Annotated in this window: 43 protein-coding genes, 1 tRNA gene and 1 pseudogene (2 of these 45 only partly in view); 20 read left to right on the forward strand and 25 right to left on the reverse strand. The window is 62.2% G+C overall.

All coding sequences use genetic code 11. The annotated features are described in order from the left end of the window. On the reverse strand, positions 1 to 83 hold the 5' end (the start) of the coding sequence (locus ACS4RS_RS10775; RefSeq protein WP_439010968.1) for an adenylate/guanylate cyclase domain-containing protein. It extends 1,537 nt beyond the left edge of the window; 83 of the gene's 1,620 nt are visible here — the first part of the coding sequence; its start codon is at positions 81 to 83; its stop codon lies beyond the left edge, outside the window. A gap of 228 nt (positions 84 to 311) precedes the next feature. Here ACS4RS_RS10775 and ACS4RS_RS10780 point away from each other — a divergent pair, with 228 nt between their 5' ends. Then, positions 312 to 2,483 (forward strand): CHASE2 domain-containing protein, encoded by a 2,172-nt coding sequence (locus tag ACS4RS_RS10780; protein WP_439010967.1) that lies wholly within the window; start codon positions 312 to 314, stop codon positions 2,481 to 2,483. Positions 2,484 to 2,488: 5 nt separating this feature from the next. Here the strand turns inward: ACS4RS_RS10780 and ACS4RS_RS10785 are convergent, their stop codons facing one another. Continuing rightward, on the reverse strand, positions 2,489 to 3,532 hold the full coding sequence (locus tag ACS4RS_RS10785) for a FecR domain-containing protein (protein ID WP_439010966.1): 1,044 nt from the start codon (positions 3,530 to 3,532) through the stop codon (positions 2,489 to 2,491). Between the two features lie 296 nt (positions 3,533 to 3,828). Between ACS4RS_RS10785 and ACS4RS_RS10790 the strand changes: the two genes are divergently transcribed. The 5 genes from ACS4RS_RS10790 (at position 3,829) to ACS4RS_RS10810 (ending at position 9,506) form a co-directional block, all read left to right on the forward strand. Further along, complete coding sequence (locus tag ACS4RS_RS10790) at positions 3,829 to 5,082, forward strand: sarcosine oxidase subunit beta family protein (RefSeq protein ID WP_164008322.1); 1,254 nt, start codon at positions 3,829 to 3,831, stop codon at positions 5,080 to 5,082. Positions 5,083 to 5,188: 106 nt separating this feature from the next. Then, a complete protein-coding gene (locus ACS4RS_RS10795) occupies positions 5,189 to 5,530 on the forward strand; it encodes a sarcosine oxidase subunit delta family protein (RefSeq protein WP_439010965.1) in 342 nt (113 codons plus the stop codon). Beyond that, the gene (locus ACS4RS_RS10800; protein WP_439010964.1) at positions 5,527 to 8,520 is read left to right on the forward strand and encodes a sarcosine oxidase subunit alpha; all 2,994 of its coding nucleotides are present in this window, start codon (positions 5,527 to 5,529) and stop codon (positions 8,518 to 8,520) included. Before ACS4RS_RS10795 ends, ACS4RS_RS10800 begins: the two co-directional genes overlap by 4 nt. Continuing rightward, a complete protein-coding gene (gene soxG / locus ACS4RS_RS10805) occupies positions 8,513 to 9,061 on the forward strand; it encodes a sarcosine oxidase subunit gamma family protein (RefSeq protein WP_439010963.1) in 549 nt (182 codons plus the stop codon). The genes ACS4RS_RS10800 and soxG overlap by 8 nt, the downstream gene beginning before the upstream one ends. A gap of 46 nt (positions 9,062 to 9,107) precedes the next feature. Further along, positions 9,108 to 9,506, forward strand: coding sequence for a VOC family protein (locus tag ACS4RS_RS10810; protein WP_439010962.1), 399 nt, complete (start codon positions 9,108 to 9,110; stop codon positions 9,504 to 9,506). A gap of 18 nt (positions 9,507 to 9,524) precedes the next feature. Here ACS4RS_RS10810 and ACS4RS_RS10815 read toward each other — a convergent pair whose 3' ends face one another. The 14 genes from ACS4RS_RS10815 to ACS4RS_RS10880 all read right to left on the reverse strand — a co-directional run bounded on the left by ACS4RS_RS10815 (position 9,525) and on the right by ACS4RS_RS10880 (position 33,519). Further along, complete coding sequence (locus ACS4RS_RS10815) at positions 9,525 to 10,010, reverse strand: MaoC family dehydratase (protein WP_097628795.1); 486 nt, start codon at positions 10,008 to 10,010, stop codon at positions 9,525 to 9,527. Positions 10,011 to 10,099: 89 nt separating this feature from the next. Further along, entirely contained in the window at positions 10,100 to 12,079 is a 1,980-nt protein-coding gene (gene glgX, locus ACS4RS_RS10820) for a glycogen debranching protein GlgX (protein WP_439010961.1), read from the reverse strand. A gap of 12 nt (positions 12,080 to 12,091) precedes the next feature. After that, complete coding sequence (locus ACS4RS_RS10825; RefSeq protein ID WP_439010960.1) at positions 12,092 to 13,723, reverse strand: alpha-D-glucose phosphate-specific phosphoglucomutase; 1,632 nt, start codon at positions 13,721 to 13,723, stop codon at positions 12,092 to 12,094. A gap of 6 nt (positions 13,724 to 13,729) precedes the next feature. Continuing rightward, on the reverse strand, positions 13,730 to 15,172 hold the full coding sequence (gene glgA / locus ACS4RS_RS10830; RefSeq protein ID WP_439010959.1) for a glycogen synthase GlgA: 1,443 nt from the start codon (positions 15,170 to 15,172) through the stop codon (positions 13,730 to 13,732). Positions 15,173 to 15,175: 3 nt separating this feature from the next. Continuing rightward, positions 15,176 to 16,438: a glucose-1-phosphate adenylyltransferase gene (gene glgC, locus ACS4RS_RS10835; RefSeq protein ID WP_003585857.1), complete on the reverse strand. Its 1,263-nt coding sequence runs from the start codon at positions 16,436 to 16,438 to the stop codon at positions 15,176 to 15,178. A 19-nt stretch (positions 16,439 to 16,457) separates the two neighbouring features. Further along, positions 16,458 to 18,665 (reverse strand): 1,4-alpha-glucan branching protein GlgB, encoded by a 2,208-nt coding sequence (gene glgB, locus ACS4RS_RS10840; protein ID WP_439010958.1) that lies wholly within the window; start codon positions 18,663 to 18,665, stop codon positions 16,458 to 16,460. Then, entirely contained in the window at positions 18,662 to 21,124 is a 2,463-nt protein-coding gene (locus ACS4RS_RS10845) for a glycogen/starch/alpha-glucan phosphorylase (protein ID WP_439010957.1), read from the reverse strand. Before ACS4RS_RS10845 ends, glgB begins: the two co-directional genes overlap by 4 nt. A gap of 273 nt (positions 21,125 to 21,397) precedes the next feature. Further along, the gene (locus ACS4RS_RS10850; RefSeq protein ID WP_439011852.1) at positions 21,398 to 22,633 is read right to left on the reverse strand and encodes a pilus assembly protein TadG-related protein; all 1,236 of its coding nucleotides are present in this window, start codon (positions 22,631 to 22,633) and stop codon (positions 21,398 to 21,400) included. A 114-nt stretch (positions 22,634 to 22,747) separates the two neighbouring features. Continuing rightward, the gene (locus ACS4RS_RS10855; RefSeq protein WP_449313965.1) at positions 22,748 to 23,626 is read right to left on the reverse strand and encodes a transglutaminase family protein; all 879 of its coding nucleotides are present in this window, start codon (positions 23,624 to 23,626) and stop codon (positions 22,748 to 22,750) included. Between the two features lie 5 nt (positions 23,627 to 23,631). Continuing rightward, the gene (locus tag ACS4RS_RS10860) at positions 23,632 to 26,049 is read right to left on the reverse strand and encodes a circularly permuted type 2 ATP-grasp protein (protein WP_439010956.1); all 2,418 of its coding nucleotides are present in this window, start codon (positions 26,047 to 26,049) and stop codon (positions 23,632 to 23,634) included. Between the two features lie 30 nt (positions 26,050 to 26,079). Beyond that, positions 26,080 to 29,406 carry a transglutaminase family protein gene (locus ACS4RS_RS10865; RefSeq protein WP_439010955.1) on the reverse strand — a complete coding sequence of 1,109 codons (3,327 nt, stop codon included), beginning with the start codon at positions 29,404 to 29,406 and terminating at the stop codon, positions 26,080 to 26,082. A 98-nt stretch (positions 29,407 to 29,504) separates the two neighbouring features. Continuing rightward, positions 29,505 to 30,887 (reverse strand): sensor histidine kinase N-terminal domain-containing protein, encoded by a 1,383-nt coding sequence (locus tag ACS4RS_RS10870; RefSeq protein ID WP_439010954.1) that lies wholly within the window; start codon positions 30,885 to 30,887, stop codon positions 29,505 to 29,507. After that, on the reverse strand, positions 30,884 to 31,561 hold the full coding sequence (locus ACS4RS_RS10875; RefSeq protein WP_054184216.1) for a response regulator: 678 nt from the start codon (positions 31,559 to 31,561) through the stop codon (positions 30,884 to 30,886). Before ACS4RS_RS10875 ends, ACS4RS_RS10870 begins: the two co-directional genes overlap by 4 nt. A gap of 89 nt (positions 31,562 to 31,650) precedes the next feature. Beyond that, a complete protein-coding gene (locus ACS4RS_RS10880) occupies positions 31,651 to 33,519 on the reverse strand; it encodes a TPR end-of-group domain-containing protein (protein ID WP_439010953.1) in 1,869 nt (622 codons plus the stop codon). A 427-nt stretch (positions 33,520 to 33,946) separates the two neighbouring features. Here ACS4RS_RS10880 and ACS4RS_RS10885 point away from each other — a divergent pair, with 427 nt between their 5' ends. The 6 genes from ACS4RS_RS10885 (at position 33,947) to ACS4RS_RS10910 (ending at position 39,593) form a co-directional block, all read left to right on the forward strand. Then, positions 33,947 to 34,816: an ornithine carbamoyltransferase gene (locus ACS4RS_RS10885; protein ID WP_439010952.1), complete on the forward strand. Its 870-nt coding sequence runs from the start codon at positions 33,947 to 33,949 to the stop codon at positions 34,814 to 34,816. 82 nt (positions 34,817 to 34,898) lie between these two features. After that, a complete protein-coding gene (locus tag ACS4RS_RS10890) occupies positions 34,899 to 35,945 on the forward strand; it encodes an ABC transporter substrate-binding protein (RefSeq protein ID WP_439010951.1) in 1,047 nt (348 codons plus the stop codon). Positions 35,946 to 36,232: 287 nt separating this feature from the next. After that, positions 36,233 to 37,177: a tripartite tricarboxylate transporter substrate-binding protein gene (locus ACS4RS_RS10895; protein ID WP_439010950.1), complete on the forward strand. Its 945-nt coding sequence runs from the start codon at positions 36,233 to 36,235 to the stop codon at positions 37,175 to 37,177. Next, entirely contained in the window at positions 37,174 to 37,665 is a 492-nt protein-coding gene (locus ACS4RS_RS10900; protein WP_439010949.1) for a tripartite tricarboxylate transporter TctB family protein, read from the forward strand. The genes ACS4RS_RS10895 and ACS4RS_RS10900 overlap by 4 nt, the downstream gene beginning before the upstream one ends. 89 nt (positions 37,666 to 37,754) lie before the next feature. Then, on the forward strand, positions 37,755 to 39,272 hold the full coding sequence (locus ACS4RS_RS10905; protein ID WP_003585833.1) for a tripartite tricarboxylate transporter permease: 1,518 nt from the start codon (positions 37,755 to 37,757) through the stop codon (positions 39,270 to 39,272). A gap of 150 nt (positions 39,273 to 39,422) precedes the next feature. After that, the gene (locus ACS4RS_RS10910) at positions 39,423 to 39,593 is read left to right on the forward strand and encodes a hypothetical protein (protein ID WP_439010948.1); all 171 of its coding nucleotides are present in this window, start codon (positions 39,423 to 39,425) and stop codon (positions 39,591 to 39,593) included. A gap of 111 nt (positions 39,594 to 39,704) precedes the next feature. Here ACS4RS_RS10910 and ACS4RS_RS10915 read toward each other — a convergent pair whose 3' ends face one another. Further along, positions 39,705 to 40,796: a DUF475 domain-containing protein gene (locus tag ACS4RS_RS10915; RefSeq protein WP_439010947.1), complete on the reverse strand. Its 1,092-nt coding sequence runs from the start codon at positions 40,794 to 40,796 to the stop codon at positions 39,705 to 39,707. Positions 40,797 to 41,134: 338 nt separating this feature from the next. Between ACS4RS_RS10915 and ACS4RS_RS10920 the strand changes: the two genes are divergently transcribed. Together ACS4RS_RS10920 and ACS4RS_RS10925 are read left to right on the forward strand one after the other, a co-directional pair. Next, the gene (locus ACS4RS_RS10920; RefSeq protein ID WP_033179672.1) at positions 41,135 to 41,365 is read left to right on the forward strand and encodes a hypothetical protein; all 231 of its coding nucleotides are present in this window, start codon (positions 41,135 to 41,137) and stop codon (positions 41,363 to 41,365) included. A gap of 63 nt (positions 41,366 to 41,428) precedes the next feature. Beyond that, positions 41,429 to 41,605 (forward strand): hypothetical protein, encoded by a 177-nt coding sequence (locus tag ACS4RS_RS10925; RefSeq protein WP_439010946.1) that lies wholly within the window; start codon positions 41,429 to 41,431, stop codon positions 41,603 to 41,605. A 53-nt stretch (positions 41,606 to 41,658) separates the two neighbouring features. On the opposite strand, the gene ACS4RS_RS10930 is transcribed toward ACS4RS_RS10925, so the two are convergent. Next, positions 41,659 to 42,171 carry an MgtC/SapB family protein gene (locus ACS4RS_RS10930; protein ID WP_439010945.1) on the reverse strand — a complete coding sequence of 171 codons (513 nt, stop codon included), beginning with the start codon at positions 42,169 to 42,171 and terminating at the stop codon, positions 41,659 to 41,661. A 219-nt stretch (positions 42,172 to 42,390) separates the two neighbouring features. Here ACS4RS_RS10930 and ACS4RS_RS10935 point away from each other — a divergent pair, with 219 nt between their 5' ends. Further along, positions 42,391 to 43,116 (forward strand): hypothetical protein, encoded by a 726-nt coding sequence (locus ACS4RS_RS10935; protein ID WP_439010944.1) that lies wholly within the window; start codon positions 42,391 to 42,393, stop codon positions 43,114 to 43,116. Between the two features lie 215 nt (positions 43,117 to 43,331). Here ACS4RS_RS10935 and ACS4RS_RS10940 read toward each other — a convergent pair whose 3' ends face one another. The 4 genes from ACS4RS_RS10940 to cpdR1 all read right to left on the reverse strand — a co-directional run bounded on the left by ACS4RS_RS10940 (position 43,332) and on the right by cpdR1 (position 46,302). Further along, positions 43,332 to 43,844, reverse strand: a complete 513-nt coding sequence (locus ACS4RS_RS10940; protein WP_449313966.1) for a hypothetical protein — start codon at positions 43,842 to 43,844, stop codon at positions 43,332 to 43,334. A gap of 349 nt (positions 43,845 to 44,193) precedes the next feature. Then, positions 44,194 to 45,237: a porin gene (locus ACS4RS_RS10945; RefSeq protein WP_439010943.1), complete on the reverse strand. Its 1,044-nt coding sequence runs from the start codon at positions 45,235 to 45,237 to the stop codon at positions 44,194 to 44,196. A 543-nt stretch (positions 45,238 to 45,780) separates the two neighbouring features. After that, positions 45,781 to 45,855: transfer RNA gene (locus ACS4RS_RS10950), tRNA-Val, on the reverse strand. Positions 45,856 to 45,939: 84 nt separating this feature from the next. Then, positions 45,940 to 46,302 carry a response regulator CpdR1 gene (gene cpdR1, locus ACS4RS_RS10955; protein WP_003542883.1) on the reverse strand — a complete coding sequence of 121 codons (363 nt, stop codon included), beginning with the start codon at positions 46,300 to 46,302 and terminating at the stop codon, positions 45,940 to 45,942. Positions 46,303 to 46,488: 186 nt separating this feature from the next. Here cpdR1 and ACS4RS_RS10960 point away from each other — a divergent pair. Together ACS4RS_RS10960 and hisN are read left to right on the forward strand one after the other, a co-directional pair. Further along, positions 46,489 to 47,371, forward strand: a pseudogene (locus ACS4RS_RS10960) (N-formylglutamate amidohydrolase). A 267-nt stretch (positions 47,372 to 47,638) separates the two neighbouring features. Next, on the forward strand, positions 47,639 to 48,412 hold the full coding sequence (hisN, locus tag ACS4RS_RS10965; protein WP_439010941.1) for a histidinol-phosphatase: 774 nt from the start codon (positions 47,639 to 47,641) through the stop codon (positions 48,410 to 48,412). Positions 48,413 to 48,522: 110 nt separating this feature from the next. Here the strand turns inward: hisN and ACS4RS_RS10970 are convergent, their stop codons facing one another. Further along, entirely contained in the window at positions 48,523 to 49,497 is a 975-nt protein-coding gene (locus ACS4RS_RS10970; protein ID WP_439010940.1) for an alpha/beta fold hydrolase, read from the reverse strand. A gap of 425 nt (positions 49,498 to 49,922) precedes the next feature. On the opposite strand from ACS4RS_RS10970, the gene ACS4RS_RS10975 reads away from it, so the two are divergent. Next, entirely contained in the window at positions 49,923 to 50,393 is a 471-nt protein-coding gene (locus tag ACS4RS_RS10975) for an Hsp20 family protein (RefSeq protein ID WP_439010939.1), read from the forward strand. 64 nt (positions 50,394 to 50,457) lie between these two features. Here ACS4RS_RS10975 and ACS4RS_RS10980 read toward each other — a convergent pair whose 3' ends face one another. Next, the gene (locus ACS4RS_RS10980) at positions 50,458 to 51,462 is read right to left on the reverse strand and encodes a bile acid:sodium symporter family protein (RefSeq protein ID WP_449313967.1); all 1,005 of its coding nucleotides are present in this window, start codon (positions 51,460 to 51,462) and stop codon (positions 50,458 to 50,460) included. Between the two features lie 89 nt (positions 51,463 to 51,551). On the opposite strand from ACS4RS_RS10980, the gene ACS4RS_RS10985 reads away from it, so the two are divergent. Beyond that, complete coding sequence (locus tag ACS4RS_RS10985) at positions 51,552 to 52,406, forward strand: LysR substrate-binding domain-containing protein (RefSeq protein WP_439010937.1); 855 nt, start codon at positions 51,552 to 51,554, stop codon at positions 52,404 to 52,406. 49 nt (positions 52,407 to 52,455) lie between these two features. Here ACS4RS_RS10985 and ACS4RS_RS10990 read toward each other — a convergent pair whose 3' ends face one another. Then, entirely contained in the window at positions 52,456 to 53,508 is a 1,053-nt protein-coding gene (locus tag ACS4RS_RS10990; RefSeq protein ID WP_439010936.1) for a beta-eliminating lyase-related protein, read from the reverse strand. A 536-nt stretch (positions 53,509 to 54,044) separates the two neighbouring features. Between ACS4RS_RS10990 and gltB the strand changes: the two genes are divergently transcribed. Next, positions 54,045 to 57,671 carry the 5' portion of a glutamate synthase large subunit gene (gene gltB / locus ACS4RS_RS10995; RefSeq protein ID WP_439010935.1) on the forward strand. Its footprint extends 1,098 nt past the window's final position, so only the first 3,627 of its 4,725 coding nucleotides appear in the window; the start codon lies at positions 54,045 to 54,047; the stop codon falls past the right edge of the window.

Below are 57,671 nucleotides of genomic sequence, written 5' to 3' on the forward strand. Positions count from 1 at the left end.
ACGACGACAATAAGCCAATAGCCGCTCCGACGTGCGGCGGTTTCGGAAATCACGGCAACCCCTCGTTCTACTCTAGAAGGCATTCGATTTTCGACTGCTACAAGAACATTTCGCCGGCTGCCGGGCAAGATCGAAGCTGCCTGCCATCCCTGTCATCCAGCCAAAAGCCGGCCTAATCCGGAAGTGTGGCGCGGCCCAATGAAAGAGGGGACCGCGACGGCATGGGCGAATGGCGTTTGGACCGAAAGCGGCGTAGCCTGCTGGCAGGTGCGGGCCGTTTATGCGGGCCGTGGAGGGACACCGGTGAGATCATGACGCGCGTCCAGCAAATCGGTGTCGTTATCGGCCTGGCGATCGTGGCTCTGCTCACGATCCTGCGGGCCGATGATCCCGGGATTTTCAAGCTGATCCGCGGCGTGACCTTCGATGAATATCAGCGGCTCGTTCCGAGGACCTTCGAGCCGATGCCGGTTCGCGTGATCGACATAGACGAGGCATCCTTACGCGAATTCGGCCAATGGCCCTGGCCGCGGGACCGGATGGCGCTGCTGGTGGACCGGCTTTCCGCGATGGGCGCTTCGGCCATCGCCTTCGATATTCTATTCGCCGAGCCGGACCGGCTGTCGCCGCGCAACGTCGTCGCCGAGGTTGCAGGCGTCGATCCTTCGCTTGCCGAGAAACTGCCTGACAATGACGAGATATTCGCCCGCGCGATTGCCGAGAAGCCCGTCGTGCTCGGCTTCGGCCTTTCCAACGTGGGCAACTACCGGCCGCCTGTGAAGGCGGGTTTCGCCTTCACAGGCGAAAGCCCCGTTTCCGCGCCGCCCTATCTCGGCGCCTCGACACCGCTCAGGCCGCAATTGGAGGCAAATGCGGCGGGTCTCGGCCATATCAGCCTCAACCCCGGCAACCCTTCGCCGGTGGTGCGGGCGGTGCCGCTGTTTTTGACCGACGGCGAGCAGCTCTATCCAAATCTCGCCATCGAGGCGCTGCGCGTTGCGCAGGGGGCGTCGACCTATGTGCTGTCAGGCGCGCCCGATCGTGCCGGCATCATGACATCGGCGAAGATCGGCGATTTCGTCGTGCCACTGACGGCGGCGGGCGAACTCTGGCTCTATGTCAGCCCCGACCGGGCCGAGCGGTACATATCCGCCAGGCAGGTGCTTGCGGCCGAAGGAGCCTCTCCCGAGGTCGTGGCCGCCATTGACGGCAGCATCGTCTTCGTCGGCACATCGGCCGCCGGCTTGCAGGACATCCGCGTCACGGCGCTCGGCGAGAACGTTCCCGGCGTGTCGCTGCATGCCCAGGCGGTTGAGCAGATACTGTCCGGCCATTTCCTGTCGCGGCCCGACTGGGCGGACGGACTGGAAATCCTGACGATTGCCGTGCTCGGATGCCTGCTCGTCGTGGTGACGACCTTCGTCAGTCCCGGCGTCGCGCTGATCTGCGGCCTGCTGATCACGGCGATGGCGCTCGTAGCCTCCTGGTCGTCTTTTCTGTATGCCGGGCTTCTTTTCGATCCGCTGGCGCCGATCGTCAGCGGATCGATCATCCATTTTGCCGCAACCTCGTTCAAAATCCTGGTGATCGACCGGGAGCGGCGGGCGGTACGGCGCGCCTTCGGGCATTATCTTTCGCCATCGCTGCTCCATCGTATCGAGCATACCCGCGATCCATTGCGCCTCGGCGGCGACGACCGCGAACTGACGGTCATGTTCGTCGATGTCCGAAACTTCACCGAGATCAGCGAGCGGCTGGCGCCGACCGATGTCGTCGCCTTCCTGAACACGCTCCTCGATGCGCTCAGCCGCCATGTGGTGGCCAATGAAGGCACGCTCGACAAGTTCATCGGCGATTCGATCATGGCGTTCTGGAATGCGCCCGTCGATGTGGCCGATCATGAAACCAAGGCGGTTCGCGCAGCACTTGCCATGCGCGAGACGCTCGCCGAATTGAACGCCGGCGACGCTTTCGGCTTTGGACCCGGACAGCAGGTCGGGATCGGCATCGGGATCCATACCGGCCTTGCCTGTGTCGGCAATATGGGGGCCAAGACGCGCTTCAATTATTCGGCGGTCGGCGATGCCGTCAATGTCGCGGCGCGTCTGGAATCATGCTGCAAGGAAGTCGGCTTCGATATTCTGATATCCGACAGCACGGCAAGGTCGGTGCAGGGCATGGCCCTGCTCGAGGCCGGCGCCATTCCGCTCAAAGGCAAGAGCAGCCGAACACAGATCCTTGCCGTCGTCGGCGACGAACGTATGGCCGCATCGGCTGAATTTTCAGCCCTTGTCGTCACCCACCAGCAGTTGATGCAAGCCCTGCTTACGCATTCGAAGAACACCCGCAAGCTTATCGGCGCGGCAAAGCTCAGGGCCGCGAGAGTGATCGACGGCCTGCCGGAATTCTATCGGCGGGTATCCGGCAGGAACGATCATTTTCGCGAGGCGAATGATCGATGCGAGAAGAGCGCGGTCGACTGAACGGGTCAGCGGTTGTGATTGAAACTCCCGCCCCTGTTGTGGTGCCGATCCTTGTCGTGATCACGATCGCCATCGTGGTCGCGGTGGTGTTCTTGATGATCCTGGTCATTTCCGTGATGCGGGTCGTGGTGTCCGGGCCGGTCGTGATCATCATGCCCGCCATGCTTGTCGGGACGATCGGGCCTATCATGATGCGGCCTGTCGTAATCTGGCCTGTCGTGATGGGGCCTGTCATGATGCGGTTTGTCGTAATGCGGCATGTCGGGCTTGTTCGGACGCTCCTTCTGCGGCTCGGCCCGTCTCTGCGGCGGATCCTGCCTTTGCGGAACTGGTGTAATCGCCGGAGGAGGTGGTTTTCTGTCTTTTCTTTCCGGCGCGGCCGACGCCATATTGCAGCCGCCGATCATGCCGATGCCGCCTGAAAGCCGCTGATTGCCGGAGAGAAAGGGCAGCGCGCGGGGATTTCCGAGCGTATCGAGAATGCTGGGATCGACCCGGCGGGCCGCCGACATATTGCCGTTCGGCTTGGCGACCACGCAATCGCAGCGCTGCTGCAATTGCCGGCAGCCGCCCGGGCCGCAAAACCGGGCCGCGCCATTCAATAGGACGACGGCGGTCGTGCCATCGGGGCCGACGTAGAAATCGAAAGCCGTGCCGCGCACACCGATCGTGCCGGCGGGCGTCAGGATCTGGTAGGCGGAGGAGTTGGAGCTGCCGCTCACCCAGCGGAACGTGCCCTTTGCCGCTCTGATGGTCAGTTTCTTCACCGATTGGGCATCATCGAAGACATATTTGTCGATCACGACCGACGAGCCCCAGCCCACTGCGAGTTTCGTGCCGTCACGAAACAGGAATTGGCCAAGCCCCGATGGGGATGTCTTGATGCGTTCGTTGCGATGGACGCTGCTATCGACTTCGATTGGGCCGCTCTGCCCCGTCACCTCCGTCTTGATGACGACAGCTTGGCCGACTGGCTCGGCGGAAAGCGCCGGCTGGGCGACGGCAACCACAATGCAAAGTGCTTGGAGTAATGAACGCCGACCCCACATGATACACGTACCCCGGAAACACGGGGAGAATTAACATTTTAGTAACTGCTTGTCTTCTCGCCCACTTGGGCTAGAGCAAGGCTGCGATCCAGGGAAGGCCGATTTTGCCTCGTCCTGCCGAACGGCCTCGGAAGCAGCGGACGATGTCGCGCGAATACTGCGCAGTTTTCGGCATCATGTCGCTGAGTGTCAAAAGCAAAGCGCTCGACTGTCGCAAAAGAACCGTTGTGCCGCATTTGGATTTGCGATTTGTATGGGCGCGGAGAACAGCCCTTTCCCATAGGAGAACAAGGCGGATGCGGAAATATTCGGTTTTTGCCGTGGCGAGGGAGGCCCTCCGGGGCCATAAGGGCTGGGAGAAGCAGTGGACTTCGCCCGAGCCGCGCGCCGAATACGACGTCGTCATCATCGGCGCCGGCGGCCACGGACTAGGCGCTGCCTATTACCTCGCCAAGGAGCACGGCATCACCAATGTGGCGGTGATCGAGAAGGGCTGGCTTGGCGGCGGCAATACCGGGCGCAACACCACCATCATCCGCTCCAATTATCTCTACGAAGAGAGCATGCACATCTACGAGCATTCGATGAAGCTCTGGGAAGGGCTTTCGCAGGAGCTCAACTACAATGTGATGTATTCGCCGCGCGGCGTGATGATGCTCTCGCACAATATTCACGACCAGCAGTCGTTCAAGCGGCATATCCATGCCAACCGGCTCTACGGTATCGACAATGAATGGCTGACGCCGGAGCAGGCCAAGGCTTATTGCCCGCCGCTCGACATCTCGGCCAGCGCCCGCTACCCGATCAACGGCGCTGCGCTGCAGCGCCGCGGCGGCACGGCGCGGCACGATGCGGTTGCCTGGGGTTATGCCCGCGCCGCATCGGACCGCGGGGTGCACATCATCCAGAATTGCGAAGTGACCGGAATCCGCCGCGGCCCCGATGGGCGCGTGACCGGGGTCGAGACCTCGCGCGGCTTCATCGGCGCTAAAAAGGTCGCGGTGTCGGCCGCCGGCCATACGACGACGATCATGAAGATGGCCGATGTGCGCGTGCCGCTGCAATCGAGCCCGCTGCAGGCGCTGGTCTCCGAGCCGCTGAAGCCGATCTTTCCGTGCGTCGTCATGTCGAACACGGTGCATGCCTATATCTCCCAGTCCGACAAGGGAGAGCTCGTCATCGGCGCCGGCACCGACCAGTACAATTCCTACTCCCAGACCGGCGGGCTGCAGATTATCACGCACACGCTCGATGCCATCTGCGAACTCTTCCCGATGTTCCGGCGCGTCAAGATGATGCGGCAATGGGGCGGCATCGTCGACAATACGCCGGATCGTTCGGCGATCCAGTCGAAGACGCCGGTTCCCGGGCTCTACGTCAATTGCGGTTGGGGCACCGGCGGCTTCAAAGCGACGCCAGGCTCGGCCAATCTCTTCGCGCATCTGATTGCCCGCGACGAGCCGCACAAGTTCAATGCCGGGCTGACGCTGGAGCGTTTCCGCAGTGGCCGGCTGATCGACGAGGCGGCGGCTGCAGCGGTGGCGCACTGATGATGAATGCTATCTGGACGTTCGCTCCTTTCGTCGCTCACCCCCTCATCCGCCTTTCAGGCACCTTCTCCCCGATGGGGAGAAGGGGAGGAGAAGGAAATCACACATGCTGCTGATCCATTGCCCTTACTGTCAGGAAGAGCGCTCGGAGCTTGAATTCCGTGGCGCCGGTGACGCGCATATCGTGCGGCCTGCCGATATCGCCTCGGTCTCCGACGAGGAATTCGAAGCCTATTTCTTTCTGCGTGACAATCCGAAAGGCCTGATCTTCGAACGCTGGCGGCATATTCACGGCTGCGGGCGCTTCTTCAACGCGGCGCGCGATACGGTGAGCGACAAGTTCATCATGACTTACAAGGCGGGGGAGCCGAAGCCTCAGATCGGTGCTGCGGCGGAGAAGCATGCGCCTGTCGAGACATATGAAGCCCTGGAAGGAGAGGCGCAATGAGCGGCGTGAACCGTATTGTCGGCAAGGGCCGTCTGACGCCGGCCAGAACCGCGCGCTTCAGCTTCGACGGCAAGAGCTACACGGCGCTCGAAGGCGATACCGTCGCCTCGGCGCTGATCGCCCACGGCGTGCATCTTCTGGGACGTTCGTTCAAATACCACCGGGCCCGCGGCATTCTGTCGGCCGGGGCCGAGGAGCCGAATGCGCTGATCGACGTCGCCCGCGACAAGGCGCGCAAGCAGCCGAACGTGCGTGCCACCGTGCAGGAAGTCTTCGATGGCATGATCGTCAGCTCGCAGAACCGTTGGCCGTCGCTTGCCTTCGATGTCGGCGCCGTCAACAATCTGATGTCGCCGTTCTTTGCTGCCGGCTTCTACTACAAGACCTTCATGTGGCCGCGTGCCGCCTGGAAAAGCGTCTATGAACCGATCATCCGGCGTGCCGCCGGCCTCGGCGTCGCGCCGACGGAGGAGGATCCCGATCATTATGCCAGCCGCTACGCCCATTGCGACGTGCTGGTGGTGGGCGCCGGCCTTGCCGGGCTTTCAGCCGCGCTGGCTGCGGCCGAGGACGGCGCCCGGGTCATCCTGTGCGACGAGCAGGCGGAAGCGGGCGGGGCATTGCGTTACGATACCGGCGTGACAGTCGACGGACAGGACGGTAATAGCTGGGCACAGAAGGCCGTGGCGCGGCTGAAGGCGATGGACAACGTCGAAGTCCTCGCCCGCACGACCGCCTTCGGTTACTACAACCACAATTTCGTCGCTCTTGCCGAGCGCGTCACCGATCATATCGCCAGGCCTTCGCGCGATCTGCCGCGCGAGCGGCTCTGGCAGGTCCGGGCCAAGCGGGTGATCCTTGCCACCGGCGCGATCGAGCGGCATATGGTATTTCCGAACAACGACCGGCCGGGCATCATGCTGGCCTCGGCGGGGCGGATGTATCTCAATCACTACGGCGTCGCCGTCGGGACCAAGGTCGGCATCTATACGGCGCATGACTCGGCCTATGAGGCAGCTTTCGATCTGAAGCGAGCCGGTGTTTCGATCGCCGCCATCGTCGACAGCAGGCAGGCGCCGGGAGCGGCGGTGCTGGAAGAGGCGCGTGCGCTCGGCATCGATGTTCTGGCCGGCCAGTCGGTTGTCAATACGGCAGGGCGGCTGCGCATCTCATCGATGACGGTGGCGCGCAACGGCGGCGGTTCGCCGCGCAAGATCGCGGTCGACGCGTTGCTGGTTTCGGCCGGCTGGACGCCGTCCGTGCATCTATTCTCTCAGTCGCGGGGCAAAGTGGCTTTCGATGCCGAAAGCCAGCGCTTCCTGCCCGGCTCCTACGCACAGGACTGCCTCTCGGTCGGCGCCTGCAACGGCACCGACGATCTGCAGCGGACGATCGAGGAATCGCTTGCGGCCGGCGAGCTGATGGCGCAGGCCACCGGCGGAAGCGGCGGCGACAAGATCGTCATTTCGGCCGAGCAAGCCTATGACTGGACGGGCGGCATGATCGGTGCTGCAGAAGGAGCCGGCCCGAAGAGCAACGCCAAGGCCTTCATCGATTTCCAGCACGACGTCTGCGCCAAGGATATCCGCCTTGCCGTGCGCGAGGGCATGCATTCGATCGAGCACATCAAGCGCTTTACGACCAACGGCATGGCCTCGGACCAGGGCAAGCTTTCCAACATGCACGGCCTGGCGATCGCCGCCGAAATGCTCGGCAAGGAAATCCCGCAGGTCGGTCTGACCACCTTCCGCGCGCCCTATACGCCGGTTACCTACGGCACTCTGATCGGCCATTCGCGCGGGGAGCTGTTCGATCCGACGCGCAAGACGCCGCTGCATCACTGGGAAGAGGCTCATGGCGCCGTCTTCGAAGATGTCGGCAACTGGAAGCGCGCCTGGTTCTATCCACGGGCGGGCGAGACCATGCATGAGGCGGTCGCCCGCGAATGCCGGACGGCACGCGAGTCAGCGGGCATCTTCGATGCTTCGACGCTCGGCAAGATCGAGGTGGTGGGGCCGGATGCGGCAAAGTTCCTCAATCTCATCTATACCAATGCCTGGGACACGCTGAAGCCGGGCAAGGCCCGCTACGGCATCATGACCCGCGAGGACGGCTTCGTTTATGACGACGGCGTCGTCGGGCGCCTGGCGGACGATCGTTTCCATGTGACGACGACGACCGGCGGCGCGCCGCGCGTTCTCCATCACATGGAAGATTACTTGCAGACGGAATTCCCGGATCTGAAGGTATGGCTGACCTCGGTGACCGAGCAATGGGCGGTGATTGCCGTGCAGGGCCCGAAGGCGCGCGAGATCGTCGCGCCGCTCGTCGAAGGGCTCGATCTGTCGAACGAGGCCTTCCCGCATATGAGCGTTGCCGAGTGCACGGTCTGCGGCGTGCCGGCACGGCTCTTCCGTGTCTCCTTCACCGGCGAAACCGGCTTCGAAATCAACGTGCCGGCAGATTACGGCCAGTCGGTGCTCGAAGCGGTCTGGGCCAATGCCGTGCCGCTCGGCGCCTGCGTCTACGGCACCGAGACGATGCACGTTCTCCGCGCCGAGAAGGGCTATATCATCGTTGGCCAGGATACAGACGGCACCGTGACCCCCGATGACGCGGGCGTTGCCTGGGCCGTTTCGAAGAAAAAGAAGGACTTTGTCGGCATTCGCGGGCTGCAGCGTCCTGATCTCGTCAAGGAAGGGCGCAAGCAGCTCGTCGGCCTTGTCACCAAGGATCCGAAGCTGGTGCTCGAAGAAGGCGCGCAGGTCGTCGCGAACCCGAACGAGCCGAAGCCGATGACCATGCTCGGCCATGTCACATCGGCCTATTGGTCGGAAAATTGCGGCCGGTCGATCGCCTTCGCGCTTGTCGCCGGCGGTCGGGCGAGGATGGGCGAGACGCTCTACGTGCCGATGGCGGACCGGACGATCGCCGTTGAGGTGACGGATCTGGTATTCTTTGACAAGGAAGGAGGCCGCATCCATGGCTGATGTCGCAATTCGCAAACCGGCGCTTGCCGGCCGTCTCGGCGGCTCCGCAACAGTACGGCTGACGACGGCGCCGGCAGCGAGCCGTGTGGCGCTGCGCGCGCCGGCGGAATCGCTTGCAGCACTTTCCTTCGCGCTCGGTCTGTCCGTGCCGATCGCCCCGAAAACATCGGGCCGGGCCGGTGCCCGATCGGTGCTCTGGATCGGGCCGGACGAATGGCTGCTGATCGACGAGGACGGCGCCGATCTGATGACGGTGCTTTCGGGCGTGGATGCCGTGCATTCGGCGACCGACGTTTCTCACCGCAATCTGGCGATCATCGTCTCGGGACCGGGTGCGGAAAAGACGCTTGCCGCCGGCTGCCCGCAGGATCTGTCCTTGTCTTTGTTTCCGGTCGGAGCCGCGTCGCGCACGATCCTCGGCAAGGCGGAAATCGTGCTTCTGCGCACCGATGAAGACACGTTCCGGGTGGAGTGCTGGCGGTCGTTTTCCGATTACGTCTTCGGGCTGCTCGACGAGGCCGCTCATGATGCCGGCCATTGAGGCTGGACCGATCCGGCCGCGTAAGTCTGATTGCAGGGATAGGTGAATGCTGCATCATGCCTCCCTCGGCGTTTCCGATATCGAACGATCGGCGGCATTTTACGATGCCGCCCTTGCCGCGCTCGGTTATGTCAGGGTCTGGGATGACATCCGGCCGGGGCAGACGGGACAAGCAGTCGGCTACGGCCTTCCCGATGGCGGCGACAAGCTGGCGATCAAACATAGACCGGACGGCCAGCGGCCGGCCGGCCCGGGTTTTCATCTGGCTTTCGCTGCTCCGAGCCGCCAGGCGGTCGATCGATTTCATGCCGCGGCAATCGCCCATGGTGGCGGTGACAATGGTAGTCCAGGCTTACGCCCCCACTACGGCGAACATTATTATGCGGCGTTCGTGATGGATCCGGACGGACACGCACTCGAAGCCGTCTTCAATTCGGCTTTCTAAACAAAAGCGCCGTTCCGTCTACACGTCCTCGGGACGATCCTTCGGGTCGAACTGGATGATGGTGATCCATTTTGCCGTGAGCGCCGGCTTCTTCTCGTTTTCGATCTCGATCGAGACGTCATAGGTGGTCATCAGCATGCCGCCGCCGCGGAAGCGGGCGTCGGAGAGCAGGAAGCGGCCGCGGACGCGGGCGCCGCTTTTCACCGGCGTCATGAAGCGGACGCGATCGAAACCGTAATTGATGCCCATGGTCTGCTCGCGCACTTTCGGCAAGCAGTTGTAGTTCATCGTCGACAGCAGAGACAGCGTCAGGAAGCCATGGGCGATGGTGCCGCCGAAGGGGCTTTCGGCCGCGCGCTGGGGATCGACATGAATGAACTGATGGTCGTCTGTCGCCCCTGCAAAGGCATCGATCATCGTCTGGTCGACGGTGATCCAGTCCGAAAGGCCTGTTTCCATGCCGATCAGTCCCCGGACGTCGGAGAGTGAAATTTCCGTGACCATGAATTCCTCGTGAGATAGGCCGCCAGCCAAAGCCTTATCGTGCATTTATGACGATTGCGACAAGGATTTGCGCAAGCGAGGGGAGGCGGTCACTTTTCAACGAAAAAGGCGACGGAGCGTGGCTCGACGGTGACGCGGGCGCCGGTTTTCTTGGCTCCATCCGGTGTCAATTGACGCCAGCCCGGTTCGATTTCGGACGGGAGTGTGAAAAATTGGCGGTCCCCCGAACGGTTGAAGAGCACGGCAAGCCGGGTCTGCCTGCCGCGCACGGAGCGGTCACCTGTGGAAAGCAGCATGCCGAGGGTGGAAAGCCACGGCGTCTCCCATTCGGAAACGGTCATCGGTTCGCCGGAGAGCGAAATCCATTCGACATCGCCGTTGCCTGACAGAAAGCCTGTTTCGGAAAAGACCGTGAAGCGGCGGCGCAGCCCGGCGACGAAGCCGGTATGGGCGATGAGATCCTCGTTCAACGCCTTCCAGTCGAGCCAGGTGATCTCATTGTCCTGGCAATAGGCGTTGTTGTTGCCATGCTGGCTGCGGCCGCCCTCGTCGCCCGCCGTCAGCATGATGCTGCCGCGGGTGGCAAAGAGTGTCGATATCAGCGCCATCACATCCTCCCGGCGACGCTTGCGGATCGTCGGATAGACGGTCTCCCCCTCGACGCCGTTGTTCCAGGAGTGGTTCTCGTTATGGCCGTCACGATTGTGCTCGCCATTGGCGTCATTGTGCTTGCCGGCATAGGAGACGAGATCGGTCAGCGTGAAGCCGTCATGGGCGGCGAGGAAATTGACGCTGCGCGTCTCTTTGCCGTCGTTGCGGGAGAAGATGTCGGAGGAGCCGGCGAGTGCGGTGGCCAGCGCCCCGGTCTTCCAATCGTCGCCGCGCCAGTAGCAGCGCAGATCGTCACGAAGCCGGTCGTTCCATTCGAGGAAAGGCGGCGGGAAATTGCCGAGTTGGTAACCGCCCGGACCGATATCCCAGGGTTCGGCAATCATGATCCGGTCGGCAAGCACATTGTCGTCGAGGATCGCGGCAAGCGTTCCACCGTCGCGCTCGAAGCCCGTCTCGGTGCGGCCGAGCACCGGGGCGAGATCGAAGCGGAAACCGTCGACGCCGGCGTTGAGCACGAAATGGCGGAGGCTGTCGATGACGAGACGCCGCACCTCGGAATGATCGCAGGCGAGCGTGTTGCCGGTGCCGGTGTCGTTGACGAGTTCGCCCGGCCAATTCCGGGCGTGGCGATAATAATGTAGATTGTCGAGGCCGCGCAGCGACAGCGTCGTGCCGTAACGGTCGCTCTCGCCGGTATGGTTGAAGACGAGATCGAGGATGACGGCGATGCCTTCGGCATGGAGGGCGGCGACTGTCTGGCGCAGCTCCGTCATGCCGCCCGGCGCCAGCCGCGGATCGATCGCCATGAAGGCGACGGGATTGTAGCCCCAGCCGTTGGTGAGGCCGAGCGGCGGCAGGTGGCGTTCGTCGATCCAGGCGGTGATCGGCATCAGTTCGACGGCGTCGACACCGATGCGCTTCAGATGGGCGATGACGGAGGGGTGGGCAAGGGCGGCGATCGTGCCGCGCTGAGCCTCCGGCACGTCCGGATGGAGGATGGTGAAGGGCCGCACCGCCACCTCGTAGATGAAGCCGCCCGGTTTGAAGAGCGGCTTGCGGATTTCGGCGCGCGTGTCGGTGGTGACGATCGCCTTCGGAATCAGATCCTGGCTGTCCTCGCCATAGATGCCGAGGCGGGGATCGTAGCGGAACGGCCTGTCGATCTCCTTGGCATAGGGATCGATCAGCAGCTTGGAGGGATCGTACCAGAGGCCGTTGTCAGGAGCGTAGATACCGTCGGCGCGGTAGCCGTAGCGCGCGCCCGCCTTCAACCCGTCGACAAACAGACGGTGGAATTGATTGCTGTCGCGCGCCATCGGCAGGCGCGCGAATTCCCTGTTGCCATCATCCTCGAAGAGGCAGAGCTCGATCTGTGCGGCGTGATGCGACCACACGGCAAATTCGACGCCGGTCTCGAAGACGATCGCGCCGCTTTGCGCCGAACTCTCTCCCCGCATGTTCCCCCCGGATCAGGTGATCACGGTTGGCGCATCGCGTCCCGTGCGTTCACGAATGCTGGCAATGCTTTCGGCGGCCGCGATCAGATCGGCGAGCGCTTCCTGCGTTTCAATGTTGTGGCGAGTCGAATCCGGCTCGTAGCGCTCGATATAGACACGCAAGGTTGCGCCAGACGTGCCGGTGCCGGACAGGCGAAAGACGACGCGGGAGCCACCGGCAAAGAGCACGCGGACACCCTGATGCTCGCTCACCGACTTGTCGATCGGATCGTGATAAGCGAAGTCGTCGGCCTTTTCGACCTTCAGGCTGCCGAAGTTCTTGCCGGGCAGGGTGGAAAGCTGGCTGCGGAGGTTGTCGACCAGGCCGTTCGCCGCATCGGTGTCGAGGCCTTCGTAGTCATGGCGCGAATAATAGTTGCGGCCATAGGTCTGCCAGTGCTGGGTGACGATATCGGCGACGCTCTCGCCGCGCACGGCAAGGATGTTCAGCCAGAGCAGCACGGCCCAGAGGCCGTCCTTTTCGCGGACATGGCTGGAGCCGGTGCCGGAGCTTTCCTCACCGCAGATCGTCGCCATGCCGGCGTCGAGCAGATTGCCGAAGAATTTCCAGCCGGTCGGTGTTTCGTACATGCCGATGCCGCGCTTTTCGGCGACACGGTCGGCGGCACCCGATGTCGGCATCGAGCGGGCGATGCCGGCCAGGCCGCCAGAATAGCCGGGAGCGAGATTGGCGTTGGCGGCAAGGATTGCCAGGCTGTCGGAAGGGGTGACGAAAATGCCGCGGCCGATAATCAGGTTGCGGTCGCCGTCGCCGTCGGAAGCAGCGCCAAAATCGGGCGCGTCATCGCCCATCATCTCATCGAAGAGTTCTTTGCAGTGAACCGGGTTCGGATCAGGATGATGACCGCCGAAATCCGGCAGCGGCATGAAGTTGCGCACCGAGCCCAGCGGAGCGCCGAGGCGATTTTCGAAGATTTCCTTGGCATAGGGACCGGTGACGGCGCTCATCCCGTCGAAGGCAATGCGGAAACCGAGGCTGATCAGGTTGCGGATGGCGCCGAAATCGAACAGTTCTTCCATCAGCGCCGCATAGTCCTCGACCGGGTCGATGACCGAGAGGATCATGCCGCCCGGCAGTTCGTCCTTGCCGATGCGATCGAGATTGACGTCGGCGAAATCGGCGATCTTGTAGCTGTCGATCGTCTTCGAGCGCGCATACATCGCATCCGTGATCTTTTCCGGCGCCGGGCCGCCATTGTTGATGTTGTATTTGATGCCGAAGTCTTCGGTCGGGCCGCCGGGATTGTGGCTGGCGGAGAGAATGATGCCGCCGAAAGCCTTGTACTTGCGGATGATGTGGGACGCGGCCGGCGTCGACAGGATGCCGCCCTTGCCGACCATGACCTTGCCGAAGCCGTTGGCGGCGGCCATCTTGATCGCCTTCTGGATGACTTCGCGATTGTAGTAGCGTCCGTCGCCGCCGATGACGAGGCACTTGCCCTGATAGCCTTCCAGCGAATCGAAGATCGACTGGATGAAGTTCTCCGCATAGTTCGGCTGCTGGAAGACCGGAACCTTCTTGCGCAGACCCGACGTGCCGGGTTTCTGGTCCAGATAGGGCGTGGTGGGTACGGACTTGTTCATTTTAGTTCACATGCCTTTCGAGACGAGGCTTGAATAGAGGGCAGCGTAGCGTTCGGCGCTCTTCTCCCAGGAGACATCCGATTTCATGCCTTGCTTTTGCAATTGGGTCCAGAGTTTTCGGTCCACGTAAAAATGCATCGCACGGCGGATTGCCTGTAGCATGCCCGTTTCCGTCACGGGTGAGAATTGTATGCCGGTTGCCACTTTCGCCGCAAGTGCGGCGTGATTGGCGTCGATCACCGTGTCGTTCAGCCCGCCGGTGCGGGCGACGATCGGCACGCAGCCGTAACGCAGGCCGTAAAGCTGGGTCAGGCCGCAGGGTTCGAAACGCGACGGGATGATGATGGCATCGCACCCGGCCTGCATCAGGTGCGACATTGGCTCGTTATAGCCGATCGAGACGCCGATGCGGCCGGGATGGCGGCTGGCGGAGGCAAGCAGTGCGCCTTCAAGTGCGGCTTCGCCAGAGCCGAGCACGACAAGCTTGCCGCCCATGGCGACGATTTCGTCGGCGACATTGGCGACGATATCCATGCCCTTCTGCCAGGTGAGACGGCTGATGACGCAGAAGATCGGGGCGTCGTCATTGTCGAGATGGAAGAATTCGGCGATCGAGCGACGGTTCTCCTCGCGGTTCTTCAGCGTCGTCGGGCCATAATGGGTGTGGACGACCGGATCGGTCGCCGGGTTCCAGATATCGGTGTCGATGCCGTTGACGATGCCGTGCAGATTGTCGATGTGGCTGGCGATGACGCCCTCGAGGCCCATGCCGAATTCCGGGGTCAGAATCTCGTCGGCATAGGTCGGGCTGACCGTGGTGATCGCATGGGCGGTCTGCAGGCCGCCTTTGAGGTAGCCGACCGTGCCGTAATATTCGATGCTGTCGGTGGCGAAAGCATGGGCGGGCAGGCGCAGGCCGGGAAAGATCTCGGGGCCGAACTGGCCTTGGAAAGCGATGTTGTGGATGGTCAGCACGCTCGGCAGTTCCGGCGTCGGGTAGTAGCGCATATAGACCGAGGTCAGCGCCGCCTGCCAGTCGTGCGTGTGGACGAGATCCGGCCGCCAGCCGGGCAGCAGGCCGGCGGCGATCTCGGAGGCGGCGAGCGACAGAGCGGCGAAACGCCGCCAATTATCTGGATAGTCCTTGCCGAGCGGATCGACATAGGGGCCGCCCGGCCTGTTGTAATAGGCCGGCGCATCGAGGATGAGCAGATCGAGGCCCTCATGCTGGACCTCAAGCACTGCAGCCGGCTCGCCGAGCAGGTCGGGGAATTCGAGCCTGATGACGGGGTCGCGAATAACCTTCATGACGGCGGGATAGCCGGGCAGAAGGGTCTTGGTCTCGACCCCAAAGGCTTTAAGAGCAATTGGCAGGGCGCCTGACACATCGGCCAGGCCCCCTGTCTTGATCAAAGGGAAGACTTCGGACGAAACCGAAAGAACTTTCATAAGTCAGATATCCAGCTTGTCGATCATCGGTTGGGTGATCAGGCAGATGCCGCTTTCCGTCCGCCGGAAGCGTTTGGCGTCGAGTTTGGGATCCTCGCCGACGACCAGGCCTTCCGGAATGACCACACCATGGTCGATCACCACATTCTTGAGCTGCGCCCGCCGGCCGATCTTGACGTTCGGCAGGATGACCGCGCCTTCCAGTTTGGAGAAGGAGTTGGCCCTGACACCGGTAAAGAGCAGGCTATTGTTGAGGCTGGCGCCGGAGATGATGCAATCGCCGGAGACCACGGAGGAGGTGGCCGAGCCGCGGCGATCCTCGTCGTCATGGACGAATTTCGCCGGCGGGGTGATCTCGGCATAGGTCCAGATCGGCCAGGACTTGTCGTAGATATCGAGCTCCGGAACGATCGCCGTCAGGTCGATATTGGCCTGCCAGTAGGCATCGATCGTACCGACGTCGCGCCAGTAGGGCTCGTGCTCGAAATCGGAGCGGACGCAGGACTTGGCGAAGCGGTGGGCGACCGCCTTACCGTTCTTGACGATATAGGGGATGATGTCCTTGCCGAAGTCGCGGCTGGAGTTCGGGTCGGCAGCGTCGCGGCGCAGCGCATCGAGCAGGAACTTGGTGTGGAAGACGTAGATGCCCATCGACGCGAGCGCGAAATCCGGCTTGTCGGGAATGGGCGGCGGATCGGCCGGCTTCTCGACGAAGGCGATGATCTCGTCCTTCTCATTGACGTGCATGACGCCGAAGCCCACCGCCTCCATGCGCGGCACTTCCAGGCAGCCGATGGTGACGTCGGCGCCGGAATCGACGTGCTGCTGCAGCATCCATTCATAGTCCATCTTGTAGACGTGGTCGCCGGCGAGAATGACCATGTATTCGACACCGTAATCCTCGATGATGTCGATGTTCTGGTAGACGGCGTCGGCAGTGCCTTCATACCACTGCGTTTCCGAGACACGCTGGCTGGCCGGCAGGATGTCGAAGCTCTCGTTGCGCTCAGGGCGGAAGAAGTTCCAGCCGCGCTGCATGTGGCGGATCAGCGAATGCGCCTTGTATTGCGTGGCAACGCCGATGCGGCGGATGCCGGAGTTCAGGGCGTTCGACAGGGCGAAATCGATGATACGGGCCTTGCCGCCGAAATAGACGGCAGGCTTGGCACGCCGGTCGGTGAGTTCCTTGAGGCGGCTTCCCCTGCCGCCGGCCAGAACATAAGCCATTGCATCGCGGGCAAGTGGCTGAACACGCTTTTCTACCATTTTCTCCTCCCACCAGTCACTAATTTTCAGGTTCAAGCATGATTGTCGCCAAGGGCGGCAAGGTGATCGAGCAGGTGATGTCGCCGCCGGCATCGACGGCCTGCACGCGCCCGCCATTGCCCTTGCCGCTGCCGCCGTAGATATCGGCATCGGTGTTCAGGATTTCCCGCCAGCGGCCTGCGGACGGCAGGCGGATCGTATAGTTCTCGCGATAAACAGGGGTGAAATTGGTGATGACGGCGACCGGTTTCTGGCCCGGCGCCTTGCGTAGCCAGGCAAAGACGGAATTCTGGTGGTCGTCGGCGACCAGCCATTCAAAACCTTCGCCCTCGCAGTCACGCTCATGCAGCGCCGGCTTGCTGCGATAGGTGAAGTTGAGGTCGCGCACCAGGCGCCGCATGCCCTCGTGCATGCGATACTGCAGCAGGTTCCAGTCGAGCGACTTCGCCTCGCTCCACTCGCTCCACTGGGCGAATTCCTGGCCCATGAACAGCAGTTTCTTGCCGGGATAGCCCCACATATAGGCGTAGTAGGCGCGCAGATTGGCGAATTTCTGCCAGTCGTCGCCCGGCATCTTGGCGATCAGCGAACCTTTGCCATGGACCACCTCGTCATGCGAGAGCGGCAGGACGAAATTTTCCGAATAGGCGTAGAGCAGGCCGAAGGTGAGTTCGTTGTGATGGTGTCCGCGGTATATCGGATCGCGGCTCATGTAGCTCAGCGTGTCATGCATGAAGCCCATGTTCCACTTGAAGCCGAAGCCGAGACCACCTTCATGCACGGGTTGGGAGACCTTCGGCCAGGAGGTCGATTCCTCGGCGATGGTCATGACGTTGGGATGATTGCCGTAGATGCGGGTGTTGAGATCCTGCAGGAAGCGGACCGCTTCGAGGTTCTCGTTGCCGCCATATTCGTTCGGGATCCATTCGCCGTGCTTGCGGGAATAATCGAGATAGAGCATCGAGGCGACGGCATCGACGCGCAGACCGTCGAGATGGAATTTCTCGGCCCAGTAAAGCGCGTTGTTGACGAGATAGGAAACAACCTCGGTGCGGCCGAAATTGTAGATCGCCGTGCTCCAGTCGGGGTGGAAGCCCTTGCGCGGGTCTTCGTGCTCGTAGAGCGCCGTGCCGTCGAACCAGCCGAGGCCGTGTTCGTCGGTCGGGAAATGCGCCGGCACCCAGTCGAGGATGACGCCGATGCCGACCTTGTGGCAGCCGTTGACGAAACGGGCGAAACCTTCCGGCTCGCCGAACCGGGCGGTCGGTGAGTAGAGGCCTGTCGTCTGGTAGCCCCAGGAGGGGTCATAGGGGTACTCGGTGATCGGCAGGAATTCGATATGGGTAAAGCCCATGTCGGCGCAATAGGGGATCAGGCTGGAGGCGAGCTCGTCCCAGGACAGCATTGTGCCATCGTCCCGGCGCCGCCATGAGGCGGCATGCACCTCGTAGATCGAGATCGGCTGGCGGCGTTTGTCGGTTTCGCGCCAATGCTTCAGATGGGCTTCATCTTCCCACTCCTGTTCCAGATCGGCGGCGGCGATCGAGGCGGTTTTTGGTCGGAGCTCGCTGCGGCGGGCGAAGGGATCGGCCTTCAGCGGCAGCAGCACGCCATCCTGGCCGCGGATCTCGAATTTGTAGGCAACGCCGATCGGCACATCCGGGGCAAAGATTTCCCAGATGCCGCTGTCGGAGCGGAAGCGCATGACGTGGCGGCGGCCGTCCCAATTGTTGAAATCGCCGACGACGGAAACGCGCTGCGCATTCGGGGCCCAGACGGCGAAATGGATGCCCTGGGCGCCGTCATGCTTGATGAGGTGGGCGCCCATCTTGTCGAACAGGCGCAGGTGCGAGCCCTGGCGGGCGAAATAATCGTCCATCGGCCCGAGCACCGGACCGAAGCTGTAGGGGTCGGTGACGGCCCATTCGGCATCGCCGCGCCGGGCGCGGTAACGCACTGGCTGGAGCTTCGTAAGGGAAACCGGGCCGGCGAAAAAGCCGTCGGCATGGAGCTGCTTCAGTTCGCCGATGACGCCGCCGTCGAGCGTCATGGCGGTTACTTCCTCAGCGCCCGGGATGAAACAGCGGGCGACGAAGGCGTCGCCTGCCTGGTGCACCCCCAGGACGGCAAAGGGATTGGAATGCGAGCCGGCAAGGATCGCCGCGATTTCATCTGCCGAAATTTCCCAGGAAAGCTTTACTTCAGGGACGTTTTTCGGCGTTTTCATCCGGCTCTCCAGATTTCGTCTGCATATTGCCTGATCGTACGGTCGGACGAGAACCAGCCCATTCGCGCCGTGTTGTTGATCGTCTTGGTGTACCAGTCGGACTGATTGGTCCAGATCTGATCGACTTCGCGCTGGGCCTGGGCGTAGGCGTCGAAGTCAGCCGCGACCATGAACCAGTCGTGCGAATAGATGCCGTCGATCAGCGAGGTGTAACGGTTGCGGTCATCCGGCGAAAAGACGCCGGAGCCGATGGCGGCGAGCGCCTGGGCGAGTTCGCGCGATCCCTCGATGATGGCGCGGGGATTGTGGCCGTCGCTCCGGACCTTCGAGACTTCATCGGCCTTGAGGCCGAAGATGACGATGTTGTCCTCGCCGACATTGTCGCGCATCTCGACATTGGCGCCATCGAGCGTGCCGATGGTGAGCGCACCGTTGAGGCCGAACTTCATGTTGCCGGTACCTGATGCTTCCATGCCGGCGGTCGAGATCTGTTCGGAGAGGTCGGCGGCCGGAACCATAACTTCGGCGAGCGAGACATTGTAATTCGGCACGAAGACGACCTTCAGCAGGCCGCGCACCGACGGATCGTTGTTGATCGTGCGGGCAACGTCGTTAATCAGCTTGATGATCAGTTTGGCGTTGTAATAACTCGGCGCCGCCTTGCCGGCAAAGAGTTTCACGCGCGGCACCCAGTCGAGCTCGGGATGCGAGCGGATCTGGTCGTAAAGCGCGACGGCCTCGATGATGTTCAAAAGCTGGCGCTTGTATTCGTGAATGCGCTTGATCTGGATGTCGAACATTGCCGACGGGTCGAGCTTCACGCCCATGCGGCTGGCGACGAGGTTGGAGAGCGCCACCTTGTTGGCGCGCTTCACCGCTGCGAACTTCTGCTGGAAGCTCGGATCGGAAGCATGCGCCTCGAGCGGGCGCAGCTTTTCGGCATCATCGAGGAATTCGTCGCCGATCGCCTCGCGGATCAGGCCGGTGAGACCGGGATTGCACTGCTGCAGCCAGCGACGCGGGGTGATGCCGTTGGTCTTGTTGTTGATGCGGTCGGGATAGAGCTTGTGCAGGTCGGCAAAGACCGTGACCTTCATCAGGTCGGTGTGCAGGGCAGAGACGCCGTTGATCGAATGCGAGCCGACGAAAGCAAGATTGCCCATGCGCACGCGGCGGTCGCCGCTTTCATCGATCAGCGAGATCGAGCGGATTTCCCCATCGGAGAAGTTCTTGCCCTTGCGCGCGTCGATCAGAATCTTGGCGTTGATCGCATAGATGATCTGCATGTGGCGCGGCAGCAGACGCTCGAACAGCGGCACCGCCCAGCTTTCCAGCGCTTCCGGCAGAAGCGTGTGATTGGTGTAGGAGAAGGTATGGCGGGTGATTTCCCAGGCCTGGTCGAAATCCATGCCGTGGACGTCACAGAGCAGACGCACGAGTTCGGCCACCGAGACGGCCGGATGGGTGTCGTTCAGCTGGATCGCCACCTTGTCCGGCAGCGAGGTGAAATCGTCATATTGCTGCAGATGGCGGCGCAGGATGTCCTGCAGCGAGGCCGACGAGAAGAAGAACTCCTGGCGCAGGCGCAGTTCCTGGCCGGCCGGGGTCGCATCGGCGGGATAGAGAACCCGGGTCAGGCTTTCGGCCTTGTTGCTTTCGCGCAGCGCTCCGATGTGGTCGCCGGCGTTGAAAGCATCGAGCAGGATTGGATCGATCGGCTGCGCCGACCAGAGGCGCAGCGTGTTGACGCGCTTGCCGCGCCAGCCGACGGCCGGCGTGTCGAAGGCGGCGGCGATGACGCGCTCGGCCGGTTTCCAGACGTAGCGCGGCTGGTCGTCATGGGTGGTGATGAATTCGACGGCGCCGCCGAAGCCGATTTCATAGGCACTCTCGCGGCGCTCGAACTCCCAGGGATTGCCGTGGGCGAGCCAGTTTTCCGGCAGCTCCACCTGCCAGCCGTCGGCCAGCTGCTGGCGGAAGAGGCCGTGCACATAGCGGATGCCGTAGCCGTAAGCGGGCACGTCGACCGTTGCCATGCTCTCCATGAAACAGGCTGCCAGGCGGCCGAGGCCGCCATTGCCGAGCGCGGCATCGGGTTCCAGGCCGGCAATAACGTTGACGTCGACGCCGAGCGAGGAAAGCGCATCGCGCACCTCCTCCATCAGGCCGAGATTCGAGACGGCGTCGCGCATCAGGCGGCCGATCAGGAATTCGAGGGAAAGATAATAGACGCGCTTGGCGCCGGTCGCATAAACCTCGCGGGTAGAGGCCATCCATCTGTCGATGATGCGGTCGCGCACCACCAGGATCGTCGCCGTCAGCCAGTCATGCGGCTTTGCCACCTTGGCATCCTTGCCGATGCGGTAGGTTAGGCGCTCGATGATTTCTTCGGCGAGAATTTCCGGCTTCGAGCTGCGCGGGGCGGGGGAGGGGATAATCGGCTTGGAAACGGTGTTCATTGTCAGGTCTCGCCAATTTTAATTTTGTTTCAGGATGTTATCCCTGATTTAATCAATTTGTCGCTTGTGCCGACGACAGTTTATGCATCGTTACTAAGCACTTGCAACAAAGGATTTGGACAAACGAAAAATTTGCGAAACCTTCATATTCACCGGGCTCAAGGGGATTGATTTCAATCGCTTTTCCCGATCAGATGGGTGGGACAGCGATAACGAAAAGCCGCGCCGGTTTGTTCCGGCGCGGCTTTTCGTTTTCCGTTTACAGGGCCTTTATCAGTTCGTCAGACGTGTCATCTGAGCAGAGGCCTTCGCTCCGATCGCTTTGAACGCGGCGAGCAGGTCTTCCATTTTTTCCGCCTGGAAATAGTGGGAGTCATCGGAGGCGCAATAATGCAGCAGCGTTTGTCCCCCCGCCGGGGCCATGAAGGCGATCGTATAGATCTCGATGCCCTTGGATTTGGCCGTGTCGCATGTTGCCTTGGTCAGCGTATCATATGAACGGCCGCCGCTGCTATCGTCGTTATTGTCGCCGTCCGTCATGAAGACGATGTACTTTTTGGGTGTTTGCCCGGTCTTCAGCTTGTGGGCTGAGTCTTCGGCGTCGTTCCCCGCAGCATTCTTCGCCGTCAGGGACGAATAGGCGGTGCTCATTGCGCCGCTCGAATTCGTGCCGCCATTCGCCTGAAGTGCGTTGACATAGCTGGTGACACCGGTGGTTCCCCAGGCAAGATTGCTCGGAGTGTATTGGTTGATATCATAGGACACGGCGCCAGTGCGCACGTACTCCGCATTGGGATCGGCGCTGTTCAGCTGGCCGAAGAGATTGCCGGCGGCGATCTTAAGCGCCTCGATCTTGGTGTAGTAATTTGTGCGGCTGCCGGTGCATTTGTCGTAAACCCACTTATTATTCTTGCTGTTGTAATGGAGGTTGCAGTCGTAGGTGTACGATTCCGTTGGGTCGTCCGCATTGACGGTCGCGGTAGCCTCTCCCATCGATCCTGATTTATCGAGCGCGAGAAACATCGAGATCGAGCCTTGGGTCTGTGAGTGCCCGCCGACCGTCGTGCCGGAAGTCGAGAGATGCTGCGTCTTGAAGCCGACCGCCTGCATCAGCGGATTGACCGTCAGGTCGTAGCTCGGTGAAACCGTTACCTGGTAGGATGTCGATTTGCCCGATGTGCTTGTCTGCACATTGACGCTCGTCCCGCTCTTGAGATCGACGCCGCTCTGCACGTAATTCGCCATCTGGCCGGCGACAAAATTCTGCGCAAAGGCCTCGGCTTGCGACGTTTGGATCGTGCCATTTGCTAGCGCCGTAGCGGTCGCCAGCGCCGCTGAATCGGCTGCTTCCTGCAACTGCTGCTTCGAGAGCATCATATCCCCGACCTGGATCGCCACGCCGGCAACGCCGAGAAGAACCGGCGCCATAATCGCCGTCATGATACCGAAGTTACCGCCTCGATCGCTGAACATGCGACGCAGGCGGGGACGCAAAAAGGAGGTGCTCATCATGTTCACCCAACTGGAAACCCTGTGAGGTGATTAACGCACGCTGCTTCTTTACGCCTGACTTACGACGTCAATAGGATTTTAACGAATCGGCGGATTTTTCCAGTTTTGGGATTATTTCAGCGGGATTACGTCGACGGCCTGGACGGCGCGCTGGCCGCCATAACTCTTCAACACGCCGATGACGGGAACGACGTCGGAATAGTCGCGGCCATAGGCGACGACGATGTGGTCGGTGCCGGCGGGGATGTTGTTGGTCGGGTCGAGTTCGATCCAGCCGATCGTCTCGCCACACCAGATCCGCACCCAGGCATGCATGGCATCCGCCCCTTCGAGGCGTTCCTTGCCGGGCGGCGGGATGGTGCGCAGGAAACCCGAGACATAGCCGGCCGGGATGCCGAGGCTTCGGAGCCCCAGGATCATGATGTGGGTGAAATCCTGGCAGACGCCGCGCTTCAGCTTGAATGCCTCAAGCGGCGTCGTGTCCACCGTCGTCGCGTCGGCATCATAGGTGAAATCCTTGTGGATGCGGGCACAGATCGCATAGGCGATCTGCATCGCCGTCAGATCAGGCATAGCGCAGCTTCGCGCATAGTCGGCGATTTCACGCGCCTGCGTCAGGCGCGGGCTGTCGCCGAGAAAATGGTGCGGCGAATCCGGGGCCAGCGACCAGACGCCTGACAATTCCTCCGGCAAGTCGGCCAGCAGCGGCGAAAAATCGGCGGTGATCGGCTGGCTTTCCACCTGCACGCGGGCCTGCATGCGAATATCGAGCGTCTCGTGCGGCGCGCGCAGCATGAAGGCGGTGGCGGGATGATCGAAGAAATCGACGAAATGCGACTGCTCGTCCGGCGTCGGCGAAATGGTGATCGAGCCGGCGACCAGGCGCTGCCGGTTGGTCAGCGACAGCGGCATCAGGCGCATGATGTGGCGGGCGCCGGAGGCCGGCACGTCATAACTGTAACCCATGCGCAGCGAAAGATCGTAAAGCATCGCCGTCACCCGAGATAGGTCTGGGCGAGCAGATCGGAAAGCTGCTCCAATTCGCGCTCGAGCCGCTGATAGACCTCGGCCCCCATGCCCTCCGGCGTCATCACCGCCAGGCCCGAGTGGAGCCGCATCGCCTCACGGTAGAAGGGCGACATCTGGCCGTTGATCAAGGCGTTCGGCAGTTGCTCGACCTCGTGGTGGATCTCGTTGACCTGGAAGAGGACCGAGCGGGGGTTGAGCGGATCGAGCGCCAGCAGGTCGGTGACGGTCAGCCGCGCCGTATTGACATTGTAGCGGCGGCGGTGGGTCATGACGCTGTCGCCGATTTCGAGCAGCATGTCGAGTGCGCCGTCAGGCGCTTCCGGGCCGGACATGTGGCCGAGCAGCCGCGTCATGTGCAGACCGCGCTCGATATAACGGCCAAGCGAGAGGAAGCGCCAGCCCATGAAGCGGTACATGTTCTCGTGCACGAGGCCGGCAAAGCCCGCAAGCTTGCGCAGAAGGATCGTCATCGCGTGGCTGGCGTCGTCGCCGGCGGCGACGGTGACATGGAAGCGACGGGCGGTCTTGGCGAGATCGTTGAGCGCCAGCCAGCCATCCGGCGAAAAACGGTCGCGAATATTGCTCGCCGAATAAACGGCGCTGTCGATGTTGCGCAGCAACGTTTCCGGCACGGGTTCGGCGGTATCGATATCGACGGCTGAGAGATAGGCGGAGACGTCGGCGAGCAGCGGCTGGCTCGGATCGGCGGCTTCGGCGTAACGCGCATGCCAGGCGCGCAGGATGCGCAGCGCCCCTTCGGCGCGCTCGATGTAGCGGCCGAGCCAGAACAGATTGTCGGCCGCCCGGCTCGGCAGGCTGCCCGGCATGTTGCGGGTAAAGCTGCCTTCGGCCGGCAGCAGAGTGTGGCGCTCGACCGGCTTGTCGCTGACGATCCAGACATCGGCGGCCGCGCCGCCCGACTGCATGGCGATCGCGGCGACATCGGCGCCGGAGCCGATGCGGGCAAAACCGCCGGGCATGATCTGCCAGCCGTTCGCCGTGCGGGCGGCGAAAACGCGCAGCGACATCGGCCGCGGCACCAGCTTGCCGTCGACCCAGGCGGGCGTCGTCGAGAGCGTGACGACCTCCTGTCCCACAAGTTTCGGGCCGTCCGAGCTCAGCCAGTCGGTGATGGAATCCTTGGCGGTCGCCCGCAGCGACGATCCGAGCACGGATTCGCCGTCGTCGTCGAAGAAGGGGGCGCGGGAATAGGCCGGGCCGATCACCATCTTCTCGATATTCTTGGCGACGTGCTCGCGCTCATCTTCCTGGCCGCACCACCAGGTGGCGATCGACGGCAGTTGCAGATCCTGCCCCAGCAGGCGGTGGCAGATGGTCGGCATGAAAGCCAGCAGCGCCCGGGTCTCGAGAACGCCGGTGCCGAGCGCATTGACGATGGTGACGCTTTCGGCGCGCAGTGCTTCGACGAGGCCGGGTGTGCCGATATGCGAATTCTGGTTCAGTTCGAGCGGGTCGGCAAAGGCCGAATCGAGACGGCGCCAGAGCACGCCGATCGGCTTCAGGCCGGCGACGGTGCGCACCATGACGCGGCCCTTGACGACGGTGAGATCCTCACCCTCGAGCAGCATGAAGCCGAGATAGCGGGCGATGTAGGCGTGTTCGTAATAGGTCTCGTTGGCGGGGCCTGGCGTCAGCACGGCGATGCGGTCGTCGCCGGAATGTTTCATCCCCTGCAGCGCGTCGCGGAAGCCGCCGAAGAACGAGGCGAGACGGTGAACCGGGGTTTCGGCATAGATATCCGAGAAGGCCCGGGTGGTCGCGACGCGGCTTTCCAGCGCGAAACCGGCGCCTGATGGCGCCTGCGTCCTGTCGGCCAGCACCCACCAATTGCCATCCGGCCCGCGGCCGATCTCGAAGGCGCAGAAATGCAGATAGTGGCCGGAGGCCGGCCGGATGCCGGCAAGCGGACGTTGAAATTCCGGATTGGCGGCCATGAGCGCCGGCGGCAGCACGCCTTCCTCCACCAGCCGGTTGTCGCCGTAGATGTCGGCGACGATCGCTTCCAGCAGGTCGGCGCGCTGGACAAGCCCGGCCGACAGCGTCTGCCATTCACGCTCGTCGATCAGCACCGGGATATGCGAGATTGGCCAGGCGCGCTCGCCGGTGCCCTTGCTGCCATAGGCCCGGTAGAAGACGCCGGCGTCTCTGAGGTAGCGGTCGGCGCGAGCAAAACGCTCGGCAAGATCCTTTTCCGGCATTGCGCTCAGATGCGAGAGGAAATGCTGCCAGACCGGGCGGACCCTGCCTTTGTTGTCAACCATCTCGTCGGCGGTGCCGGGAAGCGGCGCATAGTCGAAGGCCGCACGTTTGCCGGTGCGGTCCTCTGTCTCTTCCCTGCGCTCTACTGCCGGCCTCTTACCCATCAAAACCCAAGCTATCCCCCAACCCCGGCATCAAATTCCAGCGGGCCGCCGCAGATCCAGCGTCAGCGGGAATTCCAGCGAGCCCGTCTCGGCACGCGGAATGTATCCGCCCGCCGTATGTCCCCACGGCTCGAAGCGGGCGAGCCGCCTTGCTTCCGCCTCGTTGCCGTTGACCGGGAAGGTGTCATAGGTCCGGCCGCCCGGATGGGCAACATGATAGATGCAGCCGCCGATCGAACGCTTCGACCATGTATCATAAATGTCAAAAGTCAAAGGCGTGTTGATCGGCAGCACAGGATGCAGGCCGGAGGCCGGCTGCCAGGCCTTGTAACGGACGCCGGCGATCGACACGCCGGCCGTGCCGGTCGGCGTCAGGGGCAGGGTGCGGCCGTTGCAGGTGACGGTATAACGCGTCGTATTGCTGGTTTCGAGCCGCACCTGAAGCCGCTCGACTGACGAGTCGACATAGCGGACGGTGCCGCCCGGCGCGCCCTCTTCGCCCATGACGTGCCAAGGCTCCAGCGCCTGGCGCAGTTCCAGTTTCGAGCCTTCGTATTCGACTTCGCCGCAGAAGGGGAAGCGGAATTCGAGCTGGGCCTTGAACCATTCCGGGCTGACGTCGAAGCCGTTTTCGCGAAGGTCGGCCAGCACGTCGAGGAAGTCGGCCCAGACGAAGTGCGGCAGCATGAAACGGTCGTGCAGCGTCGTGCCCCAGCGGACGAACTTGCCGTCGACGGGGTTGACCCAGAAGCGGGCGATCAGCGCGCGCACCAGCAATTGCTGGGCAAGCGACATGCGCGCGTTCGGCGGCATCTCGAAGCCGCGGAACTCGATGAGGCCGAGCCTTCCGGTCGGGCCGTCGGGGGAAAACAGCTTGTCGATGCAGATTTCGGCGCGGTGGGTGTTTCCGGTGACATCGGTCAAAAGGTTGCGGAACAGCCGGTCGACCAGCCAGGGCAGCGGCTGCTGGCCGCGGCCGGGGGCAGCGATCTGCGCCATGGCTATCTCCAACTCGTAGAGGCTGTCGTGACGGGCCTCGTCGATGCGCGGCGCCTGGCTGGTCGGGCCGATGAACATGCCGGAGAAGAGGTAGGAGAGCGAAGGGTGGCGCTGCCAGTGGAGGACGATGCTCTTCAAGAGGTCGGGACGGCGCAGGAAGGGACTGTTGTTCGGATTGGCGCTGCCGACGACGACATGGTTGCCGCCGCCGGTGCCGGTATGACGGCCGTCGATCATGAACTTGTCGGCGCCGAGCCGGGTGGCGCGCGCCTCTTCATAGACCGCCGTGGTGATGTCGACGCATTCCTTCCAGTTCGAGGCCGGATGAATGTTGACCTCGATGACGCCGGGATCCGGGGCGACGCGGATGACGTTGATACGCTCGTCCTGCGGTGGCGGGTAGCCTTCGATATGGACGGGAAGTTTAAGCTCGGCGGCGGCGTTTTCGGCCGCGGCGATCAGCTCGAGATAATCCTCGATGCGCTCGACCGGCGGCATGAAGACGCAGAGCCTGCCGTCGCGCGGCTCGACCGACATGGCGGTGCGCACGGCGCCGCGGAGTTCACCAAGCGTCTGTTCGATCCGGCCGCGATTGCTCTCGCCGGCATTGAAAGAGGCCTCCGGCATGGCGCGGCCGGCCGGTACAAAGACATCAGGCAGCGGTCCACGCGGGATCGTCGGATCGGCAGGGTGGATATAGGGATAACGCGCTGGGGGAACATAGGGCAGCGTGCCGAGCGGCAGGCGGTAACCGATCGGACTGTCGCCCGGGACGAGAAAGATATTGCCGCGGCGGGTGCGCCATTTCTCGCTGACCCAGACGCGGCTTTCAGCCGCCTTGGCGTTCCATGCCTGAACCGGGAGGATGTAACCTGTGGGGACGGTAAGGCCACGGGCAAACACTCGGGCGATGCGGTTGCGTTCTTCGGGATCCTTCAGCTTCGAATTCGCCGGATCGACGTTGTCGGGAAGATTACCTTCCTTGATGATCCAGTCGGCAGGATCCTCATAGGCCGGCTGCACCATGTCGGGCTTGATCGCCAGTTCTCTTGCGATCGCCGTCAGCAGCTTCTCGGCATCCTCGGCGGTCACGCCGGTGTCCTTGCCTTCGGCGGCGACCAGATCGAGGTTCTGCCAGACCGGCTTGCCGTCGCGGCGCCAGTAGAGCGAGAAGGTCCAGCGCGGCAGGCTTTCGCCTGGATACCATTTGCCCTGGCCGTAATGCAGGAAGCCGCCGGGAGCGAAACGTTCCTGCAGCCTGCGGATCAGTCTGTCGGCCTTTTCGCGCTTGGTCGGGCCGACGGCGGCGGTGTTCCATTCCTCCGATTGGAAATCGTCGATCGAAACGAAGGTCGGCTCGCCGCCCATCGTCAGATGCACGTCCTCGGCCTTAAGGACACGGTCGACTTTCTCGCCGAGTTCGTTGAGTTCCTCCCAGCTTTCATCGGAGAAAGGTTTGGTGATGCGCGGATGTTCGGCGACGCGCGACACCTTCATGTCGAAGGCGAACTCGGTTTCGGCCTCGCCGAAGTAACCGCCGGAGATCGGAGCGGCATTGCGGTAATGCGGCGTGGCGGCAAGCGGGATGTGGCTCTCCCCGGTCAACAGGCCAGAGGTCGGATCGAGGCCGACCCAGCCGGCGCCGGGCAGATAGACCTCGGCCCAGGCATGCAGGTCGGTGAAGTCGACTTCGGTGCCGGAGGGGCCGTCGAGCGCCTTCAGATCCGGCGTCAGCTGGATGAGGTAGCCGGATACGAAGCGGGCGGCAAGGCCGAGATGACGAAGGATCTGGACGAGCAGCCAGCTGGTGTCGCGGCAGGAGCCCTTGGCGCTTTCCAGGGTTTCTTCCGGCGTCTGCACGCCGGTTTCCATGCGGATGACATAGCCGATCTGCCGCTGCAGGCGGGCATTCAACCCGACGACCATATCGACCGTCGGTTGGCCGGGCGACCAGTCGAGCGTCGGCAGCAGCGCCTTCAGCCGCGGGCCGGCCGGTTCCGGCGTCATGTAGATCGACAGATCTTCCTGGATCGTTTCCGGATAGCCGAAGGGCCATTTGGTCGCCTCCTCCTCGACGAAGAAGTCGAAGGGATTATAGACCGTCATGTCGGCGACGAGATCGACCTCGATCTTGAATTCCGTCACCGGGTCCGGGAAAACGTAGCGGGCGAGGTAATTGCCGTAGGGGTCCTGCTGCAGGTTGACAAAGTGGTTGGCGGGCGTGACCTTCAGCGAGTGGCTGAGGACCCTCGTCTTCGAATGCGAGGCAGGTTTCAGCCGGATGATCTGGGGGCCGAGGCGGACCGGCTTGTCATAAGTGTAATGTGTCAGATGATAGATACTGGCTTTGATCGACATATTTCTCTTTTTATCCGGCTCGCATCGTCGTGCGGCTTGCTGTTCCCGAAATCAGTGTGTGCAATGCAGCGAAATAAAGCAAGGAGGGCCGAAGGCTTTTAAGCCGCCTTGGCAAAGGTGACGACCGCTTTCAGACCCTTGCCGTTCAGGCCTGGCTCCAGCGTCAGGTCGGCGTTGAAAAGATTGGCGATTTCCTCGACGATCGGCAGGCCGAGGCCGGTGCCTTGCGCACCTGTCTGATTGCCGCGCGAAAAACGCCCGCGCACCGCCTCCAGTTTATTGCGTGGAATGCCGGGTCCGTTGTCCTCGACTTCGAGGCGGATCGTCTCCGTGGCGGCGATGATGCGGACAGTGACCTCCGCCCCCTTGCCGGCATAGGCGATGGCATTTCCGGCAAGATTGCGCAGCATTTCGCCGATCAGCAGCGGCTCGGCGCGGATCATTGCCGGGCTTTCGCCCTCGAAACCGAGATCGATGCCGGCAACGGCTGCCGTCGGGATCTGCTCGCCGGTGATTTCCTGAGCGATGGCGGCAAGATCGATGGCGGAAGCGGTCAGCGCCTCCTTGGCGGTGGCGGCGTCGATCTTTGCCATCAGCAGAAGCTGGGCAAGGATGCGCTCGGCATGCGCCACGGCCTGGTCCCCCTTCAGCGCTGCCGCCTGGGCCTCTGCAAGCGAGCCGGCGCGGGCGGAAAGCGCAAGCTGGGTGCGGATGATCGCCAGCGGCGTGCGCAGCTGATGGCTGGCATTACCGGTGAAATGGCGCAGCGCATCGAGCGCCGATTGCAGGCGGACCATGAAGCTATTCACCGTATCGACCAGCGGTTCGACCTCGCTCGGCACGGTCTGCTCGATCGGGTGCAGGTCATCGGGGCTGCGCTCGCCGATTGCGTCGCCGAGCTTGTAGAGCGGGCGCAGAGCCACGGTGACCGAGATCCAGACGATGAGGGCGGCACCTGCGATCATGAATGCGAGGCGCAGGGCCGAGCGAACGAGGATCGCTTGCGCCAACTGCCGGCGGGCGATGGTAGTTTCGGCGACCGTCACCACGAAGGGCACGGAGCGGATGCCTGTGGAGGCGGAGCGTTCGAGCGTGGCGACGCGGATCGGCTCGCCGCGGAAGGTGTCGTCGGCGAAGGCGGCAGCATTGGCCGGCGTTTTCTTGAGGACCGGCAGCGACTGGTAGCCGGTGATGAATTTGCCCGGCGGACCGTCGACGCGGTAGAAGACGCGGTCCTGCGCTGCCGAGGTCAGCATTTCAAGCGCGACATAGGGGATGTCGACCTGCAGCGAGCCGTCCTCTGCAACGACGACGCGTTCGGCGATCGCCAGCGCCGAGCCGGCGAGCACGCGGTCGGAGACGATGTTCGAGGTCTGTACCGCCTCGCGATAGGTATCGGCAAGCGCCAGCGTGCCGATGACGGCGGTGGAGACGAGCAGCCAGAAGAGCAGCCGGCGCCTGAGGGAATAGGCGGCTTTCATGACGCCTCGGGGAGCTTGTCGAGATAATAGCCAATGCCGCGGGCGGTCTTGACCGTCAGGCCGTGCGGCGAGAGGCGTTTCCTCAGGCGGCTGACATATTGCTCGATGGCGTTCGAAGAAATGTCGTCGTCGAAGGCCGTCAGCGACTGGATGATCGCTTCCTTGGCGACGACCTTGCCGGCCCGCATGAAGAGAATTTCGAGCAGGCCAAGCTCGCGGGCGGGAATATCGAGCGGCGTGGCCCCGGCCGAAAAGGCGCGGGAATTGAGATCGAAGGAGATGCCGCCAAAACTGACGGTCGCCGAGCGCAGGCCGGCCTGACGGCGCAGAAGCACACGTACGCGGGCCTCGAATTCGGCTATGTCGAAGGGTTTGATCAGATAATCATCGGCGCCGAGATCGAGGCCCTTCACCCGTTCTTCCGGCGTGCCGCGCGCGGTTAGGATAAGGACGGCCGCCTGGTTCTGCCGGGCGCGCATGGCGCGCAGCACGTCGAGCCCGTCCATTTCGGGCAGGTTGAGGTCGAGGATCACCAGATCGAAATTTTCCGCGGCGATCACCGCATTGGCGGATGCGCCGTCATGGACGACATCGACGGCATGGCCCGTGCCGCGCAAGATCGCCGACAGGCCGTCGGCCAGCGCGATATTGTCTTCGGTGAGCAGGATGCGCACGGATGTCCCCTGTTTTTCAAGGGAGATTACAGAGGTGGGGGAGCAATGTCACAGCGATTTTAAAGATTGGGTGAAGGAAAAGTCCGGTGTCAGCTCCCGGTCATTTCGACCCGTTCGCGTTGCATCATCGCGGCGGTGAGCAGCCTCAGGAAGCGGGGATCGTCGCGGATGTTATCGAGATCGGAATCATTGTTGAACCATTTGATATGGTAGACGGAGCTGTGCGGCAGCAGCCTCTCAAGGAGATCGATGGCCTGGTCGACATCGCCGAGGACGGAATAGACGCAGGCGAGATTATACTGCGCGACGATGTCGTCGGGATCGATGGCGATGGCGCGGGCGGCCCAGTCGCGCGCCCTCTTGGTATCGCCCATATGTGCAAGCGCCAGCGCGCCGCGATGGGCCGGGCCGGAATTTTCCGGATTGAGGTTCAGCGCGCGTTCGGCGCGCAACAGGCCGAGACGCGCCCAATTTTCGGTATCCAACACACGGCCGAGCGAGCGGTAGGCGGACATAAGATGGATCGGCGAGACGTAGTCGTCAGGGCGGATTGCGGCGGCGCGGGTAAAATATTGAACCGATTCGGCAAAGTTGCCGTGCATGAAGAAGAATCGGGCATAGTGGAAATTCGCCTCGAACAGGTTCGGGTCGAGCGATAGGGCACGTTCGAAGGCTGCCGCCGCCCTGTCATCAAAGCCGCTCTGATGCAGGGCCAGACCGTGAGAGGCGTGGGCCTCGGGAAGGTCTGGATCAAGCGCAAGGGCGCGGGCGCTCATCTCTAGGATGCGCCGTAGCGGCACGTCGTCAGGTGCCCAATCGCGGATCGCCGCGTCGCAATCGGCAATGCCGGCATAGGCGCGGGCATAATCGGGGTCGAGCTCGACCGCCTTGCAGAACATGCGCCTTGCGAGCTGGAGATAGGATTTGGTCCAGGTGTGGGAGAGCTGGCGGCCGCGGAGATAATAGGTATAGGCCTCGACATTGGCGGTCGGCTCAGTGGCGATCGCCTTCTTCTCTTCCGGCAGCAGGCGCACCTTCAACTGGCCGACGATCGCATGGGTGATCTCGTCCTGGATGGCGAAGATGACGGTCAGGTCGCGGTCATAACGTTCGGCCCAGAGATGATCGCCGTTGGCGGTGTCGATCAGCTGGCCGGAAATGCGCACACGATTGCCGAAGATGCGCACACTGCCCTCGAGCACGTAGCGCACGCCAAGTTCCTGGGCGAGCCGCTTCACCTTCACCGATATGCCCTTGTAGGTGAAAATCGTATTGCGCGGTACGACGTGCAGGCTGGAGATCTTGGAGAGATCGGTGATGATGTCTTCGGTGATGCCGTCGGAGAAATAGTCCTGATCGGCATCGCCGCTCATATTGGTGAAGGGCAGCACGGCGATGAAGCAGGTATTGCGGTTCTGCGCGACCAATTTCGCCGAGGAGGGCGGCGCCAGGGTGACGGTATAGACCTGAACCGGCTGCCGGATGTTCTTCAGCATATGCTCGCCGATGAATTCGAAGCCGAGATTGAGGCGCGCGCCGACCTGATCGCGCACCGAGGCCGATACGGCGATGCCGCCCGGCGCTGCGATACGCTCAAGCCTGGCGGCAAGATTGACGCCGTCTCCGAAGATATCGCCGTCCTCGACCACGACATCGCCGAGATTGATGCCGATACGGAATTCGACGCGCTCGTCCTTGGGCACGTTCTCGTTGCGGGCGGCCATGCTGCGCTGGATTTCGGCGGCGCAGGCAACCGCGTTCACCACGCTCTGGAATTCGGCAAGGATGCCGTCGCCGGTGAGTTTGACGATCCGGCCCTTATAGTCTGAAATCCTGATATCGACCAGTTCGCAGCGGTGGCGGTTCAGCGCCTGCAGCGTGCCGGCCTCATCAATGCCCATCAGTCGGCTGTAGCCAACGACATCCGCAGCGAGAATAGCGCTCAGTCGTCGTTCCATGACCCCTCCCATGGATCTTCCCAGTTTAGTCCAGCTTTTTATAGAGTTTTTGTCGCGTAGAGTCGCCCCCAGAATAGAAATTCGGGCGGATTCGACGTTTTGACACGGCAGCGCGACCATATAGCGTCGCCGTTCTTCATCAATACTCTGAATGGGTGAAGGATAGCGTTCGGCGCTAATCCTTTGTGATGAAAAATGGATTCTAATTGCAACAGACGGACAGATTTGCTTCAGGCAAAGCTTCGGATAGGCACTACAAAAAGTGGCCGTCGATCGGTTCGTGACTTGAAAACGGACCCATGGTGCGGGCCGGAGGACGGTTGCGAGGGGTATCCAACATCGAGTGTGATTCGCGGCTGCTTGGGCGGTTGCCGTGCGGCTGGTGCCGGTTATTGTGGCGAGGGTTCATGCGGAAGGAGGATTTTGGATGACAGCTTCGGCTCGGAATTTTCTGGAGTTTCATGATATTCCGGAGGCCGAACTGCGATCGGTTATCGCTCGCGCCGGGGTGCTCGCCAGGGCCTGGCATGAGCGCACCCTGCCGCAAAGCCTTGTAGGCAGACGCGTTGCGCTGATTGCCGACGATAGCGGCTGGCGCAATACGACTGCCTTCGATCTCGGCGTCCAGGCGATGGGCGGTATCTGCGTGCATGTGCCGATCGGCTTCAACGGCCGAGAGGAACCCGGCGATCTTGCGGGTTATCTCGGCAACTGGTTCGACATGCTGGTGATCCGCACAAGGGAATTGGCGACGCTGAAAGCGGTGGCGGCAGCCGCGCCGGTGCCTGTCATCAACGCGCGCACACGCTCCAACCACCCTTGCGAGACGCTCGGCGACCTTGCCTATATCATGAGCCGGCGCGGCTCGATCGACGGGTTGAAGGTCGTTGGGGTGGCGGCAGACGCAAATATCCTCCGCTCCTGGGTCGAGGCGTCGATCGTGTTGCCGATCGAGGTGGTGCAGGTCTACCCCGAACGCTGGCATATAAGTGACGCGACACTGCTCAACGAGCGCTTTCGCGCGAGCACCGATATGGGCGAGCTATCGGATGCCGACGTCGTCATCACCGATTCGTGGCCGGGTGACGCTGTTGGTGACGCGCTTGCCGGCTACCGGATCGGGACCGATATTCTCGATCGTTTGCCGAAAGACGCGATCTTCCTGCCGTGCCCGCCGGTGACGCGCGGCCAGGAGGTGACGGCCGAGGCGATGGAGCACTCGCTTTGCCAAAGTCGCGCCGCCAAGGCCTTCCTGCTGCACGCACAAAATGCGCTGATGGAATGGGTCGTCGCCTAGATCCGGCGCCCTTGCTCCTGCCGGCGGCCTTGCTCCCCCCGGCGCGCTCAGGCATTGTTGCGGCATGAGGAGAATTTTCATCTTGCTGCTGGCGTTCTGGCCGGGCTTTGCGCTGGCCGACCAGGCCTTCTATGCGGCAAAATCGGGCAATTCAGATGCGCCGGTGCTGACGGTTTATTCCTCGCTCGACGAACCGTTGGCGCAGCCGATGATCCGAGGTTTCCAGGAAGCCAATCCCGACGTCGCGGTCAAATATGAGGACATGCTGACCGGCGATATCTACGACCGGATCGTCAGGGAGACGGATGCCGGCAAGAAGACGGCGGATTTTGCCTTTTCCTCGGCGATGGACTTGCAGGTGAAGCTCTCCAACGACGGATATGCGCAGGTCAGCAACCTGCCGATGAGTGCCGCATGGCCGAAATGGGCGAACTGGCGCAACACCGCCTATGCGCTGACTTTCGAGCCGGCAGTGTTCGTCTACCATAAGCCGAGCTTTGCGCATGAGCCGGTGCCGAGCTCGCGGGCGGAATTCGTCGATTACTTGAACCGCAAGGGCAACGACGTCTATGGGCGGATCGGCACCTACGATATCGAGCGCTCCGGCGTCGGTTTTCTGTTCATGGCGCGCGACCAGGAGCAGTTCGGCGATATCTGGTCGGTGATCGGAGCGATGGGGGCGGCCGGCGTCAAGCTCTATTCGACGAGTTCGGCGATCCTGGAGCGTGTGGCCGACGGGCGCTTCGTGCTCGGCTACAATATTCTCGGCTCCTATGCGGCCGACTGGGCCTCGCGCTATCCGGATGTCGGCATCGTGCTGCCGAAAGACTATACCGTGGTGATGTCGCGGATCGGGCTGGTGCCGCAGGCGGCCGCCGAGCCTGAGCTCGGGCGGCGCTATCTCACCTTCTTCATGTCGAGGGAAGGGCAGACGATCATGGCGCGCGAGCTGCAGATCCCGGCTGTCAGCCCCGAAGTGGCCGGCGAGAATACCGCCAATACGCTGCAAGAACTGCTCGGCGCCCAACTGCGGCCGGTGCCGGTCAGCCCCGGGCTGATGGTCTATCTCGACCAGGTGAAACGGGCGCGGCTGATCGCGCACTGGAACGAGGTTCTGCGCGCGCAGTGAAGCGTTTCAGGTTTCTGCCGGTCCACACATGGGATCCAGGATTGAGACCCGCCCCTGGCAATTACGGCAAAAAAGTGGCTTCTTCTCCTGGATATCTCGCCGATGTCAGCTAAATGACAGCTTGTTGTGGTGGCTTTGGCTACTTCTTCTCCGTGGAGGCGGAGAGCTGAAGCCTTTGGGAGGTCTTCTGCTCGTCATTCAGGACGCTTGCGTCCGCTGGCCGGCCGTTCCTCCCGATTCCCAGAGAATAACAGGCGGTTCGCTCAACCGCCCACGGAGGACACATCATGAAGCATACGTTCATCGCAACCCTTCTTGCCGCGACCATCGCGCTGCCGGCCTATGCGGCCGACTACACCATCATCGCGCCGGCTGCCCCCGGCGGCGGCTGGGACCAGACGGCTCGTTCGCTGCAGACGGCAATGCAGCAGGAGAAGATCTCCGGCAACGTCCAGGTCCAGAACGTGCCCGGCGCCGGCGGTACCATCGGCCTGGCACAGTTCAGCAGCCAGGCTGCCGGCAATCCGAATTCGCTGATCGTCGGCGGCTATGTCATGGTCGGCGCGATCCTCACCAACAAGTCGCCGGTGACGCTCAAAGACGTCACGCCGATTGCCCGTCTGACCGGTGAATATGAAGCCGTCGTCGTTCCTGCCTCTTCCGAGATCAAGACCATGGCCGATCTGGTTGCGGCGCTCAAAAAGGATCCGGGTGCGGTTTCCTGGGGCGGTGGTTCGGCCGGTGGTACCGACCACATCGCGGTCGGCCTGATCGCCAAGGCCGCCGGCGTCGATCCGACGAAGATCAACTATGTCGCCTTCTCCGGCGGCGGTGAAGCGCTCGCCGCCATTCTCGGCAATCAGGTCACTGCTGGTGTTTCGGGCTACGGCGAGTTCGAATCGCAAGTGAAATCCGGTATGCTCCGTCTTCTCGCCGTGTCCAGCGACGAGCGCATCGACGGCATCGATGCTCCGACGCTGAAGGAGGCCGGCACCGACGTCACCATCCAGAACTGGCGCATGGTCGCCGCCGCGCCCGGGCTGTCGGATGCAGAGGTCGCCGCCATCACCGCCGATTTCGAGAAGCTGCATAGCTCGGCAACCTGGCAGGAAACGCTGAAGACCAAGGGCTGGGCCGACACCTATCTGTCTGGCGACGCGTTCAAGGCGCAGCTCGAGAAGGATGTCGCCGCCACCGAAGGCATTCTCAAAGATATCGGACTTGTTCAATGAGCGAGGATAACACCTCCTCGGCAACGACACGCCGCCCTGATTGGGCGGCGTTCATCATTGCCGTTTTCCTCTTCGTCACCGCCGGCGTGATGGCCTGGGATGCCTCGCATCTGAAGACGATCGCGCAATACGACCGCATCGGCCCGGCGACGGTGCCCGAAGTGGTGGCGTTCGGCCTCTTCTGCCTGGGGGTCTGGACCGTCGCCGAAGCCTGGCGCGGCGAGTTTCCGGAGCGCGATCGGCAGGAAGTGGCGCCGGTCATCTGGATCGTCGCGGGTCTTGCCGGCCAAATGCTGCTTCTGCGCGTCGCCGGTTTCTCGATCGCCACCGGTATCCTCTTTGCGCTGACGGCACGCGGTTTCGGCAAACGCAAGCTCTGGATCTCGCTGCCGTTCGGCATCGTCCTCAGCTTCGTCGTCTGGGCGATCTTCTCGCAGCTGCTGCAGTTGACGCTGCCGGCCGGCCCGCTCGAACATCTGTTCTTCTGATTGCGCGGGACGTGCTGTCAGCTATTTTGATTTTACGCGGCGCCTGACCTCGAAATCGCATGGTCGGGAACGCTGCTTGGGACACCAAGATGAGCACATTCGAATTCCTATGGCAGGGCATCCTGGTTGCGATGCAGCCGATGAACCTGGTTTATGCGCTGGTTGGCGTGACGCTCGGCACCGCCGTCGGCGTGCTGCCCGGCATCGGCCCGGCACTCACCGTGGCGCTGTTGTTGCCGGTCACCTACAAGCTCGATCCCGGCGGCTCGCTGATCATGTTCGCCGGCATCTATTATGGCGGCATGTATGGCGGCTCGACGACCTCGATCCTGCTCAACACGCCGGGTGAAAGCGCCTCGATAGTCACTGCGCTCGAGGGCAACAAGATGGCGCGCGCCGGGCGCGGCGGACCGGCGCTGGCGACAGCGGCGATCGGCTCCTTCGTCGCCGGTCTGATCGCGACGCTGGGGCTCGCCTTCATTGCTCCCTATATCGTCAAGCTGGCGCTGGTCTTCGGGCCGCGCGAATATTTCGCGCTGATGGTGCTTGCCTTCGTCACCGTCTCCTCGGCCTTCGGCGATTCAGCCCTCAGGGGTCTGACGGCGCTGTTCATCGGCTTCGCGCTTGCCATGGTCGGCATCGACCAGCAGACGGGGCAGGCGCGGCTGTCCTTCGGCATCCCCGACCTGCTCGACGGTGTCGAGGTGACGACGCTTGCGGTGGCGATGTTTGCGATCGGCGAGACGCTTTATATCGCCGCACAGGGCAACCGGATTGCCGAGAAGGTCGAGGCGGTCAAGGGTTCGCTGTGGATGACGGCTGAGGACTGGGCGCGATCATGGAAGCCCTGGCTGCGCGGCACCTTGATCGGCTTTCCGATCGGCGCGATGCCGGCGGGCGGCGCCGAAATCGGCACTTTCCTCTCCTATGCCACCGAAAAGCGGCTGGCGAAGAACCCGGAGGAGTTCGGCCATGGCGCGATCGAGGGCGTGGCCGGTCCCGAGGCGGCCAACAACGCGTCGGCCGCCGGCACGCTGGTGCCACTTCTGACCCTCGGCCTGCCGACGACGGCAACTGCGGCGATCATGCTTGCCGGCTTCCAGCAATACGGCTTGCAGCCGGGGCCGCTGCTGTTTGCCACCAATCCGCAGCTCGTCTGGGGCCTGATTGCCAGCCTGCTCATCGCCAACGCGATGCTGCTGGTCTTGAACCTGCCGATGATCGGGCTCTGGGTAAAGCTGCTGACGATCCCGAAGCCGTGGCTTTATGCGGGCATCCTGCTGTTTGCGACGCTTGGGACGATCGGCGCCAACCCGTCGGTATTCGAACTCGGCATGCTGCTCGCCTTCGGCCTGCTCGGCTATCTCATGCGGCTCTTCGGCTATCCGATCGCGCCTGCCGTCGTCGGCCTGATCCTCGGGCCGCTGGCCGAGCAGCAGCTGCGCCGTGCGCTGGCGATCAGCCAAGGCGACGTCACGACGCTGGTGATGTCGCCGATCGCCGCGGGCCTGCTGATCGTTGCGGCGGCCGCCTTTCTCATCCCGCTGATCCTGCGGATTCGCGGCCGCGGCCAGGTGTTGTCGCAGCTCGCTGCAAACGAAGACTAAAAAGACGACATTACCCCTCCCTCAAGGCCGGCCATGGAAACATGCGCCGGCCTTCTGTTTTTGCATGGCTGCGGTGATTTTCTGAGCATTGTGGAGGTATCTGCACGATACCATTTATAAGAGGTCAATCAAAGCAAGAGGAAATGGACAATGTCCGCCATCCGCAATTCAGTCCGCATGGGTTTCTTCGGTCGCGCATTTGCCGTGCTTGGTGCTGCAAATGCTGTCAGCGCCGCCGTTGAAGCCGGCCGCCGGCCGCGTGCCAGCGACCTGAGGGAACTCGGCATCGACCCGGCCTCCTTCGGCCATGCTTCCCGCTAACAGGCTTCAAGCCATGCATGAATGAATTAGCCCGCAACCGGTTGGTCGCGGGTTTTATTTTTGTCCAAAGGGAAGGCCGCAACGCCAAGCGCTGCAGCCTTTGTACTTATGTTAGGCGTGAAGCTCTTCCTGCCGGTTGGCGTGATCTTCCACCCGCTCGCGCTTGTTGTGGCGAATGGAAGACCAGAGCGACAGACCGATCAGCGTCGCGCCGCCAAGCCCGGTGATGACCTCGGGGATGTGCACCAGGGTCTGCGCATACATGATCACAGAGAGGATCAGGATGGCGTAGAAGGCGCCGTGCTCGAGATAGCGGTATTCGGCAAGCGTCCCCTTTTCCACCAGCATGATCGTCATCGAGCGCACATACATGGCGCCGATACCGAGGCCGATCGCGATGACGAAGAGGTTCTGGGTCAGCGCAAAGGCGCCGATGACGCCGTCGAAGGAGAAGCTGGCATCCAGCACCTCGAGATAGATGAAGGCGCCGAGGCCGCCCTTGGCGGCAGCGCTCATCGTCTGCTGCGAAGCATCGAGCAGTTCACCCACCACTTCGACCGCAAGGAAGGTGAGCAGCCCGTAGATGGCGCAATGGACAAAGACGCTGGCCTGCTCGCCGCCGATCAGCCAGGAGAAAACCAGCATCAGCGCCAGAACGAAAGCGATCTCGATGCCCCTGATGGTGGCCGAGCGCGCCATCACCTTTTCCAGGCCCCGGAACCAATGGATTTTCTTATCATGGTCGAAGAAATAGCTGAGGCCGACCATCATCAGGAAGGTGCCGCCGAAGGCTGCGATCGGCAGATGCGCGTCATTCATGATACGGGCATATTCTTCCGGCTCACGGGCGGCAAGCACAAGCGCGTCCCAGGGGCCGATCCGTGCCGCGATCGCAACGATCGCCAGCGGAAAGACAATGCGCATGCCGAAAACGGCGATGATGATGCCCCAGGTGAGGAAGCGCTTCTGCCAGACCGGCGTCATCTCCTTGAGCTTGTTGGCGTTGACGATGGCATTGTCGAAGGAGAGCGAGATTTCCAGCACCGCAAGCACGGTGCAGATGAAGAAGACGGTCGCCATGCCGCCGATCGTGCCTGTCGTCTGCCAGCCGAGCACGGCGCCAAGAACGAGGCCGAGGGCAGTGACAACGAAGGCCCAGCGGAAATAGCTGAGCGAGGAGTGGTGGGTCTCGGGCTGGTTCATGGCCGCACCTCGCGGCCGCAAATCATGGTGGAGAGGGAGCAACGCGGCATGCCACAACGGGCATGCGGATAAGGCATGGTTAGCTTGTTCATCGATGAAAAATCCGCCGGCTAAGCTGCAGGCGGTACCGACATCACGAGAGCGCCGTAAAAACTCTCGCCAGAGGGGCCCGGCACCATAATTACCCGCAGCCGATGTCTGGGAGGCTGCGGGACAGGCCATAGGTAATCAACTTCCCGAGCCAGTCAAGGCCGGCGGCCGCACGGAGACGAAGTGTTTTTTTGGAACCATCCCGGTGCCTGCTCGTTAGACACTGGTTGAGCTTAAAAAGGAGGCCGATGATGCACACTTCGACCCATGTTCCCGACAAACGCACGGAGGCGTCCGACCGCATGAAGCGGGCGAAGCCGAACCGCATGCAGAAGGCGCAGGTGCTGCCGCCGCATCATGTCGACCTGACACTGACACCGGGCGTCTATCACGACATTCACGTGCCGGCCCACGTTACCGGTGCGGATCTTTCCAAGGGTGGTCCCGACATCAAGGGTAATGCAGAGACCAAGAAATAGCCGGCATTGCGCAAGCCCGCTTGGCGCGGCTGACCGCAGAATTGAAACAGGGTGAGAAACAATATGACGATCAACTTTGTGCCCCGCGAGATCTTTATCCGGCACGAAAACGAATGGCAGGCCGTGCGCGAGGCGGCGGACGAGCGTATCAATATCGGCAAACGCCAGAAGCCGCTTGCCGCCTCCGGCGGACCCGCACCGATTGGGAAAAGCGATGCTTCGGCCGCACGCTGCGAATGACATACAGACAGTCCCGATGATACACGCCCGGCATATGCCGGGCGTCTCTTTTTCTACTGGTCTTCATGCCGATCGGCGCGCCGTGCGGGATTGTAGCCGAACCGTTGTTCGAGCTTGCCGAAGGCGAAGAGCACGCAAATGGCGGCCAGCGTCGTGAAGAAGGCGATCGGCCAATAACCGAAACCCATGGCAAGGCCGATCGCGCCGGAGAGCCACATGCCAGCGCCCGTTGTCAGCCCGTGCACCCGGCCTCTGGCAAAAACGATCATGCCGGCGGCAAGGAAGGCGACGCCGGCGGTTACGGCTTCGATGACGCGCAGCGGGTCGATCCGCACCTGCTCGTCATCGGCAAGACCCGGCATGTGCACCGCCTCGATCGAAATGATGGCGAAGAGGGCAGCGGCAAGACTGATCAGAATATGGGTGCGGAAGCCTGCCGGGCGGTCGCGTGCCTCACGCTCGAAGCCGATCAGCCCGCCGAAGACGATGGCGCCGAGCAGGCGGGCGAAGATGACGGGATAGTGGATACGCGACGCCGGTATCATGTCGGCGATGATCAGATCCATGGATTTTTCCTACAACGGATGAATTTTTCGCTGGCTAACGTCTGAACGCTAGATTTGTTCGGCTTTTTTCGCTCATGCGCGTGGATTCCACGAGGCGCTTCTCCCAAGCCGGCTGGTGCTCGCATGAAAGATCGGCGAACCTGGCATCGTCGTGTCGCCGCGCCAACCTTTCAGAAAGGATTGGGCGGCGATAATCCCGGCCTCACGGGAATCGGACAGATGGCCAAGACAGCGACACGCGGCCGCCGCAAGGCGCCGCCCAGAGGCAAGAGCAAAGCGCGCAGCGGCGGTGGCGGATTGCTGCCCTGGGCGGTGATCGGCATTGCCGCGATCGGCGGCATCGTTGCCCACGACCATTGGAGGAGCATCCAGCCGATGCTTGCCCGGCAATCGGTGCCGGTGGCGCGCGAAACGGCGGAACCGAGACCTGCCGCCAGGAAGGACGTGCCGCCGAAGCAGGTGGCGCTTGCCACACACACCCCGAAAGCCGTACCGCCGGCGCCGCAATCGCAGCTGCTGCCGCCGGCGACGATCCCGACGCCGGCCGTCCAGCCGGTCAAGGCGGTGCCGTCCCCGCTTACCCCCGCCAATCCGGAAACCGGGACGGTCGCCTTTGGCTATTGCGGGCAGGGCGCCCATATCAACTGCGTCGGCGATGGCGGCGTCTTCTGGTACAAGGGCGAGAAAATTGTGATCGCCGATATGGCAAGCCCTGTCGTCGACCAGGCGCGCTGTGACGGCGAACGCCGGGTGGCCTTTGCCGCCAAGTCGCGGCTACTGGCGCTTCTGAACGCCGGTCCCTTCACCATGAATGCCGCGGGCAAGGCTGAGTCTTCAGGAGCGCCGCGTGTCGTCTCGCGCGACGGACGCTCGTTCGGCGCGCAGCTGATCAATGAAGGGCTGGCGCGCAAGCCGGGGACTGCCGGCGGCGCGTGGTGCGCCTGACGGCTAGAACAGGATGATTTTAGGCCTGGTTGGCCAAAAATCTGAATCCTGTTCTAAATTGGAGAGTTAGAGCATGATGTCGACCGGAACTCGCTCACACTTTTTGGCATCATGCTTAGCATTTCCGTTTTTCTTCGAAGCAGGGAAATGCTCCGTCTCTTTGTTTTCACGCAATCCCGGACGCTAAACCGCTGTGCAGTTTTGCTGGGATTGCGCTACTTTCCCTTTTTCACCAGCTTGCCGCCGGTGCGGAAGCTGCCGGTGAACGAGGAATCCTTGCTTTCGGCCGTGCATTCGATCGCAATTGGCTTGCCGGCATAGGGATTGCCGAAGGTGCAGAAGCCCGCGACCTTGACCTCCCCGGTCATCTTATTGCCGACACCCGTGGTGACGAGGCTGAGCGGCAGGCGGGCATTGCCGTTCGAAGCGGGCTTGATGCCGCTGCCATCGCCCTGAAAGCCGAGCGCCTTGCCATCCGACGTGAAGATGAAGGTTACCAGACCATTGGCCAGCGTGACGCTGGCGAGTTCGTTCTTGCAGCCCTTGGTGGCGTCGAATTTGGCGACGACAAGCTTGGCGCATTTGCCGGAAAGCGTGATGACGCCGGGCGCGCCTGGAAACGTCTCGGCAGGGGACGCTGGCGCTGAAGCGGCGGGCAAGGCGAGGGCGGCGGAAAAAATTGCGGCGGCAACAGGCGCGGAAAATTTCATTTCGATGTCAAACCCCATGTGCTGGCGAGGCGAATCACCACGTCATCCTCGGTTCGGCCATGGCACGGCTCTGTGTCCGAAATTTGGTTCTGTTATTCCCGAGGCAGAAAGTTTCCATCGGCGGCCGGGCTGGCTCGGTGATCGGTCACAAGGTCCGGCGATGGCATGGGATGTGGGGGCATCGACAACGACATGACGGTGGCAAGGCGCTGATAGAGCGCCTGCCGTCTTGGACGCATTTCTGGTCAGGGGGAATGGGCCCAGGCAGGGAAGTCCAGGCCCATTCTTTCCCGATCGGAGGTCAGTCGGATCAGGAATTTGTGGCTGCCGGCACACAGCGCCGTAGCAAGTCGCCGGCAGCCCCGTATTAGAACGCGCGCTGCAGGCGGAAGTAGCCCGAGGTTACGTCAGCAGCGTTGTCCGGATCGAGGTACTGAACCGAGACCTTGGCTGCGAGGTTGTCGACGATCTGGTAGTCGATCGTTACGCCGGCCTTCCAGGCGCTGACGTCGTCGTTGAACTCGCCGGAAGTGACGCCGTAGTTGTCGTAGTACTGAACAGCCGGGGTGATCTTCAGCTTGTCAGTCGCCTTGATGGCGTATTCGGCAGCGATCGCCCATTCAGCCTTGTTGTAATAGGCGTTCGGGTTCGTTGCGTAGACAACTGCGAGGCCGAGCGTGCCCGGACCGACAGCAACCGTACCCATTGCGCGGACGGCGCCTTCTTCATTGTCGGTGTCGTAGCCGGCAGTGATCTGGTAGCTGAAAGCACCAGCCTTGCCGCCGAGACCGACGGCAACGCCCCAGTTGTTGGCAGTTTCGCCGTCATAGAACGGGCTGTCTTCCAGCTCGTCGACGCTGATGCCGGCGTAGAAGGCGTCGGTTTCGTACTGATAACGGATGGAGTTATGCAGCGTGACCGGAGAACCGATATCGTCGGTTTCGCCGGAGAGGCCGTCGTCCCACCAGCTGTAGAACAGACCAGCGCGGAAGCCGGCGACGTCGAGGTAAGCGGAATCGAGCTGAGCCTTCTGAGCCGTTGCGTTGTCAGCATTGAACTGCATGACGATGACGCCGGTCAGCGGACCGTATTCGGTGTCGCTCTTGGCGGTGAACTGAACCTGGCCGCGCGTACGGGCGTCCCAATCCGAGTCATTGGCGACAGAACCGCCGCCGCTGGCGCCGATCGAGCTGGCGTTCGGAGCGACGTCAACCTGGAAGCGGATGTAACCGTTGATCTTGAGGCAGGTTTCGGTGCCCGGGATGTAGAAGTAGCCGGTGCCGTAAGCGTCGCAGACGCGGACGTATTCAACCGGTTCCGGCTCGGCAGCAACGATAGCGTCAGCAGCCTGAGCGCCGGATACCGCTGCAAGTGCAGCAGCGGAGCCGAGAAGAAGGCTCTTGATGTTCATGGAATAACCTCCAGTTCAGATGCAAGAGGATGAAGACCGTTGCCATCGGCAGTCCCTACGGATCTTCACCCCGTGTGAGCGAAGCGGCGCCTGTTTTGGCTCGGTGCCTGCCTCGCCGCGGAAGTTACATAAGGGATGTTGCGCTGCAACGTCATTGTCGATCGTGACAGCAGGCTGTCCAGGCTATGTTGCTGAAATCACACGCGTTTTGTCACAAACTCGTCATCTGTCCGTCACAAACAACGAGGGGCTGAGAGGTCAGAAGCGCTATGCAATTGACGCTGGAATGAGCGCGTCCTCATATACGAGCGCGCATCATTGCAATCTGCGTAAATCGGCTCAACCTGACGCCAGCACGGTTTGTGAGGACGTGCAGATGTTAGGCTCAAAGTCTCACCGGCAGTGGATCAGCGATCGACGATATGTCGCCTCCGCGAGAAGCGAAGAAGATCCGGCATCGGCAGTGCTAAATGAGAAGAGAACCGGGAAAAATTCACCAATCAGCGGTTTGGCGAAAGCCCCTTGTGAGGCAAGGGGATCGGATGGTGGGCGTGACAGGGATTGAACCTGTGACCCCTACGATGTCAACGTAGTGCTCTCCCGCTGAGCTACACGCCCATCCGATGGCGGCGCATAGATCACAAAACCTTCGGAGCCGTCAATAGGCTTTTTTCAGTTTTGTGACACGCCACCCGGCAAGCCTTATGCGGCAAGCATTTTGTTGACCTCGTCGACGAGATCGCGCAGGTGAAAAGGTTTGGAAAGGACCTTGGCATCCTTCGGCGCCTTCGAATCAGGGTTCAGCGCCACGGCGGCAAAGCCGGTGATGAACATCACCTTCAGGTCGGGGTCGAGTTCTGTGGCGCGGCGCGCCAGCTCGATGCCGTCCATCTCAGGCATGACGATATCGGTCAGCAGCAGGGAAAACGGCTCCTCGCGCAGCCGGTCATAGGCGCTGGCGCCATTGTCATAGGAAAGGACCTTGTAACCGGCCTTTTCGAGCGCCTTCACCAGGAAGCGGCGCATGTCGTTGTCGTCTTCTGCGAGAAGTATCTTCTGAGTCATCAATCCAGACCGCTGATCAATAAGTTTTGGTGGGCTGCCAAGCGTTTACACTAGTCTTGACCCGGTAAACAACCGGTGAATTGCCCGTGCGCGGCCGCATCCCTCCTGCATAGTATGGACTTGGGGCCGGGCAACTGGCAACATGGGCAAAGTAGTCAGTTCATGACATGGTAAAGAGGGCCGAAAGTGCCGGAAATACGCGAATACGAGCTTTTTGAGGTTCATGAGCCCGTGTCGCAGACCATTCCGTTCGTCTACAACTCCCCTCATAGCGGCCGTATTTATCCACCGGAATTTATCGCCCAGTCTAGGCTCGAGGGCATCGCCATTCGCCGTTCCGAGGATCATTACGTCGACGAGCTCTTCGGCTCGGCTGTCGCCCTTGGCGCGCCGCTGCTGGCGGCCAACTTTCCGCGCGCCTATCTCGATGTCAATCGTGAGCCCTATGAGCTCGATCCGAGGATGTTCGACGGGCTGTTGCCGCCCTATGTCAATGTCAATTCGCTAAGGGTCGCCGGTGGGCTCGGCACCATTCCGCGCATTGTCGCTGAGAACATGGAGATCTATGCGCGGCGCCTGCCGGTGCAGGAGGGGCTCGATCGAGTCGAAGCGGTCTACAAGCCCTATCATGCAACGCTTCGGCGGCTGATCGCGCGGACCCATGTGCAGTTCGGCTTCGGCGTGCTGATCGACTGCCACTCTATGCCCGGCAATGTGCGCGTCGCCGGCTGTTCCGCACGGCCCGATTTCATCATCGGCGATCGCTACGGCACCAGCGCTTCGGCCGAGCTTTCGCGCGCCGCCATTGCTATCCTTGAGGAAATGGGCTTTGCGGCGATCCGCAACAAGCCCTATGCCGGCGGCTTCATCACCGAACATTATGGCCGGCCCTCGCGGCGGGCTGCATGCGCTGCAGATCGAGGTGAACCGGGCGATTTATGTCGACGAGGTGACGCTGGAAAAACGCGCTGACTTCGCCGCGGTCGCTGACGCGGTCACGGGTTTCATGCAGCAGATGGCGGATTATGTCGAGAAATTCGCCGGCGATCGGGCGCTGGCGGCCGAATAGCCTGCGTCGATTTCACCGATATTTTCCGGCCGGTCTTCGCGGCCAAAAAAACCGCGCTTATCAGCGCGGCTAAGTCTAGGGAGGAAACACCCAAGGAGGGTATTTACAGTCAGAAGACTGTACGAAGGAGGCTACTATTGCGTTGCACAAATGTCAAGCAATATATTGCGTTGCGATATCTTTGGGCAGATGCCGAAACGCCCGCGTTTGCATTCCCGCTGCTTTTCGCTATGAAAGCACCCACTCCCGCCAGCAAACGGATCGACCATGCTTCCTGACCGCTCGTTCTTCAACCTTCTGGCGGAGGCCGCCAAGGCCGAGACGCTGCCGCGTTTCCGTTCCGGCCTCGACATCACCAACAAGCTTTCCTCAGGATTCGATCCGGTGACGGAGGGTGACCGGGCAGCCGAACTCGCCATCCGGGCGCTGATCGAGGAGAATTTCCCCGACCATGGCATTCTTGGCGAGGAGCACGGCAATATCGGGCTCGACCGCGACTATATCTGGGTGATCGATCCGATCGACGGCACGCGCGCCTTCATATCAGGCTTGCCGGTGTGGGGAACGTTGATCGGCCTGCAGAAAGAGGGCCGAGCGATCATGGGCATGATCGAACAGCCCTTTACCGGCGAGCGTTATTTCGCCGACCAGAACGGTTCGATCTATAGCGGACCGGAGGGCGAACGGCGGCTGGCGACGCGCCAGTGCGAGACGCTTTCGAACGCCATCCTGTTCACTACCTCGCCACATCTCTTCGCCGGTGCTGAAATGGAAAAATACCGGGAGATCGAGGGCCAGGTGCGGCTCTTCCGCTATGGCTGCGACTGCTATGCCTATGCGCTGCTTGCCGCCGGCCATATCGATCTCGTCATCGAAAACAGTCTGAAGCCCTATGACGTCGGCGGCATTATTCCGGTCATCGAAGGGGCGGGCGGCATCATCACCACCTGGGACGGCGGACGGCCTGAGAACGGCGGCTCGATCATCGCCGCCGGCAGCCGGGCCGTCTACGAGCAGGCGATCGCCATCCTGCAGCGCTAAAGCGCGTCGCATCAAATTTGATTCATGCGACGCGCTTTAGCTCTTTGTTTTGATGCATGTCGTTGTCCCGGAACCGCTGCACACTTCCGGGCGACATGCATTAATCCCGCTCACGTGCCGAGGGCGGTGACGTCCTGGTTCTCCTCGGCATCACTGCCGGGAATGAAGGCGTGGAAGGCGGCAAGGGCGGCAGCGCGGTAAGTATCCCGTTCCTGGAGGATCTCGTGACGGGCGCCGTTGATCGGGATCAGCTGGCCGGCGCGGAAATAACGCGAGAGCCGCTCCTGCGCGGTGTAGGGCACCACGCCGTCACGCGTCGGAGCAATGACGATGGTCGGGATCGTGATCGAGAATAGATGGTTGGGCGAGGTGACTCGGTCCATCGTGCGGAAGGCCTCGGTCAGCCAGCGAGCCGTCGGCGGCCCGAGCGTTAGCTCCGGATGGGCCTTCATCATCGCGACATTGCGCTCGAAGCGGGTTTCGTCCGAGGTCAGCGGGTTGTCGCGGAAATCCGGTTCCTTCAGTTTCGAGGTCAGCGGCAAGGAACCAAGACCGATTGCCGTCAACGTGCCGGCCAGGGCGCGGATGACGCGGGGCGAGGCCGACTGGCCGGTCAGGCCGATAAAGGGCGCCGACAGCACCATGCGATCGATACGGGTGTTGAGATAAGGCGCGGCCGACAGCGCGATCAGCCCGCCTGTGGAATGGGCGAGCAGGTAGAAGGGCAGGCGAGTATCCGGCAGCACCACCTTTTCGAGGAAGGTGTCGAGATCACGCTCGTAATCAACGAAGCGGCGGATGTGGCCGTGGTTGCGGCGCTTCAGCAGCCGCGCCGAACCGCCCTGGCCGCGCATATCGAAGGTGGCGACCCAAAGACCTTTGGCCGTCAGGTCGCGGATCGTCTCGAAATATTTCTCGATATATTCGTTGCGGCCGTGCAGGATCACGACCGTGCCTTTGGCGACCTGGGCGCCGGCGCGGAAAACGGCGTAACGCAGCCGGTGGCCATCATGGGTTTCGAAGAACCCTTCCGTGCGGTTTTCCGGGGCGGGATTGTCGGGCGTCGAATAGAGAACCTGATCCATGACTTTGCCAATGCGCCGCTGCTGTCTGCTTCGCATCAGGGATAACGCATGGCACCCGGCTTGGAAAGCGGCGGCGTCCGCAAGGCTGCAGAGCGCGAAAAGGGCCGGCAGGAGCATGAGGGTGCTCACAGCCGGCCGAGTTTGAGGCTGAAGAAGAAGGGACGATGCACTTCAGCCATCGGGACGAGATTCACCCGACGCTGCGATCTCTAGGCGGCGGCGCCTGAATGCGCTCCGAACCGGCCGTTCATGCGGGGTTCACGGGGCCAGCCGGGCGATTTCGGGAGGGTCTTGAACTCGTCGAATCCCATCACCATCTCCTCTCTGCGGGTGCCGATGAGGGCCCGCGCAACCGTCCGGAGACCGCCAAAGATGGGGTTTCAGGGGCATTTTATCGCAACACGTCGCTTCCACAGGAGGACATCATGCGTCACGTAGACTTCTCTCCCCTTTATCGCTCGACCGTCGGTTTCGACCGGCTCTTCACCATGCTCGACAGCCTCGCCCAGCCGGAGCAGGCCCAGACCTATCCGCCCTATAATATCGAGCGCACCGGTGAAAACACCTATCGGATCACCATGGCGGTTGCCGGTTTCGACGAGACTGAACTTTCGATCGAAGCGCACGCCCATGTGCTGTCCGTGAAGGGTGAAAAGGCCGAGGAACCTGCCGAAAACGGCGAATTCCTCTATCGCGGCATCGCCAAGCGCGCCTTCGAGCGCCGCTTCCAGCTTGCCGACCATGTCGAGGTGACTGCCGCTTCGCTGAAGAACGGCCTGCTGCATATCGACCTTCTGCGCAACATTCCCGAGGCCATGAAGCCTCGCAAGATTACGATTGCCGCAGAGCCGGTCGAGGCTCCCAAGGCCATCGAGGCGCAGGTCATCAACGGCTAATCACATCCCTTAAGAAAAAAACGGCGCCCCGATCGGGGCGCCGTTTTTTATTGCGGCAATAGGTTCAGGCCGGGCTGGCGGCTTCGTCTATTTCCTTTTCCGTTGCGCGGCGGGCCGCGGCGGCGGCATATTTCTGGGCGATGACGGCGCAGACCATCAGCTGGATCTGATGGAAGAGCATCAGCGGCAGCACGATCGCGCCAATCGACTGGCCTGAAAAGATGACATTTGCCATCGGTACACCGCTTGCGAGGCTCTTCTTCGAGCCGCAGAAGGTGATGGTGATCTCGTCGGCCTTATTGAAGCCGAGCTTGCGGCTGCCGAACATCGTCAGCGCCAGCACGATTCCAAGGAGAACCATATCGGCGACGATGACGACGGCGATATCGGCGATCGAGAAGGTGTGCCACAGGCCCTCGACCACCGCCGTCGAGAAGGCGAGATAGACGACCATCAGGATCGAGCCGCGGTCGACGGGCATCAGGATCTTCTTCTTGGCGCGAATCCAGTCGCCGATCCAGGGCTGCAGGATCTGGCCGACGATGAAGGGGGCAAGCAGTTGCAGCAGGATCTGCTGCAGTGCGTCGAAAGAGAATCCGCCATGGCCGCCGACGGAAAAGAGCAGGCCGACCAGCAGCGGCGTCAGGAACATGCCGAAAATGTTGGAGGCCGAAGCCGAGCAGATGGCGGCGGGCACGTTGCCGCCGGCCATCGAGGTGAAGGCGATCGACGACTGCACCGTCGACGGCAGTACGCAGAGGAAGAGAATGCCGAGGTAGAGCGGCTGCGGCAGGATCGTGTCGGGGAGGAAGCCGAGGCCGAGACCAAGCAATGGGAAGATGCCGAAGGTCGTCAGCAGGATGACGAGATGCAGGCGCCAGTGCAACAGGCCTGCTATGACGACATCACGCGAAAGACGGGCGCCGTGCAGAAAGAACAGCGCGGCGATGGCAAGATCGGTGGCGATGCCGAAATAGCCTGCGAATGTGCCGCTCGCCGGAAACAGCGAGGCGAGAATAACGGTGCAGACCAGCAGGATCGTAAAGGTGTCGGGCAGAAAGCGGCGCATAACGGTCTCGCGGCGTGACAGATAATCATTGTTTTGTCGTCCATTATGATCCACGATGCAAGAAATAACAGTTATCAAGAAACAGGATCATGCTGGACCTTTCGCAACTGCGCAGTTTCGTCGCCGTCGAACAGATGGGCAGCTTTACGCTGGCGGCGGAGAGGCTCGGCCTTGGCCAGTCGACGGTCAGCCAGCACATCCAGCGGCTGGAGGCAGCCCTCGGGCGCAAGCTCCTGGCACGTGACACGCATAAGGTCATTTTAACCGGCGATGGCGAGGCGCTGCTGTCGCATGCGCGCAGCATGCTTTCGATCGAAGGGCAGGTGCAGTCGCTGTTTCGAGGCAACAGCCTGCGCGGCAGCCTGCGGCTTGGCGTATCTGAGGATTTCGTCACCAGCCAACTGCCGGCCGTGCTGGAAGATTTCGTTCGTTCACATCCCTCCGTCGATCTGGAGCTGACGGTGGCGCTATCCGGCGTGCTATACGAGATGCAGGACAATGGCGAGATTGATCTGGTGCTCGCCAAACGCCGGCTCGGCGATGCCCGCGGAAAACTCGTCTATCAAGAGCCGCTCGTCTGGCTGGCGCGCGATCCCGAACGTGTGCTCGCCTTCGGCCCTTTGCCGCTGATCGCCTTTCCGCCGCCGAGCGTCACACGGGCGATCGCGCTGGAAGCGCTGGCGCGAAATGGCGTGGCGTGGCGGATCGTCTGCACCTGTGGGAGCCTCAGCGGGTTGACGGCGGCGGCGCGGGCCGGGATGGGCGTGCTGGTGCAGCCGCGCAGCATGGCGCCTTCGGGGCTGAAAGAGATCGCCGCGGCAAAACTTCCAATGCTGGAGGACGTGGAATTCGTGCTGGTGCCGCGCAAAGGGGCAGATCAGGCGCTGGTCGCTGCCCTTTCAGACGATATTCTGCAGAAGGTGAGAAGGCTGGTGTCGGTGTGAGCCGCGGCCGTCGCCGAAAGGCCCGCCGGAGGCAGGCCTCGGAAGGCGGTCAGGCGGCCAGGCATTTCAGGAAACCATCCACGTCCGCTTCCGTCGTCGCGAAGCTGGTGACGAGGCGGATCAGGGTTTCGTTTTCGGAAACCAGTTCGGGCGTTGCCGCCGGGACCGGCCATTCGTAGAATTTTGCGCCCTTTTCCTCGGCGGCTTTTGCCGCATGTTTGCTGACCACGGCAAAGACTTCATTGGAAGCGGTCGGCCAGGCGAGGCGGGCGGCGTTGCTGGCGCCGATACCGGCGCGCAGGCGGCCGGCCATGCTGTTGGAATGACGGGCGAGATCGAGCCAGAGGCCGTGTTCGAAATAAGCATCGAACTGGGCGGCAATGAAACGCGATTTGGAGAAAAGCTGGGCGGCGCGCTTGCGGATGAAAGGCATTTCCCGGGCGTGATCGGGATCGAAGAAGACGATCGCTTCCGCGCACCAGCAGCCGTTCTTGGTGCCGCCGAAGGACAGCATGTCGACGCCGCGCTTCCAGGTCATTTCGGCCGGCGTCGCGCCGAGCGCGATCAGTGCGTTGGCAAAACGGGCGCCGTCCATGTGGAGCGGCAGGTTGCGTTTCCTTGCTATGGCGGCGATCTCACCGATCTCGGGAAGGGAATAGACGGTGCCGATCTCGGTTGCCTGGGTGATCGTCACTGCGCTGGCGCGTCCGTGGCGGAGCGCGTTCTCCGGAAAGTGTGCGATTTTTGCGGAAAGCTTGGCCGGATCGATCTTGCCGGCTTCGCCGTCGACGGCGGCGAGGCGGGCGGAGCCGGAGAAAAACTCGGGCGCCCCGCATTCGTCCTCGATCACATGTGCCTCCGAATGGCAGAAGGTGATGCCGCCGGGGCGCTGGACGCTTGCCAGCGACAGGGAGTTGGCGGCGGTGCCGGTGGCGACGAAGAATACCGAAACCTCGCGCTCGAAGACCTCGGAGAAACGGGCCTCGACCTTCTTATCGAGATCGCCGGCGCCATAAGCGGCGGCAAAACCGGCCGATTCCGCCATCAGACGCTCGGCAATGGATCTATGGGCGCCGGCCCAATTATCGGAAGCAAAGAACATGAGGGGAACCGTTGAAAAGGAAGGGTTTGGCAGGGCCGAGGCTGAGATTACGCCAAAGCTTCACAGGATCAAGGCTGTTACCCATGACACATCACAGAAATTGAACTACGCAATCAATAAACAAAATGTATGCTTTTGGCGTAATTTTATTTCGCAGGGGCGACTGATCCGGTAATCTTCCGTCGCAAGTTGACGTTTTTTGAGGGCGCGCTCTTGCGGACCCGAATGCTTTCTGGCATAGAGCAGATGAATTAGGACAGTGTTGCTGTCCTATTTTGGCCAGAACGGCCGAGGAGACGCCGAAAGCCCTGGAACGAACGGGCTTTCACGCTATAGTTCTTCCGAGCGCCAAGCCTTAAGGGCGGCGCGCGGAGGCGAATGGCAGGCGCGGAACGCGACGGTTTGCTTTCCTTGATAAGCAGATCTCTGCGGCCGATCTTCACCATGCAACAGCGCTGTCATGCGCCGGACCTATTTTGGTTGCGGCACAGGACGAAAAGCCGCCCGCGGCTCCGCGGGATTCGACAGGAGGAAAGATGATGACGAAGACGCCATCCATGGAATTTGACCGGTTCGCTGCTGCTAAGGTGCGCGCCACGGCCAATACGTCCAAATCCGCCTCCGGCCTGCCGAAGAAACAAGGCCTTTACGACCCGCGCAACGAACATGATGCCTGCGGCGTCGGCTTCGTCGCGCATATGAAGGGCCAGAAGTCACACCAGATCGTCGAGGACGGCTTGTTCATCCTCGAGAACCTGACGCATCGCGGCGCCGTCGGCGCCGATCCGCTGATGGGCGACGGGGCCGGCATCCTGGTGCAGATCCCCGACCGGTTCTTCCGCGAGGAAATGGCCGCGCAGGGCATCACCCTGCCGCCGGCCGGCGAGTATGGCGTCGGCCATATCTTCATGCCGCGCGATGAAAGGCAGATCGAGCACTTCAAGAAGGTGATCAAGGATGTCGTCACCGAGGAAGGCCAGGTCCTCATCGGCTTTCGTGACGTGCCAGTCGACAATTCCTCGCTCTCCAAGGCGCCGGCGATTGCCGCCACCGAGCCGCATCACGTGCAGGTCTTCATCGGCGCCGGCGAGGATGCCGAAAACAACGACGAGTTCGAGCGTCGGCTGTTCACCCTGCGCAAGGTGATCTCCAACCGCATCTATGACGAGTTCGACGGCGAAGAGAGCAATTTCTATCCGGTGTCGCTGTCGTCGGCGACGGTGGTCTATAAGGGCATGTTCCTGGCCTATCAGGTCGGCGCCTATTACAAGGACCTAACCGACCCGCGTTTCGAAAGCGCGGTCGCCCTGGTGCATCAGCGCTTCTCGACCAACACCTTCCCGTCGTGGAAGCTCGCGCATCCCTACCGCATGGTCGCTCATAACGGCGAAATCAACACGCTGCGCGGCAATGTCAACTGGATGGCGGCGCGCCAGGCCTCGGTCTCCTCACCGCTGTTCGGCGAGGATATCTCCAAACTCTGGCCGATCTCCTATGAAGGGCAGTCCGATACGGCCTGCTTCGACAATGCGCTCGAATTCCTGGTGCGCGGCGGTTATTCGATGGCGCATGCGGTGATGATGCTGATCCCGGAAGCCTGGGCCGGCAACCAGTCGATGGCTCCAGAACGCAAGGCCTTCTACGAATATCACGCCGCCCTGATGGAGCCCTGGGACGGGCCGGCTGCCGTTGCCTTCACCGACGGCAAGCAGATCGGCGCGACGCTCGACCGCAACGGCCTGCGGCCGGCGCGCTACCTCGTCACCGATGACGACCGCGTCATCATGGCGTCGGAAGCGGGGGTCTTGCCGGTTCCGGAGGAGAAGATCATCCAGAAGTGGCGCCTGCAGCCCGGCAAGATGCTGCTGATCGATATGGAAGAAGGCCGCATCATCTCCGACGACGAGGTGAAGTCGGAGCTTGCGACGGCGCATCCCTATCGCAGTTGGCTCGGCCGCACCCAACTGATCCTCGAAGAACTGAAGCCGGTGGAGCCGCGGGCGCTGCGCCGCGACGTGTCGCTGCTCGACCGTCAGCAGGCCTTCGGCTACACGCTTGAAGATACCCGCATCCTGATGTCGCCAATGGCGACGACGGGCCAGGAGGCGATCGGTTCGATGGGCACGGATACGCCGATCTCGGCGATGTCGGAAAAGCCGAAGCTGCTCTACACCTATTTCAAGCAGAACTTCGCGCAGGTGACGAACCCGCCGATCGATCCGATCCGCGAGGAACTGGTGATGAGCCTCGTCTCCTTCATCGGCCCGCGGCCGAACATTCTCGATCATGAAGGGGCGGCGAACGCCAAGCGTCTCGAAGTGCGCCAGCCGATCCTGACCAATGGCGATCTCGAAAAGATCCGCTCGATCGGCCATACGGAAGACCGCTTCGACACCAAGACGCTGGATTTTACCTATGATATCGAGCGCGGCGCGGCGGGCATGCCTGAGATGCTCGACCGGCTCTGCGAGCGCGCGGAAGCCGCCGTCAAGGGCGGCTACAACATCATCGTGCTCTCCGACCGCCAGATCGGGCCTGATCGAATCGCCATTCCAGCCCTGCTTGCCACAGCGGCGGTGCACCATCACCTGATCCGCAAGGGGCTTCGCACCTCGGTCGGTCTCGTCGTCGAGACCGGCGAACCACGCGAGGTCCATCATTTCTGCCTGCTTGCCGGCTACGGCGCCGAGGCGATCAATCCGTACCTCGCCTTCGACACGCTGCTCGACATGCATGCCAAGGGCGAGTTCCCGAAGGAAGTGGATGCCACCGAAGTCGTCTACCGCTACATCAAGGCGGTCGGCAAAGGCATCCTCAAGGTCATGTCGAAGATGGGCATCTCGACCTATCAGTCCTATTGCGGTGCGCAGATCTTCGATGCGATCGGCCTGCAGTCGGAGTTCATCGACAAGTATTTCTTCGGCACCGCGACGATGATCGAAGGCGTCGGCCTCGAGGCGATCGCGGCGGAGACGGTCGACCGCCATAACGCTGCCTTCGGCACGGATCCGCTGCTGGCCACGACGCTCGACATCGGCGGCGAATATGCCTACCGCATGCGTGGCGAAAGCCATGCGTGGACGCCTGATGCCGTCGCCGCTCTTCAGCATGCGGTGCGCGGCAATGCCGAGGACCGCTACCGCGAATTCGCCGATATGGTGAACGCTTCGGCGCTGCGCATGAACACGATCCGCGGGCTCTTCAATGTCAAGAACGCCGAGGCGCTCGGCCGCAAGCCGGTTTCGATCGACGAGGTCGAGCCGGCGGCCGATATCGTCAGGCGTTTCTCGACGGGTGCGATGTCCTTCGGCTCGATCTCGCGTGAGGCGCATACGACGCTGGCGATCGCCATGAACCGGATCGGCGGCAAGTCGAACACCGGTGAGGGCGGCGAGGAGTCCGACCGCTATATGCCGCTCTCCGACGGTTCGATGAACCCGGAACGTTCGGCGATCAAGCAGATCGCCTCGGGCCGTTTCGGCGTCACCACCGAATATCTCGTCAATGCCGATGTGTTGCAGATCAAGGTGGCGCAGGGCGCTAAGCCCGGCGAAGGCGGCCAGCTGCCGGGTCACAAGGTGGATGCGACAGTTGCCAAGACCCGCCACTCGACGCCGGGTGTCGGCCTGATCTCGCCGCCGCCGCACCACGACATCTACTCGATCGAGGATCTGGCGCAGCTGATCTACGATCTGAAGAACGTCAACCCGACCGCGGATGTCTCGGTCAAGTTGGTCTCCGAAGTCGGCGTCGGCACTGTTGCTGCCGGCGTTGCCAAGGCACGCGCTGACCACATCACCGTCGCAGGCTTCGACGGCGGCACGGGTGCGTCGCCGCTGACCTCGCTGAAACATGCCGGCAGCCCTTGGGAAATCGGTCTTGCCGAGACCCAACAGACGCTGGTGCTGAATGGCTTGCGGTCGCGCGTCGCGCTACAGGTGGATGGCGGTCTGAAGACTGGTCGCGACGTCATCATCGGGGCGCTGCTGGGGGCCGATGAATTCGGCTTCGCCACCGCGCCGCTGATTGCGGCCGGTTGCATCATGATGCGCAAGTGCCATCTCAACACCTGTCCGGTCGGCGTGGCGACACAGGATCCGGTGCTGCGCAAGCGCTTCAAGGGTACGCCTGAGCACGTCATCAACTACTTCTTCTTCGTTGCC

It is taken from the genome of Rhizobium sp. F40D2 (genome assembly GCF_051810745.2).
In the GTDB taxonomy this organism is placed as follows: domain Bacteria; phylum Pseudomonadota; class Alphaproteobacteria; order Rhizobiales; family Rhizobiaceae; genus Rhizobium.

Bases quoted from the DNA above. Each gene is read 5' to 3' on its own strand.
- ACS4RS_RS10780 (WP_439010967.1), top strand. From the start codon at position 312: ATGACGCGCGTCCAGCAAATCGGTGTCGTTATCGGCCTGGCGATCGTG.
- ACS4RS_RS10785 (WP_439010966.1), bottom strand. From the start codon at position 3,532: ATGTGGGGTCGGCGTTCATTACTCCAAGCACTTTGCATTGTGGTTGCC.
- ACS4RS_RS10790 (WP_164008322.1), top strand. From the start codon at position 3,829: ATGCGGAAATATTCGGTTTTTGCCGTGGCGAGGGAGGCCCTCCGGGGC.
- ACS4RS_RS10795 (WP_439010965.1), top strand. From the start codon at position 5,189: ATGCTGCTGATCCATTGCCCTTACTGTCAGGAAGAGCGCTCGGAGCTT.
- ACS4RS_RS10800 (WP_439010964.1), top strand. From the start codon at position 5,527: ATGAGCGGCGTGAACCGTATTGTCGGCAAGGGCCGTCTGACGCCGGCC.
- soxG (WP_439010963.1), top strand. From the start codon at position 8,513: ATGGCTGATGTCGCAATTCGCAAACCGGCGCTTGCCGGCCGTCTCGGC.
- ACS4RS_RS10810 (WP_439010962.1), top strand. From the start codon at position 9,108: ATGCTGCATCATGCCTCCCTCGGCGTTTCCGATATCGAACGATCGGCG.
- ACS4RS_RS10815 (WP_097628795.1), bottom strand. From the start codon at position 10,010: ATGGTCACGGAAATTTCACTCTCCGACGTCCGGGGACTGATCGGCATG.
- glgX (WP_439010961.1), bottom strand. From the start codon at position 12,079: ATGCGGGGAGAGAGTTCGGCGCAAAGCGGCGCGATCGTCTTCGAGACC.
- ACS4RS_RS10825 (WP_439010960.1), bottom strand. From the start codon at position 13,723: ATGAACAAGTCCGTACCCACCACGCCCTATCTGGACCAGAAACCCGGC.
- glgA (WP_439010959.1), bottom strand. From the start codon at position 15,172: ATGAAAGTTCTTTCGGTTTCGTCCGAAGTCTTCCCTTTGATCAAGACA.
- glgC (WP_003585857.1), bottom strand. From the start codon at position 16,438: ATGGTAGAAAAGCGTGTTCAGCCACTTGCCCGCGATGCAATGGCTTAT.
- glgB (WP_439010958.1), bottom strand. From the start codon at position 18,665: ATGAAAACGCCGAAAAACGTCCCTGAAGTAAAGCTTTCCTGGGAAATT.
- ACS4RS_RS10845 (WP_439010957.1), bottom strand. From the start codon at position 21,124: ATGAACACCGTTTCCAAGCCGATTATCCCCTCCCCCGCCCCGCGCAGC.
- ACS4RS_RS10850 (WP_439011852.1), bottom strand. From the start codon at position 22,633: ATGAGCACCTCCTTTTTGCGTCCCCGCCTGCGTCGCATGTTCAGCGAT.
- ACS4RS_RS10855 (WP_449313965.1), bottom strand. From the start codon at position 23,626: ATGCTTTACGATCTTTCGCTGCGCATGGGTTACAGTTATGACGTGCCG.
- ACS4RS_RS10860 (WP_439010956.1), bottom strand. From the start codon at position 26,049: ATGGGTAAGAGGCCGGCAGTAGAGCGCAGGGAAGAGACAGAGGACCGC.
- ACS4RS_RS10865 (WP_439010955.1), bottom strand. From the start codon at position 29,406: ATGTCGATCAAAGCCAGTATCTATCATCTGACACATTACACTTATGAC.
- ACS4RS_RS10870 (WP_439010954.1), bottom strand. From the start codon at position 30,887: ATGAAAGCCGCCTATTCCCTCAGGCGCCGGCTGCTCTTCTGGCTGCTC.
- ACS4RS_RS10880 (WP_439010953.1), bottom strand. From the start codon at position 33,519: ATGGAACGACGACTGAGCGCTATTCTCGCTGCGGATGTCGTTGGCTAC.
- ACS4RS_RS10885 (WP_439010952.1), top strand. From the start codon at position 33,947: ATGACAGCTTCGGCTCGGAATTTTCTGGAGTTTCATGATATTCCGGAG.
- ACS4RS_RS10895 (WP_439010950.1), top strand. From the start codon at position 36,233: ATGAAGCATACGTTCATCGCAACCCTTCTTGCCGCGACCATCGCGCTG.
- ACS4RS_RS10900 (WP_439010949.1), top strand. From the start codon at position 37,174: ATGAGCGAGGATAACACCTCCTCGGCAACGACACGCCGCCCTGATTGG.
- ACS4RS_RS10905 (WP_003585833.1), top strand. From the start codon at position 37,755: ATGAGCACATTCGAATTCCTATGGCAGGGCATCCTGGTTGCGATGCAG.
- ACS4RS_RS10910 (WP_439010948.1), top strand. From the start codon at position 39,423: ATGTCCGCCATCCGCAATTCAGTCCGCATGGGTTTCTTCGGTCGCGCA.
- ACS4RS_RS10915 (WP_439010947.1), bottom strand. From the start codon at position 40,796: ATGAACCAGCCCGAGACCCACCACTCCTCGCTCAGCTATTTCCGCTGG.
- ACS4RS_RS10920 (WP_033179672.1), top strand. From the start codon at position 41,135: ATGATGCACACTTCGACCCATGTTCCCGACAAACGCACGGAGGCGTCC.
- ACS4RS_RS10925 (WP_439010946.1), top strand. From the start codon at position 41,429: ATGACGATCAACTTTGTGCCCCGCGAGATCTTTATCCGGCACGAAAAC.
- ACS4RS_RS10930 (WP_439010945.1), bottom strand. From the start codon at position 42,171: ATGGATCTGATCATCGCCGACATGATACCGGCGTCGCGTATCCACTAT.
- ACS4RS_RS10935 (WP_439010944.1), top strand. From the start codon at position 42,391: ATGGCCAAGACAGCGACACGCGGCCGCCGCAAGGCGCCGCCCAGAGGC.
- ACS4RS_RS10940 (WP_449313966.1), bottom strand. From the start codon at position 43,844: ATGGGGTTTGACATCGAAATGAAATTTTCCGCGCCTGTTGCCGCCGCA.
- ACS4RS_RS10945 (WP_439010943.1), bottom strand. From the start codon at position 45,237: ATGAACATCAAGAGCCTTCTTCTCGGCTCCGCTGCTGCACTTGCAGCG.
- cpdR1 (WP_003542883.1), bottom strand. From the start codon at position 46,302: ATGACTCAGAAGATACTTCTCGCAGAAGACGACAACGACATGCGCCGC.
- hisN (WP_439010941.1), top strand. From the start codon at position 47,639: ATGCTTCCTGACCGCTCGTTCTTCAACCTTCTGGCGGAGGCCGCCAAG.
- ACS4RS_RS10970 (WP_439010940.1), bottom strand. From the start codon at position 49,497: ATGGATCAGGTTCTCTATTCGACGCCCGACAATCCCGCCCCGGAAAAC.
- ACS4RS_RS10975 (WP_439010939.1), top strand. From the start codon at position 49,923: ATGCGTCACGTAGACTTCTCTCCCCTTTATCGCTCGACCGTCGGTTTC.
- ACS4RS_RS10980 (WP_449313967.1), bottom strand. From the start codon at position 51,462: ATGCGCCGCTTTCTGCCCGACACCTTTACGATCCTGCTGGTCTGCACC.
- ACS4RS_RS10985 (WP_439010937.1), top strand. From the start codon at position 51,552: ATGCTGGACCTTTCGCAACTGCGCAGTTTCGTCGCCGTCGAACAGATG.
- ACS4RS_RS10990 (WP_439010936.1), bottom strand. From the start codon at position 53,508: ATGTTCTTTGCTTCCGATAATTGGGCCGGCGCCCATAGATCCATTGCC.